The organism is Atlantibacter sp. RC6, assembly GCF_014193285.1.
In the GTDB taxonomy this organism is placed as follows: Bacteria; Pseudomonadota; Gammaproteobacteria; order Enterobacterales; family Enterobacteriaceae; genus Atlantibacter.
On the sequence record NZ_JACHZE010000002.1, the window covers coordinates 574,936 to 619,558 of the forward strand.

The 44,623-nt window shown below is 56.2% G+C and carries 38 protein-coding genes and 1 rRNA gene (1 of these 39 cut by a window edge); 10 read left to right on the top strand and 29 right to left on the bottom strand.

The features are described 5' to 3' along the window. A protein-coding gene (gene dnaB, locus FHW74_RS07800) for a replicative DNA helicase (RefSeq protein WP_161659040.1) crosses the window boundary here: on the bottom strand, window positions 1-450 show its beginning. The gene continues 957 nt to the left of window position 1, outside the view; 450 of the gene's 1,407 nt are visible here — the first part of the coding sequence; its start codon is at window positions 448-450; its stop codon lies beyond the left edge, outside the window. Between the two features lie 140 nt (window positions 451-590). Between dnaB and FHW74_RS07805 the strand changes: the two genes are divergently transcribed. Continuing rightward, complete coding sequence (locus FHW74_RS07805; protein WP_183169905.1) at window positions 591-1,574, top strand: quinone oxidoreductase; 984 nt, start codon at window positions 591-593, stop codon at window positions 1,572-1,574. A 177-nt stretch (window positions 1,575-1,751) separates the two neighbouring features. Here the strand turns inward: FHW74_RS07805 and pspG are convergent, their stop codons facing one another. The 3 genes from pspG to FHW74_RS07820 form a co-directional block, all read right to left on the bottom strand. Then, window positions 1,752-1,994, bottom strand: a complete 243-nt coding sequence (pspG, locus tag FHW74_RS07810) for an envelope stress response protein PspG (RefSeq protein WP_183169906.1) — start codon at window positions 1,992-1,994, stop codon at window positions 1,752-1,754. Window positions 1,995-2,131: 137 nt separating this feature from the next. Then, window positions 2,132-3,130, bottom strand: a complete 999-nt coding sequence (gene dusA / locus FHW74_RS07815; protein ID WP_183169907.1) for a tRNA dihydrouridine(20/20a) synthase DusA — start codon at window positions 3,128-3,130, stop codon at window positions 2,132-2,134. A gap of 92 nt (window positions 3,131-3,222) precedes the next feature. Further along, window positions 3,223-4,515 (bottom strand): conjugal transfer protein TraF, encoded by a 1,293-nt coding sequence (locus tag FHW74_RS07820; protein ID WP_183169908.1) that lies wholly within the window; start codon window positions 4,513-4,515, stop codon window positions 3,223-3,225. 283 nt (window positions 4,516-4,798) lie between these two features. Here FHW74_RS07820 and zur point away from each other — a divergent pair, with 283 nt between their 5' ends. Continuing rightward, complete coding sequence (zur, locus tag FHW74_RS07825; RefSeq protein ID WP_183169909.1) at window positions 4,799-5,314, top strand: zinc uptake transcriptional repressor Zur; 516 nt, start codon at window positions 4,799-4,801, stop codon at window positions 5,312-5,314. A gap of 71 nt (window positions 5,315-5,385) precedes the next feature. Here the strand turns inward: zur and FHW74_RS07830 are convergent, their stop codons facing one another. From FHW74_RS07830 to FHW74_RS07845, 4 genes are all read right to left on the bottom strand, one after another. Further along, entirely contained in the window at window positions 5,386-5,595 is a 210-nt protein-coding gene (locus FHW74_RS07830; RefSeq protein WP_002438376.1) for a CsbD family protein, read from the bottom strand. 223 nt (window positions 5,596-5,818) lie between these two features. Next, a complete protein-coding gene (gene dinF / locus FHW74_RS07835) occupies window positions 5,819-7,153 on the bottom strand; it encodes an MATE family efflux transporter DinF (protein WP_183169910.1) in 1,335 nt (444 codons plus the stop codon). An 86-nt stretch (window positions 7,154-7,239) separates the two neighbouring features. After that, window positions 7,240-7,848, bottom strand: coding sequence for a transcriptional repressor LexA (lexA, locus tag FHW74_RS07840; protein ID WP_002438378.1), 609 nt, complete (start codon window positions 7,846-7,848; stop codon window positions 7,240-7,242). Between the two features lie 108 nt (window positions 7,849-7,956). Further along, the gene (locus FHW74_RS07845) at window positions 7,957-8,325 is read right to left on the bottom strand and encodes a diacylglycerol kinase (RefSeq protein ID WP_183169911.1); all 369 of its coding nucleotides are present in this window, start codon (window positions 8,323-8,325) and stop codon (window positions 7,957-7,959) included. A gap of 132 nt (window positions 8,326-8,457) precedes the next feature. On the opposite strand from FHW74_RS07845, the gene plsB reads away from it, so the two are divergent. Continuing rightward, window positions 8,458-10,887 (top strand): glycerol-3-phosphate 1-O-acyltransferase PlsB, encoded by a 2,430-nt coding sequence (plsB, locus tag FHW74_RS07850; protein WP_183169912.1) that lies wholly within the window; start codon window positions 8,458-8,460, stop codon window positions 10,885-10,887. 33 nt (window positions 10,888-10,920) lie between these two features. On the opposite strand, the gene ubiA is transcribed toward plsB, so the two are convergent. The 5 genes from ubiA to malK form a co-directional block, all read right to left on the bottom strand. Then, window positions 10,921-11,793: a 4-hydroxybenzoate octaprenyltransferase gene (gene ubiA / locus FHW74_RS07855; RefSeq protein WP_183169913.1), complete on the bottom strand. Its 873-nt coding sequence runs from the start codon at window positions 11,791-11,793 to the stop codon at window positions 10,921-10,923. Then, window positions 11,793-12,302, bottom strand: coding sequence for a chorismate lyase (gene ubiC, locus FHW74_RS07860; protein WP_183169914.1), 510 nt, complete (start codon window positions 12,300-12,302; stop codon window positions 11,793-11,795). Before ubiC ends, ubiA begins: the two co-directional genes overlap by 1 nt. Before the next feature lie 176 nt (window positions 12,303-12,478). Beyond that, on the bottom strand, window positions 12,479-13,450 hold the full coding sequence (gene malM, locus FHW74_RS07865; protein WP_183169915.1) for a maltose operon protein MalM: 972 nt from the start codon (window positions 13,448-13,450) through the stop codon (window positions 12,479-12,481). Window positions 13,451-13,568: 118 nt separating this feature from the next. Continuing rightward, window positions 13,569-14,882, bottom strand: coding sequence for a maltoporin (locus FHW74_RS07870; protein WP_183169916.1), 1,314 nt, complete (start codon window positions 14,880-14,882; stop codon window positions 13,569-13,571). A 71-nt stretch (window positions 14,883-14,953) separates the two neighbouring features. Next, window positions 14,954-16,063 (bottom strand): maltose/maltodextrin ABC transporter ATP-binding protein MalK, encoded by a 1,110-nt coding sequence (gene malK / locus FHW74_RS07875; protein ID WP_183169917.1) that lies wholly within the window; start codon window positions 16,061-16,063, stop codon window positions 14,954-14,956. A 369-nt stretch (window positions 16,064-16,432) separates the two neighbouring features. Here malK and malE point away from each other — a divergent pair, with 369 nt between their 5' ends. The 3 genes from malE (at window position 16,433) to malG (ending at window position 20,141) form a co-directional block, all read left to right on the top strand. Continuing rightward, window positions 16,433-17,623, top strand: coding sequence for a maltose/maltodextrin ABC transporter substrate-binding protein MalE (malE, locus tag FHW74_RS07880; RefSeq protein ID WP_183169918.1), 1,191 nt, complete (start codon window positions 16,433-16,435; stop codon window positions 17,621-17,623). A gap of 71 nt (window positions 17,624-17,694) precedes the next feature. Further along, the gene (gene malF / locus FHW74_RS07885; protein ID WP_183169919.1) at window positions 17,695-19,239 is read left to right on the top strand and encodes a maltose ABC transporter permease MalF; all 1,545 of its coding nucleotides are present in this window, start codon (window positions 17,695-17,697) and stop codon (window positions 19,237-19,239) included. Window positions 19,240-19,250: 11 nt separating this feature from the next. Then, window positions 19,251-20,141, top strand: a complete 891-nt coding sequence (gene malG / locus FHW74_RS07890; protein ID WP_183169920.1) for a maltose ABC transporter permease MalG — start codon at window positions 19,251-19,253, stop codon at window positions 20,139-20,141. 94 nt (window positions 20,142-20,235) lie between these two features. Here malG and psiE read toward each other — a convergent pair whose 3' ends face one another. From psiE to pgi, 6 genes are all read right to left on the bottom strand, one after another. Next, window positions 20,236-20,655, bottom strand: coding sequence for a phosphate-starvation-inducible protein PsiE (gene psiE / locus FHW74_RS07895; protein ID WP_183169921.1), 420 nt, complete (start codon window positions 20,653-20,655; stop codon window positions 20,236-20,238). A gap of 133 nt (window positions 20,656-20,788) precedes the next feature. Then, the gene (locus FHW74_RS07900; protein ID WP_183169961.1) at window positions 20,789-22,885 is read right to left on the bottom strand and encodes a YjbH domain-containing protein; all 2,097 of its coding nucleotides are present in this window, start codon (window positions 22,883-22,885) and stop codon (window positions 20,789-20,791) included. After that, window positions 22,885-23,622: a capsule biosynthesis GfcC family protein gene (locus FHW74_RS07905; protein ID WP_183169922.1), complete on the bottom strand. Its 738-nt coding sequence runs from the start codon at window positions 23,620-23,622 to the stop codon at window positions 22,885-22,887. Before FHW74_RS07905 ends, FHW74_RS07900 begins: the two co-directional genes overlap by 1 nt. After that, entirely contained in the window at window positions 23,619-24,257 is a 639-nt protein-coding gene (locus FHW74_RS07910) for a YjbF family lipoprotein (RefSeq protein ID WP_183169923.1), read from the bottom strand. Before FHW74_RS07910 ends, FHW74_RS07905 begins: the two co-directional genes overlap by 4 nt. A 61-nt stretch (window positions 24,258-24,318) precedes the next feature. Beyond that, window positions 24,319-24,564: an exopolysaccharide production protein YjbE gene (yjbE, locus tag FHW74_RS07915; RefSeq protein WP_183169924.1), complete on the bottom strand. Its 246-nt coding sequence runs from the start codon at window positions 24,562-24,564 to the stop codon at window positions 24,319-24,321. 362 nt (window positions 24,565-24,926) lie between these two features. Continuing rightward, complete coding sequence (gene pgi, locus FHW74_RS07920) at window positions 24,927-26,576, bottom strand: glucose-6-phosphate isomerase (RefSeq protein ID WP_183169925.1); 1,650 nt, start codon at window positions 26,574-26,576, stop codon at window positions 24,927-24,929. A gap of 336 nt (window positions 26,577-26,912) precedes the next feature. Between pgi and lysC the strand changes: the two genes are divergently transcribed. The 3 genes from lysC (at window position 26,913) to FHW74_RS07935 (ending at window position 29,789) form a co-directional block, all read left to right on the top strand. Then, on the top strand, window positions 26,913-28,274 hold the full coding sequence (gene lysC, locus FHW74_RS07925) for a lysine-sensitive aspartokinase 3 (protein ID WP_183169926.1): 1,362 nt from the start codon (window positions 26,913-26,915) through the stop codon (window positions 28,272-28,274). Window positions 28,275-28,463: 189 nt separating this feature from the next. After that, window positions 28,464-29,411: a ketopantoate/pantoate/pantothenate transporter PanS gene (gene panS, locus FHW74_RS07930; protein ID WP_125294773.1), complete on the top strand. Its 948-nt coding sequence runs from the start codon at window positions 28,464-28,466 to the stop codon at window positions 29,409-29,411. A 105-nt stretch (window positions 29,412-29,516) separates the two neighbouring features. Beyond that, entirely contained in the window at window positions 29,517-29,789 is a 273-nt protein-coding gene (locus FHW74_RS07935) for a DUF3811 domain-containing protein (RefSeq protein WP_183169927.1), read from the top strand. Here the strand turns inward: FHW74_RS07935 and rluF are convergent, their stop codons facing one another. The 5 genes from rluF to metH all read right to left on the bottom strand — a co-directional run bounded on the left by rluF (window position 29,790) and on the right by metH (window position 37,275). Next, window positions 29,790-30,665 (bottom strand): 23S rRNA pseudouridine(2604) synthase RluF, encoded by an 876-nt coding sequence (rluF, locus tag FHW74_RS07940; protein ID WP_183169928.1) that lies wholly within the window; start codon window positions 30,663-30,665, stop codon window positions 29,790-29,792. It lies immediately after the preceding gene. 98 nt (window positions 30,666-30,763) lie between these two features. Further along, complete coding sequence (locus FHW74_RS07945) at window positions 30,764-31,081, bottom strand: CcdB family protein (protein WP_183169929.1); 318 nt, start codon at window positions 31,079-31,081, stop codon at window positions 30,764-30,766. Then, a complete protein-coding gene (locus FHW74_RS07950) occupies window positions 31,081-31,374 on the bottom strand; it encodes a type II toxin-antitoxin system CcdA family antitoxin (protein ID WP_183169930.1) in 294 nt (97 codons plus the stop codon). Before FHW74_RS07950 ends, FHW74_RS07945 begins: the two co-directional genes overlap by 1 nt. A 152-nt stretch (window positions 31,375-31,526) precedes the next feature. After that, a complete protein-coding gene (locus tag FHW74_RS07955; RefSeq protein WP_183169931.1) occupies window positions 31,527-33,155 on the bottom strand; it encodes a Na/Pi cotransporter family protein in 1,629 nt (542 codons plus the stop codon). Window positions 33,156-33,591: 436 nt separating this feature from the next. Then, window positions 33,592-37,275, bottom strand: coding sequence for a methionine synthase (gene metH, locus FHW74_RS07960; RefSeq protein ID WP_183169932.1), 3,684 nt, complete (start codon window positions 37,273-37,275; stop codon window positions 33,592-33,594). Window positions 37,276-37,517: 242 nt separating this feature from the next. Between metH and iclR the strand changes: the two genes are divergently transcribed. Then, window positions 37,518-38,354: a glyoxylate bypass operon transcriptional repressor IclR gene (gene iclR, locus FHW74_RS07965; protein WP_183169933.1), complete on the top strand. Its 837-nt coding sequence runs from the start codon at window positions 37,518-37,520 to the stop codon at window positions 38,352-38,354. Window positions 38,355-38,373: 19 nt separating this feature from the next. On the opposite strand, the gene aceK is transcribed toward iclR, so the two are convergent. The 5 genes from aceK to rrf form a co-directional block, all read right to left on the bottom strand. After that, entirely contained in the window at window positions 38,374-40,125 is a 1,752-nt protein-coding gene (gene aceK, locus FHW74_RS07970; protein WP_183169934.1) for a bifunctional isocitrate dehydrogenase kinase/phosphatase, read from the bottom strand. A gap of 55 nt (window positions 40,126-40,180) precedes the next feature. After that, entirely contained in the window at window positions 40,181-41,503 is a 1,323-nt protein-coding gene (gene aceA, locus FHW74_RS07975) for an isocitrate lyase (protein ID WP_183169935.1), read from the bottom strand. Between the two features lie 24 nt (window positions 41,504-41,527). Beyond that, window positions 41,528-43,126 (bottom strand): malate synthase A, encoded by a 1,599-nt coding sequence (aceB, locus tag FHW74_RS07980; protein WP_183169936.1) that lies wholly within the window; start codon window positions 43,124-43,126, stop codon window positions 41,528-41,530. 249 nt (window positions 43,127-43,375) lie between these two features. After that, on the bottom strand, window positions 43,376-44,305 hold the full coding sequence (metA, locus tag FHW74_RS07985) for a homoserine O-succinyltransferase (protein ID WP_183169937.1): 930 nt from the start codon (window positions 44,303-44,305) through the stop codon (window positions 43,376-43,378). A gap of 229 nt (window positions 44,306-44,534) precedes the next feature. Continuing rightward, window positions 44,535-44,623 (bottom strand): 5S ribosomal RNA (rrf, locus tag FHW74_RS07990); the annotation flags it as partial.

Consider the following 44,623-nt stretch of genomic DNA (forward strand, 5'->3'; position numbering starts at 1 on the left):
GCTGCGCCCTTGCGGATCAAAACCGGCATCGGCGATTTCATTGGCCACCGAAATCATGTCGCGCACCACCGCGCGTTCGCGCACGATGTCGGCATAAGCGCTGATATTCGCGGCGCTGGGCGTGTTTTTTGACAGCTCTGCCAGGTAGGCGAAACCGCCGACGCTATCAAGCTGCCCCTGTTGCTCTAACGATTCGGACAGCGTGATCAGGTCGATGGGTTTGCCCATCTCCTGCAAACGGTGCATTTCGGTAAAGATATGGCGGTGCGGGCGGGTATAGAAATCCTCCGCCACGACGCGTTCGGCCACGTCATCCCAACGTTCGTTATCCAGCATTAAACCACCCAACACCGACTGTTCCGCTTCAATCGAATGCGGGGGGATTTTCAACCCGGCGACTTGCGGATCGCGAGGTTCAGTAGGTTTGTTGAAGGGTTTATTTCCTGCCATAGTGAATGGAGTTACCGAGTTAGATTAGGGGGACGGGCATTATATACCCTGGGGAAATAAGATGCATCGCGCACAAAGCCCGCGATGCCGCATGATCCCATGGGATGTCTGCGCCCAAACGATATGACAGCGGAGGATACATGGCAATACGCATTGAGTTTCAAAAGCATGGCGGCCCCGACGTGCTCAAAGCGGTTGAGTTCACCCCTGGCGACCCGGCGGAAAATGAAGTCCAGGTCGAGAATAAAGCCATCGGCATTAACTATATCGATACCTATATCCGCAGCGGGTTGTATCCGCCGCCAGCCTTGCCCAGCGGGCTGGGAACCGAAGCCGCTGGCGTAGTGAGCAAAGTTGGCAAAGGCGTCACCCATATCAAAGCGGGGGATCGGGTGGTGTATGCCCAGTCATCCCTTGGGGCCTACAGCGACGTGCACAACGTGCCGGCAGATAAAGTCGCCCTGCTGCCTGACGCCATCTCTTATGAGCAGGCCGCCGCATCGTTCCTGAAAGGGCTGACGGTGTTCTATCTGCTGCGCAAAACCTATGAGATCAAACCCGACGAGCCGTTCCTGTTCCACGCGGCGGCGGGCGGCGTAGGGTTGATTGCCTGCCAGTGGGCCAAAGCGCTGGGTTCAAAAATGATCGGCACCGTCGGTTCCGCGCAAAAAGCGGAACGCGCAAAACAGGCGGGGGCCTGGCAGATCATTAACTACAAAGAAGAGAATATTGTCGAACGGGTGCGCGAAATCACCGGCGGGAAAAAAGTGCGGGTGGTTTACGACTCGGTGGGCAAAGAGACCTGGGAAGCGTCGCTGGATTGCTTACAGCGCCGCGGTCTGATGGTCAGCTTCGGCAACGCCTCGGGGCCGGTCACCGGCGTCAATCTCGGCATTCTCAACCAGAAGGGGTCGCTGTTTGTCACCCGCCCTTCGCTGAACGGCTACGTCACCAACCGCGCTGAACTGGAAGAAGCCAGCAACGAGCTGTTCTCGCTGATCGCCAGCGGGGTGATTAAAGTGGATGTCGCGCCGGAACAGCGCTTTGCGTTAAAAGATGCGCAGAAAGCCCATGAGACGCTGGAAAGCCGGGCAACCCAGGGTTCCAGTTTATTGATCCCTTAAAAAGAATTAGGGCTTCCCGCAGGAAGCCCTTTCTTTTTATAGTTCGCGCCGTATGTAGGGTACAGCTGCGATGAATTCGTTAACCCATGCATACTGACAGATTAACCCGTCAATTCCTACGCAGCACCCCGAATAAATCCTTACAGGATCATCAGGTTGTGACCCATGCCGCAAACCTTAGTAACGCCAACGGTTGTTGCGCTGATAAAGCGGAAGCTTCGGCTGTTTTATCGTCCGTACCACCCATACAATGGCGACCGCCAGTAATAACCAGGGTAACACTTTAAACATGATGGCGAATAAGCCACCAACAAACATTAATGCCGTCGCCACTGCCAGCGCCGCCAGGATACCGAACAGCGACACGCCGGTCACCAGCAGCATCACAAAAAACCCTAACACGAACAGAATTTCCAGCATGGCTTTCTCTCCCAATAAAATGCGTTCCTGTGAGAGCTATTACAAGAAACATGCCAGAATTAACTCATTGATTATAAAAAGCTACGCCCCGTCACGATGGACGAGGCGTAGCGAATTTGACGATTTTTTAGCGAAACTTACTGCGGATTAGCGACTTTCTGCAACGCGCGTTCCAGTACTTCGATATCCGCCCCGGCCTTATGGGCGTTTTCGCTTAAATAGCGTCGCCACTGGCGCGCGCCGGGTACGCCCTGGAACAGCCCAAGCATATGACGGGTGATATGGCCCAGATACGCGCCCTGGCTCAGTTCACGTTCAATATAAGGATACATGGCTCGCACCACCGCAACCGGATCGGCTAATGCGCTATCCACGCCAAAAATTTCTTTATCTACCGCCGCCAGCATCCCCGGATTTTGATATGCCTCGCGCCCAACCATAACGCCATCCATATGCGCCAGATGCGCTTTCGCCTGCTCAAGCGAGGTGATACCACCGTTGATCGACATCGTTAAATGCGGGAAATCACGCTTCAATTGATACACACGCGGATAATCGAGCGGCGGGATTTCGCGGTTTTCCTTCGGGCTCAGGCCCGAGAGCCAGGCTTTACGGGCATGGATGATAAACATCTCGCACTCGCCCTTGCCCGATACGGTGTTGATAAAATCACACAGGAATTGGTAGCTGTCCTGGTCGTCTATGCCAATGCGGGTTTTTACGGTGACGGGAATAGACACCACATCGCGCATCGCCTTGATACAGTCCGCCACGAGTTGCGCATTGCCCATCAGGCACGCGCCGAACATGCCGTTCTGTACGCGGTCAGACGGGCAACCGACGTTAAGGTTGATCTCATCGTAGCCACGCGCTTCAGCCAGTTTCGCGCACTGCGCAAGGGCCGCCGGGTCGCTACCACCGAGCTGCAGCGCCACCGGATGCTCTTCCTCGCTAAATGCCAGATAGTCGCCTTTGCCGTGGATAATCGCCCCGGTGGTCACCATTTCGGTATACAGCAGGGTATGGCGCGACAGCAGGCGTAAGAAATAACGGCAGTGCCTGTCGGTCCAGTCGAGCATCGGCGCGATGGAAAAGCGGTGAGCGGCAAAAGCGGTAGCTTGAGATTCTGGCAGCATAATCAAACGATGGCGTATCAGGTTAAAAAAGGGGCGACACTATACCACACTCTGTGAAAAGGGGCGGAACGTCGCCACTCCGCCCTGTAATGTTAGAATGTCACCTTGAGCTGCGCCCCTGCCCCCCAGGTCTCTTTCTCGCCGACCATGCCGGTTAAATCGATATGCACCCGATTAAGCGGCGCGAAGCCCAGACCGGCGGTAAACACGTCATTATCATTGCCTTTCATATCCGCACGATAACCGGCGCGCACCGCCAGCCAGGGGAGCGGACGCACTTCCGCGCCTACCCCGGCGTACTGGCTGTTTTCTTCGCTTTTGAATCCTTTGGTTTCAGTGAGATCGCCGTCAGCAGTCAGCGTCAGCATATCGCGTTGCCAGGCGACACCCGCTGTGACCAGCGGGGTAATTTCATAAGTATCCCGAAAGCCGTTAACCTCTTTGGTGTCGATATCCCGTGATACCAGATTCTGGCCGCTCAGGGCGACGGTCCAGTGTTCACTCAAGTCTGCGGCGATACCCGCGTCTACGTTAAACCCTGTGTCGTCGTTGCGATAGCGGCTGCTGTTCCAGTCGCTGCTCTCATAGCGGTAAATGGGCACGCTGTAGTTATACAGCCAGGTTTTTTGCAATTTCGGCGTTACGCCGAACGAAACCGGCACGCCGCCTAAATCGAATTGTTTAGCAAACGCGACACCGTAGTCAGAGACAATCGCCAGCCGACCAAAACCAGTGGAATGCAGGTTATCGGTGATCTCATCGGTGCCGTTAAGAATAGCGTCTGTGGCCACCAGGCCCGCGGTGAGCCTACTGTTTTGAATCCCACGCAAATAGGTGATGTCGTTCGGATCGATCCATGAGCTCACCCGCGCATGGGCATAGGCTTTTGCCATAAAAGCCACTGATAAAACATCGTTTGGTATGCTAACCGCCACCCCGGCCCCGGCGCGTGCGGTCGCGATTTTGCCGTCGAGTGACTCGAGTTGATCGGCCAGTTCTCCGGCCGCATTTTGAAATTGTTGTACCGATTCGTTGATATTCAGTAAATCTTCCGGACCAAAATCATTGATCACATCTTCGTAATAATTAATGCGGTCGCTGATGTCATCGATCTGATCCTGAAGATTGTCTTTGTCACTGATTTGCGCGCCTACCGCTGGAAAAATCACGGTAATGTCATCATCGGGTTTAGCTTTTGCCAGTAACGCCGGGTTAATCAACACGCCACTGCCATAATGCGCAGAGGCGACGCCGGTTCCTCCCATTGCGTCGCCGCGCGCTTCCGTCCAGGTATTGGCCGCACTGGCCTGATTCGCCACCAGCAGCGAAACCGCTGCCGTCACCATCGATAGTTTTATTTTTTTCACAGTAGTCCGTCTCGTCATAGTTTGCATTACAGGCGCTGTGTCCTACACAGCGGAGAACGATTGCTGCGGATATCCCTATGAGAAACGGGCCTCATGGCCCATCAATGGCGGCGCTGCCTTCAGGCGGCTCATGTTAATTATTTGTTAGACTTACTATTTATAGATGAGGTTTTTTTAATGCGACACAGCCGAACGGGTGAACGTGTAAAAAAACACGCTTGAAGATCAATTCTGAGCGCTGTCGGCGTTTTGGGCGGATCGTGATAAAATACCCGTTTTACGTGACCCCATGAGGAAGCTGATGGATACGACGACGTCCCAACACATGCTCGCTCTGGCAGAAGATCTCTGCCAGCAACGGAATGTACGCCTGACTCCGCAGCGCCTTGAAGTGTTGCGTTTAATGACGTTACAGAAAGGTGCGATCAGCGCATACGATCTGCTGGATTTGCTGCGTGAATCCGAACCGCAGGCCAAACCGCCCACGGTATATCGGGCACTGGATTTCCTGCTGGAGCAAGGGTTTGTCCATAAGGTTGAATCCACCAACAGTTATGTGCTGTGCCATTTGTTCGATCAGCCGACGCATACTTCAGCGATGTTTATTTGCGATCGCTGCGGGGTGGTGAAAGAGCAGAGCGCACAAGGCGTAGAAACGATTATGGATGCGCTAGCCGCGGATATGGGGTTTACGCTGCGACATAATGTGATTGAGGCGCACGGATTGTGCTCAAGCTGTAAGGAAGTGGAAGCGTGCCGTCATCCGGAACATTGCGGTCACGATCATTCTGTTCAGGTTAAAAAGCGCGGGAAATGAAACGGTAAAGGGTACATCCTTGTACCTGGGCAGGGTAGCCATGAGGGTGACTGACCTGAGAAACGTCAGGATTACCAGCGGTAATCGTTACGGGTTTCCCAGTCTTTCACTTCGTTCTCTGCCTGATCTTTCTCGTATCCATAGCGTTCCTGGATTTTCCCTACGAGCTGATCGCGTTTACCTTCAATAACGGTCATATCGTCGTCAGTGAGTTTACCCCACTGCTCTTTCATTTTACCTTTGAACTGCTTCCAGTTACCGCCGACTTCGTCTTTATTCATGATGTAGTCCTCATCGTTCGGTTATAAACGCTAAATGTTTATCGTCCATGTCTAACAGTTATTATCTGCTGGACGTGATAATAAGTTTAGTCGACCGTTCCGACTCGTTTGTTATATTCAGAATGTTTAACCAACCGATAGAGGAAAACACGCCTGGTTTTGTTATAAATATTTTATATATCAGGGCGATAAAGATTAAGTAAATCAGGGCCAGTAGATGTAACTAACCATGACCCGGCTCGTTGAACCAACTATTACGCTGCCAGTGACGCCGCCAGATAAGCCACAGCGACAGGCCGCGTAGCGCCAGAAATACCGCAACCGCCAGCCACAGCCCGTGATTACCCAACCAGGGTAAAGCGATTAACGTTACGCCAAAACCCAGCGCCGCAACGGCCATGCTGTTGCGCATCTCTGCGCCACGGGTGGCGCCGATAAACATACCGTCCAACAGGTAGCACCATACGCCGACCAGCGGCAGCACCACCTGCCAGGCCAGATAGCGATCCGCCTGCTGTTGCAAAACCGGCAGCGAAGTGAGCAGCGCCACGATGTGCTCGCCCCACAGCGCATAAATCGCGGCAAACATCAGCGCCACCAGGCCCGCCTGGCGGCAGGCGGCATGCCAGACCCTGATAAGCTGATTGCTGTTGCCTGCGCCGTAGGCCTGCCCGGAATGGGCTTCTACCGCATAAGCAAAACCATCCAGAGCATAGGCCGTAAAGGTCAGTAGCGTCATCAATACGGCATTCACCGCCACGATATCGCTGCCCATCCGCGCCCCGAGAATCGTGACGCTGGCGAAGCAGATTTGCAGCAGCAGCGAGCGCAGCATGATGTCGCGATTTAAAGCCAGTAAACGCCAGATATCGCCGCGCCAGGCGCAGAGCAACATCATCGGGTCAATACCACGCAGTTTCATCACATGCCAGACCATCATCAGCCCGACAAAGAACGTGATGTATTCCGCCACCAGGGTGGCCAACGCCGCGCCCTGCACGTTCATCTCCAGCCCCACCACCAGCCACAAATCGAGCGCGATATTCAGCACATTGCCGACGATTAGCAGGATCACCGGAGCTCGCGCATACTGCACGCCCAACAGCCAGCCTAACAGCACCAGATTTGCCAGCGTCGCTGGCGCGCTTAGCCAGCGGATTTCAAGAAAACGCCGCGCCTGATGCAGTACCTCTTCGCTACCGCCCACAATATGCAGCGCCAGATCGATAAGCGGAGCGCGCAGTAGCATAATTGCAGCCCCCGCCAGCAACGCCAGCAGCAGCGGCTGCACCAGTGCGCGCGCCATCGCCTGTGGATTTTTTGCGCCAAATGCCTGGGCAGTTAACCCGGTGGTGCTCATGCGTAAAAACAGCAGCAACATAAACAGGAAACTGGTCGCGGTTGCGCCAATGGCGACACCGGCTAAATACACGGGGCTGTCGAGATGGCCGATAACGGCAGTATCTACCAGGCCAAGTAGCGGCACGGTGATATTGGAGAAGATCATTGGTAGCGCCAGGCGCCACAATGCTTTATCAGCAGACGTGAAAAATGGCATGACGCAATCCGTAGCGGTAACGCATATCTGTAAAAAGCAAAAAGCCGTAACGCGGTGCGCTACGGCTTCAAATCACGCAACAGGACTTACAGCCACTCGCCGTTGCGGATGACGCCTACGGCAAGGCCTTCGATAGAGAAAGCCTGTTCGCGCAGGTCAACAACGATCGGGGAGAATTCGCTGTTTTCCGGCAGTAACTGCACCGTGTTGCCCTGTTTATTCAGGCGCTTAACGGTGACTTCGTCGTCAATGCGCGCGACCACCACCTGGCCGTTGCGCACATCCTGGGTTTTATGTACCGCGAGTAAATCGCCGTCCATTATGCCGATATCCTTCATCGACATACCGCTAACGCGCAGCAGGAAATCCGCGCTGGGCTTAAACAGACCCGGGTCGACCTGATAATGCCCTTCGATGTGCTGCTGAGCCAGCAGCGGCTCGCCTGCAGCGACGCGCCCTACCAGCGGCAATCCTTCCTCTTCGTCCACCAGCAGACGCAAACCGCGCGACGCGCCAGAGACGATTTCAATCACCCCTTTACGCGCCAGGGCTTTTAAGTGTTCTTCTGCGGCGTTAGGAGAACGAAAGCCCAGACGCTGTGCAATCTCCGCACGAGTGGGAGGCATGCCGGTTTGGCTGATGTGATCGCGAATAAGATCAAACACCTCTTGCTGTCTGGCCGTTAAACTTTTCATTCCGCCCCCTGGGTGCATATACAGTAATGCTGTGAGTATATACAGCTAACGGCGATTTTGAAACCACAAAATGAGCAAATATCTGCATGTTAGCGGCATCTGGAAGAGTTATCGCAAATTTGACCAGAGCAATGTGCCCCAGGTCATCAGCGCCAGTAAAATAGCGAACAGTACCGCCGCCGAGCCCATGTCTTTGGCGCGCCCGGAAAGCTCGTGAAACTCCGGGCCAATGCGATCGACCACCGATTCGATGGCGCTATTGAGGATCTCGACAATCATCACCAGGATAACGGAGCCGATCAGCAGCACTCGGGTAATGGGATCAACATCCAGCCAGCAGGCGATGGCGATGGCGGCAATCGCCGCGACGCCTTCCTGACGAAACGCCGCTTCGTTCTTCCAGGCGGCGCGAATGCCTTTCCAGGAGTAGCCTGCTGCTTTAATTATTCGTATCAACCCGGTGGTGTTATTCGCCATGAAAAGAAACCTTTTTAAAAAATGCGCATCAATAGCATTGAGCAACGAAACGTAAGCACCACAGATATTCCCGGTAGTTTCTGATATTCTTGCGGTGCATTTGCATTATTAACCAGAGGCTTTACATCGTTTATGTCCGGCTGGCCACGAATTTACTACAAATTACTTAATTTACCATTACGCGTACTGGTAAAAAGCAAATCTATTCCGGCGGATCCGTGCGCCGAACTGGGGCTCGATACCTCGCGCCCCATCATGTACGTTCTTCCGTACAACTCGAAGGCGGACTTGCTGACGCTGCGTCAACAGTGTCTGGCGCATGATTTGCCCGACCCGCTGGAGCCGATTGAAATCGACGGTACGCTGTTGCCGCGCCATGTGTTTATTCACGGCGGGCCGCGGGTATTCACCTATTACACCCCGAAAGAAGAGTCGATAAAGCTGTTCCACGACTATCTCGATCTGCATCGCAGCAATCCGCTGCTTGATGTCCAGATGGTGCCGGTATCGGTGATGTTCGGGCGCGCGCCGGGCCGCGAAAAAGGCGAAGTGAACCCGCCGCTGCGTATGCTCAACGGCGTGCAGAAATTTTTTGCCGTTTCCTGGTTAGGGCGCGACAGTTTTGTGCGCTTTTCGCCGTCGGTGTCGCTGCGCCGTATGGCGGATGAGCACGGTACCGATAAAACCATCGCCCAAAAGCTGGCGCGGGTGGCGCGGATGCACTTCGCCCGCCAGCGTCTGGCTGCCGTAGGGCCGCGTTTGCCAGCGCGTCAGGATCTGTTTAATAAGCTGCTGGCCTCCAAAGCCATCGCCCGCGCGGTGGAAGATGAAGCGCGCAGCAAAAAAATCTCCCATGAGAAGGCCCAGCAGAACGCTGTGGCGTTGATGGAAGAGATTGCGGCGAACTTCTCCTACGAAACGATTCGTCTGATGGATCGCATTCTGGGCTTTACCTGGAACCGACTCTATCAGGGCATTAACGTACACAACGCCGAGCGGGTACGCCAACTGGCGCATGACGGCCACGAACTGGTGTACGTCCCCTGCCACCGCAGCCATATGGACTATATGCTGCTGTCCTACGTGCTGTATCACCAGGGGCTGGTGCCGCCGCATATCGCTGCGGGCATTAACCTGAACTTCTGGCCGGCAGGCCCGATGTTCCGCCGTCTTGGCGCGTTTTTTATTCGCCGCACATTTAAGGGCAACAAGCTCTACTCCACGGTGTTCCGCGAGTATCTGGGCGAACTGTTCAGCCGTGGCTACTCGGTGGAGTATTTTGTCGAAGGGGGCCGTTCCCGTACTGGCCGCCTGCTGGATCCGAAAACCGGCACCCTGTCGATGACCATCCAGGCCATGCTGCGCGGCGGTACGCGCCCGATTACGCTGATCCCGATTTACATCGGCTATGAGCACGTAATGGAAGTGGGCACGTACGCTAAAGAACTGCGCGGCGCAACCAAAGAGAAAGAGAACTTCGCGAAAATGGTCAGCGGGCTGAGCAAGCTGCGCAATCTGGGCCAGGGCTACGTGAACTTCGGCGAGCCGATGCCGCTGACCACGTACCTGAACCAGCATGTGCCGGAGTGGCGCGAATCTATCGATCCGATCGAAGCGATCCGCCCGGCCTGGCTCACGCCGACGGTGAACGCCATCGCCGCCGACCTGATGGTGCGCATTAACAACGCGGGCGCGGCAAACGCCATGAACCTGTGCTGTACCGCGCTGCTGGCGTCGCGTCAGCGTTCGCTTACCCGCGAACAGTTGACCGAACAGCTGGGTTGCTACCTGAGCCTGCTGCGCAACGTGCCCTACTCACCGGATGCGACCACGCCTGCCCAGTCCGCTAACGAGCTGATTGAGCACGCGCTGCAAATGAATAAGTTCGAAGTCGAGAAAGACACTATCGGCGACATCATTATCCTGCCGCGTGAGCAAGCGGTATTGATGACCTACTACCGCAACAACATTCACCATATGCTGGTGCTACCGTCGCTGCTGGCGGCCATGATCGCCCAGCATCGTCACGTCACCCGTGAAGAGTTGCTGCGCCAGGTCGAGGTGTTGTATCCGATGCTCAAGGCGGAGCTGTTCCTGCGCTGGGAGAAAAGCGAACTCGGTGCCCTGATTGATGCGCTGGTCAATGAGCTGTTGCAGCAGCAGTTGATCGTAGAAAACGGCGATAAATTGCAGCTTAACCCGGCACGTTCACGCACGCTGCAATTGCTGGCGGCAGGGGTTCGCGAAACGCTGCAACGCTATGCCATCACCTTCTGGCTGCTGAGCGCCAATCCGTCCATTAACCGCGGTACGCTGGAGAAAGAGAGCCGCACCGTGGCGCAGCGTCTGTCGGTACTGCACGGGATTAACGCGCCGGAATTCTTCGACAAAGCGGTGTTCAGCACGCTGGTCTCCACCTTGCGTGATGAAGGCTTTATCAGCGATACCGGCGATGCCGAACCGGCCCGCACCATGAAGGTCTACGAACTTCTGGCGGATCTGATTACTTCGGATATCCGGTTGACCATCGAAAGCGCGGCGGCTCAGGCCAACGACGCGTAAAGACAAAACAGGCGGGAAATCCCGCCTGTTTTTTTAGAGATGTTGATAACTGAAAACCAGCCCGATAAACAACACTAAGCCAACGTAGTTGTTGTTCATAAACGCCTGGAAACAGGCCGCGCGCTCGCGATGGGCAATCAGCTTTTGTTGATAAGCAAACAGCCCGCCGGCAATCAGGATCGTCGTGTAAAAGACCGCCCCCAGCCCGTTCAGCCAGCCGACCAGCGCCATCAGGCCCATCACCACCACCTGCAAAATACCGATAATCAGCTTGTCGTGACGGCCAAACAAGATCGCCGTGGATTTAATGCCGATTTTCACATCGTCGTCGCGATCGACCATGGCGTACTGCGTATCGTAAGCCACAGCCCAGCAGATATTGGCGATAAACAGCAGCCAGCAGCTGAGCGGCACGCTTTCGCTCACGGCGGCAAACGCCATGGGGATCGACCAGCCGAACGCCGCGCCGAGCACCACCTGCGGCAGATGGGTATAGCGCTTCATAAACGGATAAACCCACGCCAGCGCCAGCGCCGCCACCGACAGCAAAATGGTCATGGTATTGAGGGTCAGCACCAGCAGGAACGACAGCAGCACCAGCCCGACAAACAAATTGCGCGCCTCTTTTTCCGTTACCGCGCCGCTCGGCAACGGACGGTTGGCAGTACGCTTCACATGACCGTCGAATTTGCGATCGGCATAATCATTCACCACGCAGCCTGCCGCGCGCATCAGCCATACGCCTGCGACAAACACCGCCAGGATCCACAGCGGCGGCAGACCGGGGGTGGCAACCCATAACGCCCACAGCGTCGGCCATAACAGCAACAGTGCGCCGATGGGTTTATCGGTACGCATCAGCCGGTGATAAGCCAGCAGCTTATTTTGCCTAAGGCTCCACTCCATTATCTTTCCTCCTGGTACAACGGCGACGCAGCCAGAAAAAGTTCAGTCAATAATAGCGGTTTACCGGATAACCGCAGGCGAGAACGGCGCCCCCATAAATTTTCGCTGCGCCCCACCTCAATATAGTCGCGCGTGAGCGTCGACTGGGTAAAAAGATAGCGGCCCAGCGGAGTTTCGCCCAGGTGCTGCAATGCCAGCTCCGGCCCGCACAGGGTTGATTCCGGCACCACGGTGCGGCCAATCAGCCAGGGTTCGCCATCGCCGCACAGCACAATTTCACGCAGCCAGTAGCGCGACTCCTGCGGCAGGCAGGCGCGTTCGTCATCAGGCAACTCCGGCCCGATAAAGCCTTCACAGATAATATCGACATGCACTTTACGGCAAAATTGCTCGAAACGTTTGGTCATCGAGTCTTCAAGCAGCAGCCAGTCGCGCAATTCGCTATCCAGCTCGGGAAGGGTGTCGAAAAAGGTCAGCGCACGCAGTGACGTGAGCGCAGGATGGGACATGTCTTGCTCTCCGGAACCAGGTCTTCCGGCATTGTAGCGCAGAAAGGCGCGAAGTTGGCGGAGGAAACGTCACCAATGACGATTTAGCGCAACAAATGCGCAACAAACGCGGCGGCAAATAAAAAAAGGTGCGCCGAAGCGCACCAACCTTACAAGCATCAACAGTGCGGGGCGGATCACCCCTTGCCTTTTACACTGCTGATAAACGTTGAACGGGCGGAGGTAGAACCCAGACGCTCGGCTTCATTCAGCAGTTTCAGGGCTTTGTCGATATCCCCGCTGTTAACGGCCTGCTTAATGGCCTGATTGAAATAGTTTTCCGTATCGTTTAATACCGGTTCGCTTTTCGCGGCAGGCGCGGGGGCCGCAGCGGCATGAGCCGTCGCAGGCGCAGCGACCGGCGCCGGGGCTGGCGCGGCATAGGCGGTTGCCGGTGCGGCGGTATTCCCTACGGTGACTGACGACTGTCCGGATGAACCAAACAGCGGGCCAACCAAAATACTGGATGCGGAGTTAGTACTTACTTTCAGTTTTACCGTCCCCTCCGTCGTATGGCGCGCCACCGGGTCCGGGATATCTGGCACCGCGTTGCCAACGCCTTTGGCATAGGCTTTGGCAGGGTTAATCATGGTAGTCGTCTGCTGCAAATCTTTCGGCGTGGTGAATACCAGCAAGTACAGTTTTTGCTGGCCCAGCGCAGGCGTCAATTTGATGGTGCCTTCCAGGCGGTCGGCGGCGATCACGCCAGGCTCCTGGTAGGCAAAATAAGTCGCCGGAAAATAGGCGGCGGGTGACAAATTCTGGTCCAGTACCAGTACGTTAGGCGCAAAGACGGATTTCTGCTGATCCGCCACGCTGGTCAGCGTAATCGTTAATTCGCCAATATTAGCGGGCACGCTGTAGGCGGCGACTTTGCCGGTAATACCGGGCGCGTTAAGGGTTTGCCCCGTCGTGGCAAGATCGGTGGTCTGAGTCTGGCCCTGGGCGACCGGCGTCCAGGCAAGCTGTTGCAGCGCGCCGGCAGGAATTGCCGGTGCGGCGGATGTATCCTGCGGCACCAGATTCACGTCGGCGAAGCTGGTTAAAGGTGCGCAGGCCAACAGCCCTGCACAGAGGCTGAGCGCGACAAGATTTTTTTTCATTTTCATTGTATTAACCTCTATTGGAATGACGAGGCGGTAGCCAGGCAATAGCGCGCCGCGCCAGGGACACTTCGCTTACGGGGTAGAGAGGGGCCGCAGCCCCCCTCGTCAGACTCACTACGTATTACCACCAGATTTCCATCTGGGCGCCAAAGGTCCACTCATCGTCATCACCACGGCTGAAGGTACGTGCCGAGGTATCCTGATATGCGTAACCCGGGGTATAACCTGTACCAGTGTTGTTATTAGCGAAACCGAAGGACTCATCCCACTTGGCATAGGTTGCGAATACGCGCAGCGCCGGACGGGACCAAATGCTGTCGCCTGCCTGCCACTGTTGCGCCAGGGTCACTTTGATCTGGTCGTTGGTGGAATCGGTGCGCTGGGACTTCACGTTGTCATAGCCCACTTCAAGCAGGGTGCTCATGATCGGCGTCCATTTGAACATCGGGCGCACGCCCACGGTCCACCAGCGGGTGCCGTTGTTGTTATCCAGATCGATATCCTGGTACATACCGACGTACATCATGTCCCAGCGGTCGCCCATAGAAATCGAGCCGTGATCGATAAAGCGCAGCAGGTGGCCGTCGTTGTTAAGCTGCGCACCCTGCGGAATGCCTTTACCGTTGGAGGTCATTGAGTCGGTCGCGTACTGTACAACGAACTTGTTGAAGCCAGTACCGATGGTCTGAACGTGTTCAGCGGTAAACATCCAGCCGTCTTTAGACGCGCCCGGTTGCAGATAGTAATCATCCGGCAGGTTGGTGTGGCCATAGTCCACGCCCAGCTCCAGGGTACCGCCTGGGTTGATTTCCATACCGGCTAAACGGATATCGAATACATCGTTCGGTACGATGTTGTCATAGGTACGATCGCCGGTAATCGGATCGCGGTCGGCGAAGGTTGAGGAACCGCCAGATTCAGAAGAGCGGGTACCGGCTAAAGAAAGCTTACCAAAGCCCAGGTCGATGTTTTCGATACCTGCGCCCGGACCAGAGATATCCCAGTAGTAGAAGTCGATCATGTGAACGTCATGACGCTGGTAGAAGCGTTTACCTGCCCACATGGTGGAACCTGGCAATGCGTCAATCAGGTTTTTACCCTGCACGTTGGCTTCACGGAAAGCCGGGCTGGTGGATTCCCAGTCGTTCTGCTGAGAAACGGAATACGCCACGTTGGTATCGAAGTAGAAGCTCTTATCACCCTCTTTCCATACTTCCTGACCCAGTTTGAGTTCCGCATAGGTTTCGCACTCGTTACCCAAACGGTATTTGCTCTGGGCGCCGGTAGCCTGGAAGCACTCTTGCGGACCGCCGCTGCCTGTCCAGCCGATACCGGAACGGGCGTAGCCTTTAAAATCAACGGCACCGGCCTGTGCAGACAGGATGCCTGCCATGACGGCGACCGCCAGTGGGACTTTGCGCAGAGTAATCATCATTCTATCTCCTGAGATCATTGCTTTTCTTTTTTAAACGACGCCTCATGGACATCGCGTTGTTTTTGGAATGCTTAAACGCCGGGCTCCTGGTGCAGACGACGACAGGCCGTACCATCCTCTCGGAACAAATGGCAACGCTCTGGCGGCAAGCCGATGGCGAATGTGGCACCCTCTTCTACCAACACCACGTCAGTCTGGCGGTAAACCAGGTTCTGACGAATGGCCGGAATTTGAATATGAATTTGCGTTTCGTGGCCGAGCTGTTCGACCACCTGGACTTCGCCTTCCAGGGTGACGTCGGCGATTTCGCTGGGCAGTAAATGTTCCGGGCGAATGCCCAGCGACATATTGGTTCCCACCTGTACGCCCGCGCTGTCTACCGGCAGCCAGATTTGCTGGCGGTTCGGCAGTTCCACCTGCACCTGGTCAATGGCGGTGGCGGTGACTTTCACCGGTAAGAAATTCATCTTCGGCGAGCCGATAAACCCGGCCACGAAGCGGTCAGCCGGGTAGTGATACAGCTCGAGCGGTTTACCTACCTGGGCGACGCGCCCGGCGTCCAGCACCACGATTTTGTCGGCAAGCGTCATGGCCTCAACCTGGTCGTGGGTAACGTAAATCATGGTGCGCTTCAGGCGCTTATGCAGACGGGAGATTTCGATGCGCATTTGCACGCGCAGCGCGGCATCCAGGTTGGAGAGCGGTTCATCCAGCAGAAACACGCGCGGCTCTGCCACAAGTGTTCGGCCAATCGCCACGCGCTGACGCTGCCCGCCGGACAACGCTTTCGGACGGCGATCCAGCAGATGCGCCAATTGCAGCGTTTCGGCGACCTGATTCACCCGCTGCTGGATAACCTCTTTCTTCGCGCCGGCCAGCTTCAGGCCGAAAGACATGTTCTCAGCCACCGACAGGTGCGGATAAAGCGCATAAGACTGAAACACCATGCCCACGCCGCGTTCGGCGGGCGGCACATCGTTAACGCGTTTATCGCCAATCAATAAATCACCGCTGGTCACTGTTTCCAGCCCGGCAATCATTCGCAGCAATGTCGATTTACCGCAGCCCGAGGGTCCGACGAACACCACAAACTCACCTTCAGTGATATCAAGGTTGATATCCTTTGAGACCACTACGTCGCCCCAGGCTTTCGTTACATTACGCAGCTGAACGCTTGCCATCCCCTTCTCCCTCAACAACTTGTCGCAATACCGCAAAACATCTTTATTGACCGACTATCCGTCATTAGTGGTGTTGGTAAATCCTCCACCCCTACGCTTTTTAATGGGGGAGGAGACGGGAGGATGAGAGAAGCCGGTCTGCCACCGCAGGCGCGGCCCGCCTGGGAAAATCGTGATCGCGGCTTCAAAAAAGCGGGGTTTTTTGTGTGCGCCAGCCCACATAACCCGCGCTTATGCAATGCAGATCACACAAGTGAGCCCTGGGGCGTAGCGTAAAGGAGGATGAGAAGCGCTTGTCAGATGCGCAGACTAGCTAGCGTTAAGCCACTACGTGTATCCACGTGCACATCACCAAAAAGGATGGGACATATGAAACTCAACACTGGCGCACGCATCCTCGCGTTGTCTGCTCTGACAACGATGATGTTCTCCGCCTCTGCTCTCGCCAAGATAGAAGAAGGCAAACTGGTAATCTGGATCAACGGTGATAAAGGCTATAACGGCCTTGCCGAAGTGGGTAAGAAATTCGAGAAAGACACCGGCATTAAAGTGACCGTTGAACATCCGGATAAGCTGGAAGAGAAATATCCGCAGGTTGCGGCCACCGGTGACGGCCCGGACATCATTTTCTGGGCGCATGACCGTTTCGGCGGTTACGCGCAGTCTGGCTTACTGGCTGAAATCACGCCGGACAAAGCCTTCCAGGACAAACTGGTGCCTTTCGCCTGGGACGCGGTGCGTTACGACGGCAAGCTGATTGCTTATCCGGTCGCAGTGGAATCTCTGTCGCTTATCTACAACAAAGATTTAGTCCCTAACCCGCCGAAAACCTGGGAAGAGATCCCGGCGCTGGATAAAGAACTCAAGGCCAAAGGTAAGAGTGCCCTGATGTTCAACCTGCAAGAACCGTACTTCACCTGGCCGCTGATCGCGGCAGACGGCGGGTACGCGTTTAAATTCGCCAACGGCAAATACGATGTGAAAGATGTCGGCGTGGACAGCGCAGGCGCGAAAGCGGGCCTGACCTTCCTGGTCGATATGATCAAAAACAAACACATGAATGCCGATACCGATTACTCCATCGCAGAAGCCGCCTTTAACAAAGGCGAAACCGCCATGACCATCAACGGTCCGTGGGCGTGGACCAACATTGATAAGAGCAAAGTCAACTACGGCGTCGCACAGCTGCCGACCTTCAAAGGCAAGCCATCGAAACCGTTCGTTGGGGTGCTGAGCGCGGGTATCAACGCCGCCAGCCCGAACAAAGAGCTGGCGAAAGAGTTCCTGGAAAACTACCTGCTGACCGACGAAGGTCTGGCAGAAGTGAACAAGGATAAACCGCTGGGCGCCGTAGCGCTGAAATCTTACCAGGAACAGCTGGCGAAGGATCCGCGCATCGCCGCCACCATGGCGAACGCCGAGAAAGGCGAAATCATGCCGAACATCCCGCAGATGTCCGCCTTCTGGTATGCCGTTCGCACTGCCGTAATCAACGCCGTGAGCGGTCGTCAGACCGTGGACGAAGCGATGAAAGACGCGCAGGGCCGTATCACCAAGTAATAAGCAGTCGCGGGCAGCGTCAGGCTGCCCGCGTTGATTTGCCGCTCTAACACGTTGTGAAAGGAAACCCCATGGAAGTAGTTAAAAAGAGCCCCTGGTGGCAAAGCGACAAGCTGAAGTGGTCAGCCGTCGCCCTGCTCGGCCTGCTGGTGGGTTATCTTGTGGTATTGATGTATGCCCAGGGGGAATATCTGTTCGCCATCGTGACGCTGATCTTAAGCTCCGTTGGCCTGTACATCTTCGCTAACCGCCGCGCTTACGCATGGCGCTACGTCTACCCTGGCCTCGCCGGAATGGGGTTGTTCGTTCTGTTCCCGCTGATCTGCACCATCGCCATCGCGTTTACTAACTACAGCAGCACCAACCAGCTGACCTTCGAACGCGCGCAGCAGGTGCTGATGGACCGCCAGTATCAGGCGGGGAAAACGTTCAACTTCGGCCTCTACCCGGATAACGAAAAATGGCGGCTCGCGCTCACCGATGGCGAAAGCGGCAAAAACTACGTCTCCGACGCCTTTACCTTTGGCGGCGAGCAAACCCTGAAGCTGAAGGAAGCCGACGCGCTGCCGACTGGCGAACGCGCCACGCTGCGTATCATTACGCAGAATCGCCAGGCGCTGACGCAGATCACCGCCGAACTGCCGGATGAAAGCCAACTGGTGATGAGTTCATTACGCCAGTTCTCCGGCACGCGCCCGCTGTATACGCTGGCGAAAGACGGCAAGCTGACCAACAACCAGAGCGGCGCGGTCTATGCGCCTAATCCCGATGTCGGTTTCTATCAGGCGGTGAACGCTGATGGCAGTTGGGGCAGCGAAAAACTCAGCCCGGGCTACACGGTGACCACCGGCTGGAAAAACTTTATGCGCGTCTTTACCGACGAAGGCATCCAGAAGCCGTTCTTCGCCATCTTCGTCTGGACGGTGGTGTTCTCGGTGCTGACCGTGGTGCTGACCGTGGCGGTCGGCATGGTGTTGGCCTGCGTGGTGCAGTGGGAAGCATTAAAGGGCAAGGCGATTTATCGGTTGCTGCTGATCCTACCGTATGCGGTGCCGTCGTTTATCTCGATTCTGATTTTCAAAGGGTTGTTTAACCAGAGCTTTGGTGAAATCAACATGATGTTAAGCGCGGTGTTCGGCATCCGCCCCGCGTGGTTTACCGACCCCACCACCGCCCGCGCCATGATTATTATCGTCAATACCTGGCTGGGTTACCCGTACATGATGATCCTGTGCATGGGGCTGCTGAAGGCGATCCCGGACGATCTCTACGAAGCCTCGGCGATGGACGGCGCAGGCCCGTTCCAGAACTTCTTTAAAATCACGTTCCCGCTGCTGATCAAACCGCTCACGCCGCTGATGATTGCCAGCTTCGCGTTCAACTTTAACAACTTCGTGCTGATCCTGCTGTTGACCAACGGCGGACCGGACCGTCTCGGCACCACTACCCCGGCAGGCTATACCGACTTGCTGGTGAGCTATACCTACCGCATCGCCTTTGAAGGCGGCGGCGGTCAGGATTTCGGCCTCGCCGCCGCTATCGCCACGCTGATCTTCCTGCTGGTGGGCGCGCTCGCGATTGTTAACCTCAAAGCCACGCGCATCAAGTTTGATTAAGGAGACGACACATGGCTATGGTGCAACCGAAATCTCAAAAGCTGCGTTTGTTTATCACGCACTTGTTACTGTTGATATTTATCGCCGCGATTATGTTCCCGCTGTTAATGGTGGTGGCGATCTCGCTGCGCTCGGGCAACTTCGCCACCGGCAGCCTGATCCCGGAGCAAATCTCCTGGGAGCACTGGAAGCTGGCGCTGGGCTTTAACGTGGTTCACGCCAACGGCAGCGTCACCCCGCCGCCGTTCCCGGTGCTGCTGTGGCTGTGGAACTCGGTGAAAATCGCCGGCATTACCGCGGTTGGTATCGTGGCGCTTTCCACAACTTGCGCCTACGCTTTTGCCCGTATGCGTTTTCCCGGCAAGGCTACCCTGCTGAAAGGCATGCTGATTTTCCAGATGTTCCCGGCGGTGCTGTCGCTGGTGGCGCTGTATGCGTTGTTCGATCGCCTCGGGCAGTACATTCCGTTTATCGGTCTGAACACCCACGGCGGGGTGATCTTCGCCTACCTCGGCGGGATTGCGCTGCACGTCTGGACCATTAAAGGTTATTTCGAAACCATCGATGGCTCACTGGAAGAAGCCGCCGCGCTGGATGGCGCAACGCCGTGGCAGGCGTTCCGCTTAGTGCTGTTGCCGCTGTCGGTACCGATTCTGGCGGTGGTGTTTATTCTGTCGTTTATCGCCGCCATTACTGAAGTACCGGTCGCGTCGTTGCTGTTGCGTGATGTCAACAGCTACACCCTGGCCGTGGGCATGCAGCAATACCTCAACCCGCAAAACTACCTGTGGGGCGACTTTGCTGCGGCTGCGGTACTTTCCGCCATCCCGATCACCCTGGTGTTCCTGCTGGCCCAGCGCTGGCTGGTCAGCGGGCTGACGGCGGGAGGCGTGAAAGGCTAAGTTTCATCGTTATATGCCACTGTTATATCCTCATTATTGCCGTTGTGATTTTCCTTATCTGTGACTCCCTTCGGCGGCCTTCGGGCCGCCATTTTTATTCACGCTTCAGCCGTTTCGAATTGCACAGCCACAGCGTGATCACCAAAAGCAGGATCGCCCCGGAATAGATCAGCACGTCCATTGGCGATTTATGATCGACAATGATCAACCGCACAATCGCCGTGATGCCGATGTAAATGAAATAGCGCAGCGGGAAGTGGTAGCCGGACTGGAAGTACTTGACGATCAGGGCGATGAATTCGAAATAGAGGAAATAAACCACCAGCCCTTCCACCAGCTCATATTTGCTGGCCTGAATGGGTGAGAAGAGCACATCAGCCAGATGCAGGGTTTCTTTGCCGAGAAAGATAACCAGGATCAGGCCAAGGCTGAGCAAGCCAAGGTTCAGCACCGTTTGCAGGATGGAAGAGACCCATTCCCCGCGCGCACGTGACGAAGCGGATAGCGTGGACATAACAGCGTCCTCATCTCAGGAGTGAGGAATCGTTATACGTCAGAAATGTGATCCAGATCTAGTTTTATTTGCTTATGTTTTGACCAACACTCAGCGCGCCTGCATATGAAAGCCGGGCGCGCTGCGCCTGGGATCAGCGGAAGTTAACGCTGCGATCGCTGGTCATGCTGTAGAGATCAAACTTGCGTCCCAGCATCTGCCCGCCGTCGCGGGTGAGCGGCGTCCAGCCGATGGCCGCGCGGCTGCGGGTCGGGCCCGACGAGAACAGATCAAGTGGAACGGAGACGTACACCCCTTTCGTGAAATCCCCTTCCCCGTATTCATCCGGCGATACGTTGGTAAGGGTCGCGTAGCCGCCCACCACCACGCCGCTGTCGAAGCGTTTGGAGACTTCCAGCGTGCCGCCCTTATCCCCGGCCAGATACTGCCCGACACTGGCTTTGATCAGCACATCCTGGGCAAACGGCGGCGTCCAGTACGCCGAAAGGTGCCCGGTTTTTACGCTGTAATCGGTGAATTTCATCATGTCCTGCGCACTGCGCCAGTCACGCTGTTTCACATAGTTGGCATCCAGGCCAAAGGCCCAGTTGCTGTCTACCGGGCGATACAGCACTTCCGCCCCCGCGCCGCCGTACATGGTTTCCAGATAGCCGCCGTAAACCTGGCCGTAAAAACCGTTGCCGAAATACTGGAAGTAGTTGGCTTGCAGGTTATTTACATAGACATCGTTTTCTACGTAATCACGCACGTGGGTGCGTACCCGTGGCAGCGAGGAATCCTGCGGCGGATTGGTGTAGTTGAATTTGTCGTAGTTATTGGCGATGTTGGCGAACAGGCTACCGGTGGTCAGCAGATGGTCGGTGACCCACCAGTCGGCGGTCCCCATCACGCCCACCTGGTACATATAAAAACTTTCCGGCCCGCCGATGGACTGATTCAACACCGGGTCGAGATGGAAGCTGAAGCGCGACGGCTCGATATACCAGCCCTGCTCCGGGTTCTCCAGGGTGACCGGTTCGATGCGTTTCTGCGCCAGCGCGGTTTCCTGGCCTAAAGGCTCGCCTTCCAGATGGCGCTTCAGGCTGGCGACGTCGGTTTCGGTGGTGACTTGCGGCATTTTGGCGCGCGTCTCGGTGACGCGGATGGTGCGGATGCCTTCAGGCAGATCGTTCATGATAATTCGGTTAGCGCGCTCAATCCCTTCCCGGGAGTCGCGGTATTTTACCTGCTCGCCGGTGACGTACAGCGTGTCGCCCTGGGTCTGGAGTTGCGGATCGTTCAGCCCGGCGTTGTATTTCAGCAGCGTCAGCTGGTTAGCCGCCACGCTGTGCTGGATAATCGCTTCCTGCGGCTCCGGCTGGTATTCCGGGCGGCGGTTATCGTTATAGCGCGGACGCAGGTCGTTGAAATTGGTGCGCAGAGTCACGCCGAACATAAAGGTGTTGCCGCGCTCATAGCTCAGGTTAACGTCGGCCCAATCGGTGGCACGATAAATAGCGCCGACGTTAAACTTGCTTTTCTGCTCAATCTTCCCGGCAAAATCCTGGGTGTAGTTGTTGCCTTCATACTCCAGCTTCAGGCGCAGCGGTTGCCACGGCGTCTGGTATTCCACCCCGCCGAACAGCGACGCCGGGCCGCGGAACATCTGGCCCGCATCCACAGAGCCGGCTTTGTTATAGCTGTTATCGCGCGCGCAATATTTGTCGCTGTACGAACAGAACGGGTTTTTGACGTTGCCGCTGGTGCCCAGGTAGCCCCAGCCTAATCCCAGCGAGAAATCGAACGGCCCCCATGCTTTATTCGCCACGATGTATTCGGCATCGAACAGCCCGGTGCCGCCGATATCCCGCGCGCCGACGGCAACCTGCGGCATCCAGTAGCTCTCTTCCCAAAGCCGCAGTTTGAGGTCGAAGGCTTTATCTTTGTAAGTTTGATCGCCAGAAAACGCCTCGACGCTGCTGTAGCGCCGGGTGCGCGCATCGGTATAGCGCAGTGTGGTTTCCAGCCACGGGAACAGTTGCACCGAGGCGGAGTAATAGCGGTATTGATCGTTATCGCGGTAATTGAGGCTCAGTTCGCCTTCGCGCGCCATCCGCGCCGTGGGCGTTTGCATCAGGCCCACGCCGCCGAAATCCGATTGCGACGGGCCAACCGGCGCAGGCAAGGTTTCCGCATGGCACGCCGACGCCACGGCCAGCGCCACGAGGCTATACAGGTAGCGTTTTTTTATCATTGCGGTATCCGATGCGTCAGGGAATGGACAAGTTGCGCGTTAAGGTCGTCATAAGCGGAGGAAAACAGCCGTTCTGAAAACCCAACCAGGATGGCGCTGCCCGGCATGGGCTCAACGTGGCGTTTGTTCCAGTACGCCACCGGCGCTTTTTGCACCCGACCATCCGGATAAATAACCCAGGCGTAACTGCGCTCCGCCCCGCTAAGTAACGCGGTTTCGTCGAGATATTCCGCCACGCTTTTACCCGGCGTAAACGGCCTGTTCCCCGCGCCGCTCACCAGGCCGTACAGCGTTACATGGTCAGGCATCTTCCCGGCCCACAGGGTGTAATCGCCGGCCAGTGGTTTATTGGCGGCGGTGCTGACCCTCAGCACATCAGGATCGAGATCGACAAACTGACGGTCTGTGACCTTAAGCGCCGCCATTTGCTGTTGAAGCTGGCGAATGGCGGCGGCGTCCTCACCTGACTCCTGCGCGGCGAGAGCGGCCAGCCGGGTGAGCAACTGCTGGTGGCGCGCCTGTTCATCGCGGGTTTTCCCCGTGACGCCAATCACGGCCCCTGGCCACCAACTGTGCGCCAGCGCGGGTTGAGTCACCACATCGGATAAGCGTTGGGCATCCTGAATATTCAGCGTTTCGTTGCTGTCGGTACGATGTACCGTTACCGTGCCCGCGGCGTGGAGGGTCTGGCTTAACAGACTCAGCATCAGGACGGTGAAAGGAAGCATTCTCATGATTTCGCCGCCTTGATAAGTTGCGTGGTGACCGGGTAATAATCGGCCCCGAGCGTCTGTTCAGAGCGGCGGATTTGCCCGTCGCTGTCGATCCAGTAGCGGTTGGTCCAGCTTGCACGATCGGTGGTTACCGTTTCTTCCAGTACCCGAACGGCGGTGATGTCGCCGCCGGTTTTCAGGCTGTCGCTGCCCTGCCAGTGAAACTGCGAGCGGGCAGTGGCGTAACGCACCTGCTGATGCTCGGTCCAGCCCATCACCCGCGTCCAGCCTGCGCCATCGCGGATCTGCCCCGGCGCTTTCAGCGGATCGGCGTCCAGATTGCCCACCTGGAGCAGGTTATCGCCCAGGCCGGTGGTTTTAATCAGCCGCCCGTGTTGAGTAATTAATACCGCCTGGTCCTGCGTCACCCATTTCTGCTGCCCGTCTTCCGAGAAGGCGAGCACCACAAACAGCTGCGGGCCATGGTTGAGCGTCATGTACTGGCTGGCATAAGGCATATTATGGATTTCGTCGTCAGTCAGATTGACGCCATCCCGCCCCGTCACATTGTTCCAGAGCGACTTACCCATACCGGTGAGATTGGCTGAGCAGGCCTGCAACAGCAGGCTCACTGTAATGATCGCGATTCGCTTCACGCGCTTCCCCAGGGTCAAAATAACCACACCGCAGTGTGGTTATGGTTAAACACCCGTTACATTACTGGGTGGTACTGGTTGTAGTGGTTGTGGTGGTTCCGGTGTTTGAACCGTCGCCTCCGCCCGTTGCGGCAAGCGCCACACCGACTACCGAACCAACCGTACTGGCGCTGGTCGCAGTAGAAGAGCCTGCTGAGACCGATGTCGCGGCGCTACCCGCCGCTTCACCCACTTCCACCGGAGCGGCGAAAGCAGACGATGCGGCAAGCAGAGACACGGCAAATACGCCATAGGTTATTTTTTTCATATCGGGTTCCTTTCATTGAATGAATGGAGATTTGCCTGAACAACCAGGCGTGACCGAGTATACCTAACCTGTTACAGGGAATTGGCGCGAGGGGGAAATAACCGGACGGCTTTCGGATAATTAAACGCGGTGGGAATTTTACGCAATCAGATAATATTTATATCTATATAAATCAACATATTAAAACATAATCATTAAAATAATGCCTCCGGTAATTCCTAAAATAAGCCGACGAAAGGTGTCTGCTATAAATTAATTTCAGATAAACCTCACGTGGCGATTTTTAAATACTCCCCGGACAACGGGATTAATCTGATAAAAAAATGCCGGCGTTATGCCGGCATTATTAACAGGACGGGTAATTAACCACGCCAGGATTTATAACGGTTAATTAAGCCGTTGGTAGAGCTATCGTGGCTGCTAATTTCGCCGTTATCGTTCAGCTCCGGCAGAATACGGTTCGCCAGTTGTTTACCCAATTCCACACCCCACTGATCGAAGGTGAAGATATTCAGGATTGCGCCCTGGGTGAAAATTTTGTGCTCATACAGCGCAATCAGCGCGCCCAGGCTGAACGGCGTGATTTCACGCAGCAGGATGGAGTTGGTCGGGCGGTTGCCTTCGAACACTTTGAACGGCACCACGTGATCGAGGGTTTTCGGATCTTTCCCCTGATCGGCAAACTCCTGCTCAACCACATCGCGGGATTTACCGAACGCCAGCGCTTCGGTCTGAGCGAAGAAGTTGGAAAGCAGTTTCGGATGGTGATCGGACAGCGGGTTGTGGGTGATCGCCGGGGCGATAAAGTCGCACGGCACCAGCTTGGTGCCCTGGTGGATCAGCTGATAGAACGCGTGCTGGCCGTTGGTGCCCGGCTCGCCCCAGATGATAGGGCCGGTCTGGTAATCCACCGCATTGCCGTTACGGTCAACGAATTTACCGTTGGATTCCATGTTGCCCTGCTGGAAGTAAGCCGCAAAACGGTGCATGTACTGGTCGTAGGGCAGGATCGCTTCGGTTTCCGCGCCAAAGAAGTTGTTGTACCAGATGCCGATCAGCGCCAGCAGAACCGGCAGGTTTTTGTCCAGTTCGGTGGTGGAGAAGTGCTGGTCCATGGCGTGCGCGCCGGACAGCAGTTCAACGAAGTTGTCATAACCCACTGACAGGATGATCGACAGGCCAATCGCCGACCACAGGGAGTAACGGCCACCGACCCAGTCCCAGAACTCAAACATGTTGGCGGTATCAATACCGAACTCGCCAACCGCTTTGCCGTTGGTGGACAGCGCCGCGAAGTGCTTCGCCACGTGTTTTTCATCGCCCGCCGCTTTCAGGAACCAGTCACGCGCGCTGTGGGCGTTAGTCATGGTTTCCTGGGTAGTGAAGGTTTTGGACGCGACCAGGAACAGCGTGGTTTCCGGGTTCACTTTCTTCAGCACTTCGGCGATATGCGTGCCGTCAACGTTGGAAACGAAATGCATATTGAGATGGTTTTTGTACGGACGCAGCGCTTCGGTCACCATAAACGGACCGAGGTCAGAGCCGCCGATACCGATGTTGACCACGTCGGTAATCGCTTTACCGGTATAACCTTTCCAGTTACCAGAGATAATCGCTTCCGAGAAGGATTTCATCTTCTCCAGCACCGCGTTCACTTCCGGCATAACGTCTTTGCCGTCCACCAGAATCGGCGTATTGCTGCGGTTGCGCAGCGCCACATGCAGCACCGCACGGTCTTCGGTACGGTTGATTTTCTCGCCGGAGAACATCGACTTAATCGCGCCCTGCAAGTCGGTCTCTTTCGCCAGCGCTAACAGTTTATCCAGCGTCTCCTGGGTGATGCGGTTTTTGGAGTAATCCACCAGCATCTGATCGTTGAAGGTCGCGGAAAACTTAGCGAAACGGTCAGCATCGTCGGCGAACAGCGACGCGATGGTGACATCTTTCATTTCAGCGTAATGGTTTTGTAGTGCCTGCCAGGCAGAGGTCTGCGTTGGATTGATGTTTTTCATAGCAATACTCATGTGGATTTGAAAAATGTGACTGCCGTCGATTGTAGCGCTACTCCAGGCAATTGCGATGACTTTTATGGCCTGCCCGTATTACTCGACGGCTACGCCGCCGTCAGATTGTTGAATTGAGCGTCCCGGCAAAGTATAGCGGTTATAAGTTATTTTCCTGGACCCTCCCGGAACATGAAAAATCCCCATAATCCCAGCGTTGACAAGGGCCCGGTGGAAACTTTATTTATAAAAGCGAACGTTAAAAAATCATTACTTAGCATTCCCAAAGCAAACGACCCAACGCAACTACAACGTGAAAGGCGAAGGGAATCACACGAGGTAGTTATGTCATATTCAGCTTCATCGATGGTCGTCGCAAAATTCGGCGGCACCAGCGTCGCCAGCTTCGACGCCATGAACCGCAGCGCCGATGTGGTGCTTTCCGATCCCAACGTGCGCCTGGTGGTGCTTTCCGCCTCTGCGGGCGTGACCAATCTGCTGGTTGCGCTGGCCGAAGGCCTGGAAGCCACTGAACGCTTCGTGAAGTTGGATGCTATCCGCAAAATTCAGCACGACATTTTAGGCCACCTGGCGAATCCGCAGGTGATCCGCGAAGAGATCGACCGCCTGCTGGAAAATATCACCACCCTGGCGGAAGCCGCCTCGCTGGCGACCTCCAATGCCCTGACCGACGAACTGGTCAGCCACGGCGAACTGATGTCCACCCTGCTGTTTGTGGAGATCCTGCGCGAGCGCGGCGTGGTGGCCCAGTGGTTTGACGTGCGTAAAGTGATGCGCACCAGCGACCGCTTTGGCCGCGCCGAGCCGGACGTGAGCGCCCTTGCCGAGCTGAGCACCCTGCAACTGGCTCCGCGTCTGGCGGAAGGGCTGGTCATTACCCAGGGCTTTATCGGCAGTGAATCCAAAGGCCGCACCACCACCCTGGGCCGTGGCGGCAGCGACTATACCGCCGCGCTGCTGGGCGAAGCGTTAAAAGCCAGCCGCGTGGATATCTGGACCGATGTGCCTGGCATCTACACTACCGATCCGCGCGTGGTGCCCGCCGCGAAACGCATCGATGAAATCGCTTTTGAAGAAGCCGCTGAAATGGCGACGTTTGGCGCGAAAGTGCTGCATCCGGCGACCCTACTGCCTGCGGTGCGCAGCGATATTCCGGTGTTTGTCGGCTCCAGCAAAGATCCGCAAGCGGGCGGTACCCTGGTGTGCAATCAAACGGATAATCCGCCGCTGTTCCGTGCGCTGGCGCTGCGCCGCAAACAAACCCTGCTGACGCTGCACAGCCTGAACATGCTGCACTCACGCGGCTTCCTGGCTGAGGTGTTCAGCATCCTGGCGCGCCATAATATCTCGGTGGATTTGATTACCACGTCTGAAGTGAGCGTGGCGCTGACGCTGGATACGACGGGCTCTACCTCCACCGGCGATACCCTGCTGACTCAGGCGCTGTTGACCGAACTCTCTTCTCTGTGCCGCGTGGAAGTCGAGCAGGACCTGGCGCTGGTGGCGCTGATCGGCAACAACCTGTCGAAAGCCTGTGGCGTGGGTAAAGAGGTGTTCGGCGTGCTGGAGCCGTTTAACATCCGCATGATTTGCTATGGCGCATCCAGCTATAACCTGTGCTTCCTGGTGCCGGGCAGCGACGCGGAACAAGTCGTCCAGAAACTGCATCACAATTTATTCGAGTGATTCGGCGTTTCCCTTCTGGGGCGTTACGGCCTCAGAAGGGGTAGATGACCATAATTCAATTGAATAAAACCTCCCCACACGATACACAATACTTATGGCTCTCGTTCGGGCCTTTTCCCCGACAGCGATAACGCACCGCCGCGATCACAGCGGCAGGGGAACACACCAACACACTTAAAGGAAAACAACATGCTGGCATTACTGACGCGGCTGTTCCCGCTGTGGGCGCTGCTGCTTTCGGTTATCGCGTATTACACGCCCTCCACCTTCACGCCGATTGGTCCCTGGGTCGCTACTCTGCTGATGCTGATTATGTTTGGCATGGGCGTGCATCTGAAACTCGACGATTTTAAACGGGTGCTATCGCGCCCTGCGCCGGTGGCCGCCGGGATTTTCCTGCACTATCTGGTGATGCCGCTCGCGGCGTGGCTGCTGGCAATGTTGTTCAAAATGCCGCCCGATCTTTCCGCCGGGATGGTGCTGGTGGGCAGCGTGGCCAGCGGCACTGCGTCAAACGTGATGATTTATCTGGCGAAAGGCGATGTGGCGCTGTCCGTCACCATTTCTTCCGTTTCTACGCTGGTGGGCGTGGTCGCTACGCCGCTGCTGACCCGCCTGTATGTGGATGCGCATATTCAGGTCGACGTCATGGGGATGCTGCTAAGCATTCTGCAGATTGTGGTGATCCCGATTGGCCTGGGTCTGATTGTCCATCATCTGTTCCCCCGGCTGGTGAAAGCCGTGGAGCCTTACCTGCCTGCGTTTTCGATGGTGTGTATTCTGGCGATTATCAGCGCCGTGGTGGCAGGTTCCGCCGCGCATATCGCCTCGGTCGGCCTGGTGGTGATAGTGGCGGTGATCCTGCATAACACCATCGGTTTGCTGGGTGGCTACTGGGGCGGACGCCTGTTTGGTTTCGACGAATCCACCTGCCGCACCCTGGCGATTGAAGTCGGGATGCAGAACTCCGGCCTCGCCGCCGCGCTGGGGAAAATCTATTTTTCCCCGCTCGCAGCGCTGCCGGGCGCGCTGTTTTCGGTATGGCACAACCTGTCGGGCTCGCTGCTGGCGGGTTACTGGTCAGGCAAACCGGTTGACGGCACGCCCGCTAAGCGCCTGAAAAAGCGCAAAGCCTGAACAATTCAGCCCGCTCGCCGGGCTGTTTTTTTATCGGCTCGCGGATTGTGGCAAACGCCTGGGGGCAGTAGTCTACAGAGAGACTCCCGGATCGAGAGGTTTACCATGGCAACACCCCGACTGACCCAAAAAGAGATGACCGAAAGCGAGCAGCGCGAACTGAAAACCCTGCTCGACCGCGCCAGAATCGCCCACGGCAGACCGCTGACCAATTCAGAAACCAACCACGTCAAAAAAGAGTACATCGACAAGCTGATGGCCGAACGTGAAAAAGCAGCCAAACAGGCGCGAGCCATTAAGAAAAAGCAGGCGCTAAAACCCGATACCATCAGCACCTTTTCCTGGAGCGCCAACACCCCTACCCGCGGCAAACGCTAACTAGCGGCCCTTCTTCTTACGGCCCGGCTGCGTAAAGCGCTTACGCTGCCCAAGCTCTGCCGGGGTTTTCGCGCCGCTCTTATTGGCGGGTTTCGCCGCCAGGCTTTTGGCAGGGGCGGCTTTCGGTTTTGCTTTCTTCGCCGGTTTGGCTTCCGAGGAGGAGTTCTCAATCAGCTTAAACAGCTCGATTAACTCGTCGTCGGTTAAATCGCGCCACTCTCCCGGCGGCAACCCTTTCAGGCTGACGTTCATGATGCGCACACGCTCAAGTTTTGTGACTTCAAAACCAAAGTGCTCGCACATGCGGCGGATCTGGCGGTTGAGCCCCTGAATCAGGGTGATGCGAAACACAAACGGCGCTTCGCGCTTCACTTTGCATTTTTTGGTTACCGTGCCCAGCATCGGCACACCCGCGCCCATACCGCGAATAAACTCGTCGGTGACCGGTTTATTCACCGTCACCAGATACTCTTTTTCGTGATCGTTTCCGGCGCGCAGGATTTTATTCACCAGGTCGCCGTGGTTAGTCAGGAAGATCAGCCCCTGGGAGTCTTTATCCAGCCGGCCAATCGGGAAGATGCGGGTGCTGTGGTTAACGAAATCAACGATGTTGTCTTTCTCGCCGTCCTCGGTGGTGCTCACCACGCCGACGGGTTTGTTGAGCGCGATAAACACCAGATCTTCTTCATTGCGCGGCTCAATCAACTGCCCATTCACTTTTACCACGTCTCCGGCAACAACCTGATCGCCAATCCCGGCGCGCTTACCGTTGATAAAAACGTTTCCCTGTTCGATATAGCGATCGGCTTCGCGACGCGAGCAGATACCGCTCTCGCTGATGTATTTATTAAGACGGGTTGATGAATTTGGCAGCATGGTTCCTCCGAAAAAAACGGACTATACCTTACCTGACGTCAGTTTCGTACAGCGAGAATCACATCTCAGGCTTGATGGACGTGGCCGATAAAGTGGGTTTAATAGCCGTTCAGCAAAAATTCAACGGCATCACGTAACACAGAGCGGTAATGGCTAAGATCGGCAACCGCGTCACCCACCTCTTTTGCCGGAAGCCCAGCCATCATATGCGTCATGGCAATATATTGCTGACCCGCAATCGAGACTACCGGGCATATCTTCGCTGGTGGAGACGAGGCATTGAGCCGGGCGAGTTCAATAACGGGAATGACCAGCACATGCTTCAGAACGTTCGCCACGGGATGCTGCATGGCAATCAAAAAAGGATAAACCTCCTGCCCTGCGCCCCGGTTTTGATACGCGACGTATTGATCCATCAGAACGTCCTTTGAAAATCACTGAACGAACCGTTGTCGTCCACCATCTGGTTGAGCGCGTCGATAGATTGCTGGTTCTCTTGCAGCCACGTGCGGCGTTGGTTTTCGCGAAACTTCTCAAGCAACGCCTCCGTCAGCAAGGCGGAAAGATTGATGTTTTGCTTCCTGGCTTCGTCAAGCAGATCTGGCGCTAAAGAAACATTTACCGATTTTTTTGTGGCCGCTGAAGCGCGCATGATAACCCCCATTGGAATGCGCATGAAGTGCCTCAGTGTATGAGAATAACCGATCATTTTCTAGCCTCTGCGTTGCGATGTTTCGCCAGACGGTAACGCGCTCAGGCTGGCTTTTCATCCACGAAATGTAAAAGTTTCGCGCGGCTTTCCAGCGTATTTAAGCAACAACCCCGCCTGACGCGGGGTTGTTGAATCTGTCTCGCAAAACGCTATTCATCGCGTTCGTCATCATCATCCGGCTGTTCCAGCACGCTGTAAGCCACCGAACAAAACAGCGAGTTCAGACGTTTCATATCGCCCAGCAGACCGAGATGCAACGAGCTGGTTTCGATGCTTTGCACGTTTTGTTGATGCAGCCGATTAACGTGCGCATGGGCGTAACGGCGGTTCATGATCCGGAAGCGGTGCTTGTTGCGCCGCAGGCGACGGGCGCTGGCCACATCGGCAGAGAAAAACACCGACAGCGCCAGCTTCAGGTTGCTGGTCAGTTGCCCCAGCAGGTTATCCAGTTCTTCCAGCCCGGCAGGGGAAAACGCGCGCCGCGCCGCCAGGGATTTATCCGCCACTTCGCTGCCCATACGCTCGAGGATTTCAGCAGCTTGCTGAAGGTTAAGCGACATTTCGATGATTTCCGCCCAGCGCTTCGACTCCTCTTCGGCCAGATCCTCTTTCGGCATTTGCGCCAGGTAGAGTTTGATGGCGATATGCAGGACTTCCACGTCGTCCGCCAGCTTACGCAGCTCTTTCTCCTGACGCGGCTCGCCGTGCATCACTTTGCTCCACAGTTCGAGCATCTGCTCCAGGGCATCCCCCATGCGCAGGGTTTCACGCGCGGCATTCGCCAGGCCCAGCGCGGGGGTATCCAGCGCGGTGCGGTCGAGATGTTTCGGCTTCAGGCGCATATCCAGTTCCGGCGCGTCGGCGATCACCCGCCGGCAGAAGCGCGCCATCGGCCCGGTAAAAGGCACCATCACGATGCAGCGGATCAGGTTGTAGAAGACGTGGAAATAGATCACCAGCTCCGAATCAGGCAGCGGCAGTTTTTGCATCACGTCCGCCAGCACATGGACAAAAGGCAACACCAGCAAACTGCCCACCAGCTTAAACAGCAGGCTTCCCAGCGCCACGCGGCGGGCGTTAGGGGTCGCGGTACCGTTGTTGAGCATCGCCAGAATGCCGGAACCGAGGTTCGCGCCAATCACCAGGCACAACGCCACGTCGAAGGAGATCACGCCGGTGGCGGCGAAGGTGGCGGTAAGCAGGACCGCTGCAAGGCTGGAGTAACTGATCACCGCGAACATCGCGCCAATCAACGCATCCAGCAAAATATCGCCGGTCAGCGACGCGAAGATGACTTTCACGCCGGACGCCTCGGTAATCGGCGTCATGGCCTGGACGATCAGTTCCAGCGCCAGCAAAATCAAGCCAAGCCCGATGGATACCCGCCCCAGTTGCCCGACGCGGCTCTGTTTGCGGCTTAAGAAGAACACCACCCCGAGAAAGATCAGCAGCGGCGAAACCCATGACAGGTCGAAGGTCAGGATACGCGCCATCAAGGCGGTCCCCACATCGGCTCCCAGCACAATCACCAGCGCAGGGGCCAGCGCCACCAGGTCCTGGGCAACGAACGACGTCACCAGCATGGTGGTGGCATTACTGCTTTGAACCAGCGCGGTGACGCCAATGCCCGCGCAGAAGGCGAGCGGTTTTTTCTCGACACTCCGGCTGAGTACGCTACGAAGCCGCGCACCGTACACGCGCATTACGCCGGTGCGCACGATATGCGTGCCCCACACCAGCAGCGCCACTGCCGAAAGCAGGTGCAAAAGTGTTAACACAGTTTCTCCTTCTCGTTATGGTTCCCTGGGGCCAACCCGTTTGCCTGCCGTACTGCCTGCGAATGGGCATCACAAAAGGGCTAACCCCTGTCTCAGTATAAGGGGATTACTGTAAGAAAGAGACAAGGCGCCGTGATGGCGCCCTGTATGTTGTAAATAAAAATGACATTTTGATGACAGCGACAGCTTTTACTTCCAACCAGCGGAGTGACTGACCGTCGGCGGCGCAGCCAGTTTGAACACGGACAGCGCGCAGTGACAGGAGCGTACACGCAGTACGTGACTGTCACGAGCACTGCCCAGGTTCAAAATGGCAAGTAAGCCAGGTCAGTCGGCGCAGCCAGATTGTGCGCGGACAGCGCGCAGTGACAGAGCGTACACGCAGTACGTGACTGTCACGAGCACTGCCCAGGTTCAAAATGGCAAGTAAGCCAGGTCAGTCGGCGTCGTAGCCAAGGTTCGGCGCCAACCACCGCTCCACTTCGCTCACGCTCATCCCCTTACGCCGCGCGTAGTCCTCAATCTGATCCTTTTGCAGTTGCGCTACCGCGAAGTACTTACTGTCGGGATGGCTAAAGTACCAGCCGGAGACCGACGCCCCCGGCCACATGGCAAAGGATTCGGTGAGTTTCATGCCGATGCGGGTTTCCACATCCAGCAACTGCCAGATGGTGGCCTTCTCGGTATGCTCCGGGCAGGCCGGATAACCCGGCGCAGGGCGGATGCCCTGGTAGTTTTCACGGATCAGCTCCTCGTTGCTGAGGTTCTCATTGGCGGCGTAACCCCAGTAGACCTTACGTACCCGCTCATGCAGATACTCGGCGAACGCTTCAGCCAGACGGTCGGCCACCGCTTTGACCATGATCTTATTGTAATCATCGTGCTGCGCTTCATACGCTTCGGCGAGGGCGTCCTCTTCCAGCCCGCCGGTTACCGCAAACGCGCCCAGATAATCCGCTTTGCCGCTCAGTTTCGGCGCAACGAAATCCGCCAGGCAGTAGTTAGCAAAACCGACTTTTTCGGTTTGCTGGCGCAGATGACGGCTGACCGCCAGCACGTGAGTGCGGGTTTCATCACGGTAGACTTCAATGTCGTCGCCCACGCGGTTGGCCGGGAACAGCCCCACCACGCCACGCGGATTCAGCGATTTGTCGGCGCTGAGCTGGTCGAGCATATCATTGGCGTCTTTGAACAGGCGCTTCGCCTCTTCGCCAACGATTTCATCTTCCATAATGCGCGGATATTTACCAGCCAGCGACCAGGTCATAAAGAACGGCGTCCAGTCGATATAGTTACGCAGGGTTTCGATGCTGGCCGTCACCTCCTGCACGCCCAGCCGGTGGGCCACCGGCGGCGTGTAGCTTTCCCAGTCGAATGCCAGATCGTTTTCACGCGCGGCCTGCAACGTGACCGGCGGGGTGCGTGGTTTTTTACGGCCATGCTGAACACGCACGGTGTCGTACTCTTTACGCGTGCGCGCCACAAAATCGTCACGCAGCGTATCAGACAGCAGCGACGATACCACGCCCACGGTACGCGAGGCGTTCTGTACGTAAACCGTCGGGCCGCTGTAGTTCTGTTCAATTTTCACCGCGGTATGCGCTTTGGAGGTGGTCGCGCCGCCGATCAGCAACGGCAGCGTAAAGCCCTGGCGCTCCATCTCTTTGGCAACGTTGACCATCTCATCCAGCGACGGGGTGATCAGCCCGGAAAGCCCGATGATATCGGCATTCACTTCGCGCGCGGTTTTGAGGATTTTATCGGTCGGCACCATCACGCCAAGGTCGATGATTTCGTAGTTATTACACTGCAACACCACACCGACGATGTTTTTACCGATGTCGTGAACGTCGCCTTTCACCGTCGCCAGCACGATTTTGCCGTTGCTTTTGCCCTGCTCTTTACTGGCGTTGATAAAGGGTTCGAGATAGGCCACTGCCTGCTTCATCACGCGCGCGGATTTCACCACCTGCGGCAGGAACATTTTCCCTTCGCCAAACAGATCGCCCACCACGTTCATGCCCGCCATCAGCGGCCCTTCGATGACTTCAATCGGGCGCGCCGCCTGCTGGCGCGCCTGTTCGGTATCGTCTTCGATAAATTCGGTGATACCTTTCACCAGCGAGTACTCGAGACGCTTCGCCACGTCCCAACTGCGCCACTCGGCCTGCTGGGCGTTTGCGGCATCGTCACCTTTACTGCCACGGTATTTTTCCGCCAGCTCCAGTAAACGCTCGGTGCCGTCTTCGCGACGGTTAAGGATCACGTCTTCCACCGCATCACGCAGTTCTGCGGGCAGATCGTCATAAATCGCCAGTTGCCCGGCGTTGACGATGCCCATGTCCATACCGTTGCGAATGGCGTAGTAAAGGAACACGGCGTGAATGGCTTCACGCACCGGGTCGTTGCCGCGGAACGAGAACGACACGTTGGATACACCGCCGGAGATCATGGCATGCGGCAGTTCGCGCTTGATGTCTTCACACGCGCCGATAAAGTCCTGGGCGTAGTTGTTGTGCTCTTCAATCCCCGTCGCCACGGCGAAGATATTGGGGTCGAAAATAATGTCTTCCGGCGGGAAGCCGACTTCTTCAGTAAGAATTTTGTAGGCCCGGCGGCAGATCTCGATTTTGCGCTCACGGGTATCGGCCTGGCCGACTTCGTCAAACGCCATCACCACCATGGCCGCGCCGTAGCGGCGCACCAGCTTCGCGTGATGGATAAAGGTGTCAACGCCCTCTTTCATGGAGATCGAGTTCACGATGCCTTTACCCTGAATGCACTGTAAGCCTTTCTCAATCACGTCCCATTTCGAGGAGTCGATCATGATCGGCACGCGGGCGATATCCGGCTCACCGGCAATCAGGTTCAGGAAACGCACCATCGCCGCTTCGGCGTCGAGCATCCCTTCATCCATATTAATGTCGATGATTTGCGCGCCGTTCTCCACCTGCTGTAACGCCACTTCCAGCGCTTCGCTGTATTTTTCTTCTTTAATCAGGCGCTTGAATTTGGCGGAGCCGGTAACGTTAGTGCGCTCGCCCACGTTGACGAACAGGCTGTCCGCGCCGATGTTGAGCGGCTCAAGACCGGAAAGACGGCAGGCCACCGGGATCGTCGGCAGTTTACGCGGCGCAACGCCTTCCACGGCTTTGCTCATGGCGGCAATGTGCGCAGGCGTGGTGCCACAGCAGCCGCCGACGATGTTTAAGAAGCCCGCCTGCGCCCACTCGCCGATTTGCGCCGCCATCACGTCGGCATCTAAATCGTATTCGCCGAAGGCGTTTGGCAGACCGGCGTTGGGGTGCGCGGTGACATAGCATTCGGCCACACGCGACAGTTCCGCCACGTACTGGCGCAGCTCGTCCGGACCCAGCGCGCAGTTCAGGCCGAACGACAGCGCATCGGCATGGCGCAGGGAGTTATAGAACGCTTCGGTAGTTTGCCCGGACAGAGTACGGCCCGACGCATCGGTAATGGTGCCCGAAATCATGATTGGCAAATCAACGCCCAGCGCTTCAAACTCGCTTTTCACCGCGAAAATCGCGGCTTTGGCGTTAAGAGTGTCGAACACGGTTTCAATCAGGATCAGATCCGCGCCGCCTTCCACCAGCGCGCGGGTCGACTCGCGATAGGCGTCCACCAGTTGGTTAAAGCTGACGTTACGATACGCCGGATCGTTAACGTCCGGAGAAATCGACGCGGTGCGGTTAGTCGGGCCGAGCACCCCGGCGACATAGCGCGGTTTTTCCGGCGTGCGCGCGGTCCACTCATCGGCACAGGCGCGCGCCAGCTTTGCGGCCTCGTAATTAATCTCCGCCGACAGCGATTCCATGTGGTAATCAGCCATGGCGATGGTGGTGGCGTTGAAGGTGTTGGTTTCAACAATGTCTGCGCCCGCTTCGAAATAGGCGTAGTGGATCGCAGCGATGGTTTCCGGTTTCGTGAGGACCAGCAGGTCGTTGTTGCCTTTTAAATCAGACGGCCAGTCGGCGAAACGCGCGCCGCGATAGTCCGCTTCCTCCAGACGGTAGCTCTGGATCATGGTCCCCATACCGCCGTCCAGCACCAGAATACGTTCATTCAACTGCTGTAGCAGTTTTTCTCTATTGTTAGTCACTCTTACTCCCGGATCGTTATTCAGCCCTGTCAGGCCATGCGCTCATACTGGCACACTCGGCCCGAGGCGAAAAGTCACAGGATGGCAACATGAGAGATGTTCATTCATAAAACGCGCCAACTGTGCTGATTTCCTGAAAATTAGTGCTTTTGAGGGGAACTCATCCGATCAGTTTTTCCAGGGTTGCATTATACTCAAATAAAACGAAAACTATTTCCACGATACAGAAAAAGGAGACACCCATGGTTGCCGCCGTTCCCGTTAAACGTGGAAAAAAACCTCGCGCCGCCGCTGCGGCTCCTGCGCCCCAGGCTACCGGCCAGGTACAATCGCTGACGCGTGGGCTGAAGCTCCTTGAATGGATTGCCGAATCGCACGGCAGCGTGGCGCTAACGGAGCTCGCTCAACAGGCCGGGCTGCCCAATTCCACCACCCACCGCCTGCTGACGACCATGCAGCAGCTTGGCTTTGTCCGCCAGGTGGGGGATTTAGGTCACTGGTCGATTGGCGCGCATGCCTTTATCGTCGGCAGCAGCTTCCTGCAAAGCCGCAATTTGCTGGCGATTGTGCACCCGATGCTGCGCAAACTGATGGAAGCTTCTGGTGAGACCGTCAACCTGGCCGTACTGGACCAGAGCGATCATCAGGCGATTATTATCGACCAGGTTCAGTGTACTCAGTTGATGCGTATGTCCGCCCCTATCGGCGGCAAACTGCCGATGCACGCTTCCGGCGCAGGCAAAGCCTTTCTGGCGCAGCTCCCTGAAGATGATGTTACTGCGCTACTGCACCGCAAAGGGCTGCATGCCTATACCCACGCCACGCTGGTTTCCCCGGCCCATCTGAAAGACGATTTGGCGCAAACCCGCAAACGCGGTTACTCGTTCGACGACGAAGAACATGCGCTGGGCTTACGCTGCGTGGCGTCATGCATTTACGACGAGCACCACCAGCCTTTTGCGGCGATTTCTATCTCCGGCCCGATTTCCCGTATTACCGATGACCGGGTAACCGAGCTGGGCGCGATGGCCATCAAAGCGGCGAAAGACGTGACGCTGGCTTACGGCGGCGTGCGTTAAAAACGATACCGCCTCCTGTTCAGGAGGCGGCAATATCGGCTGACTGGCGCGCATAGCGCTGGCAAAAGCGCTGTCGCCGTCGATAGGCATACACATCTTCCACGTGACCGTGACGAATACGCTCCTGTAACGCACGCCAGTACTCCGCCTGGAACAGCTCGGCATGCATCTCCTCAAATAGCGGTTTGATGCGCGGATCGGCGCACAACCAGTGGCGGAACTCTTCCGGGAACACATCTCCCGGCGCGACGCTGTACCACGGCTCCGACGCCATTTCATCTTCCGGGTAGCGCGGCGGCGGAATATCGCGGAAATTCACCTCGGTCATGTAGCAAATTTCATCGTAATCATAAAACACCACCCGGCCATGACGGGTAACGCCGAAGTTTTTAAACAGCATATCGCCGGGGAAAATATTGGCGGCAGCCAGCTGGCGGATGGCGTTACCGTACTCTTCGATGGCGTCGCGTAGCTGTTGGCCCTGCGCCTGTTCCAGCCAGATATTCAGCGGCACCATCCGCCGTTCGATATACAGGTGGCGAATGGCGATCTTATCGCCCAGGTCAGTGATTTTCTGCGGCGCTTCCTGCAACAGCAGCGTCATCAGCGCCGGATCGATCTGGCGTTTTTCCAGCACGAAATTTTCGAACTCCTGGGTATCCGCCATGCGCCCGACGCGGTCGTGCTCCTTCACCAACTGGTAACAGGCGCGCACGTGGGCTTCGTCCATCTCTTTCTGCGGGGCGAATTTATCTTTAATAACCTTGAACACCCGGTCGAAGCCAGGCAGCGTGAACACCAGCATCACCATGCCGCGAATGCCCGGCGCTTCGATAAACTGCTCGTTGCTCTGGGCAAGGTAGTTCAGGTATTCACGGTAGCTTTCGGTTTTGCCATGTTTCTGGCAGCCAATCGCCATATACAGTTCGGCGGTGGTTTTGCCAGGTAAGATCTCGCGCAGCCACTCCACCAGCGCAGCGGGCAGCGGCGCGTACACCATAAAGTAGGAGCGCGCGAAGCCGAACACGATGCTGGCTTCCGCCGAGCGGGTTAAGCAGGTATCGATAAACAACTCGCCTTCATTGCTGCGGTGGATCGGTAACAGAAACGGCAGCGTACCGGACGGCAGCACCAGTTTTGCCACCAGCCAGGCCGCTTTGTTACGGTAAAACAGTTCGTTAGCGACCTGTAAATGCACTTTATCCAGCATCTCCTCGCCCAGCGTTTCGGTGAGGTGATTGATGATGTAACCCACGTCGCGGTCCAGATCCTGCCAGGGCAGACGCAGCGGCAAATCTTTTAATAACCGGGTGAGCAGCGCGGGCCAGCCCTGTTTCGGGTAAAAGTCTTTCGCCAGCGGACGGGGGATGGTGCGAAACCGGCGTTCCGGCTGGGAGCTGAAAATAAACAGCCGTTCCGGCGTCAGAGACTGATGATCGAACAGCCGACAGTAAACGGAGTTAAAGAAGCTTTCGGCAATCTCGAAACGGGGGTAGTCAGGCAACAGCTCGGTATAGTGCTTTTTGACCTGCAATAAAAAGTCGGCGTCGGTGCTTTTGCCATTGGTGATGCAGCGCAGCTGCTCAACCACCAGGCCGACGTGATGGTCGTACAGATGGATACGCTTTTTCATGGCCTGCTGCACAGCTTGCCAGTCTGCCTGCTCGAAACGCTGCTGCGCCCCGGAGGTCACTTCCAGAAAACGGCCATACTGCGCGTCAAACCCTTGCAGGATGGTTTGCGCGATCAACAGTTCCAGCCCACGCGGCATAGCACTCTCCATCAGGTGGATGCCCTCTCCCGTTGGGAAGAGGGCGTCGGGCTTATCAGAATTGCGACTCTTCCGTCGAACCGGTCAGGGCCGTGACCGATGAAGTCCCGCCCTGGATGATGGTAGTGACTTTATCGAAGTAGCCAGTGCCCACTTCCTGCTGATGAGAAACGAAGGTGTACCCTTCTTTCGCGGCGGCGAATTCCGGTTCCTGCACGCGTTCCACGTAATGCTTCATGCCCTCGCCCTGCGCATAGGCGTGCGCCAGGTTGAACATGTTGAACCACATGCTGTGGATGCCCGCCAGCGTAATGAACTGGTACTTGTAGCCCATATCCGACAGTTCCTGCTGGAAGGTCGCGATGGTGTTGTCATCGAGGTTTTTCTTCCAGTTAAATGACGGCGAACAGTTGTAGGCCAGCAGCTTGCCGGGGAATTTGGCATGGATAGCCTCGGCAAAGCGGCGCGCCTGGTCCAGGTCCGGCTTCGAGGTTTCGCACCACACCAGATCGGCATACGGCGCGTAGGCCAGCCCACGGCTAATGGCCTGCTCAATGCCCGCATGAGTGCGGAAGAAGCCTTCCGAGGTGCGCTCACCGGAGATAAATTCGCGGTCGTATTCGTCGCAGTCGGAGGTGATCAGGTCTGCGGCATCGGCGTCGGTGCGGGCGATCAGCAGCGTCGGTACGCCCATCACGTCGGCAGCCAGGCGCGCGGCAACCAGCTTCTGGATAGCTTCCTGAGTCGGCACCAGCACTTTACCGCCCATGTGTCCGCACTTCTTCACCGAGGCCAGTTGATCTTCGAAGTGAACAGCCGCTGCACCGGCTTCAATCATCGATTTCATCAGTTCAAAGGCGTTCAGCACGCCGCCAAATCCGGCTTCGGCATCCGCCACGATCGGCAGGAAGTAGTCAACATAGCGCGCATCGCCTGGCTCAATATTAGAGGCCCACTGGATCTGATCCGCGCGACGGAAGGTGTTGTTGATCCGCTCGACCACCGCCGGGACCGAGTTGGCCGGATACAGCGATTGATCCGGGTACATGCTGGAGGCCAGGTTAGCATCTGCGGCCACCTGCCAACCGGAAAGGTAAATCGCCTCGATGCCCGCCTTCGCCTGCTGTAACGCCTGGCCGCCGGTCAGCGCGCCGAGGCTGTTCACGTAGCCCTTTTTCGCTTCGCCATGCAGCAAACGCCACATTTTAGCGGCACCCAGCTGCGCCAGGGTGCATTCCGGGTTAACCGAACCGCGCAGTTTCACCACCTCTTCCGCGCTGTACGGGCGCGTGATCCCTTCCCAACGCGCCTGTTTCCACTCTTGTTCTAATTGTTCAATTTGTTGGGTACGAGTTGTAGTCATGTGCAGATGCTCCATAGGGTAGTTGTTATTAAGGGTTAATTACGCCAGTAAGCGGTAGCCCGGCAGGGTCAGGAAGTCGACCAGCTCGTCGGAGGTGGTGATTTGCTCCATCAGGCGCGCCGCGTCGTCAAAACGCCCCTGGCTGAAGCGGTGCTCGCCGAGCTCTTCCTGGATCACCTGCATCTCTTCGGCCAGCATCTGGCGGAACAGCGCTTTGGTGACGGGTTTGCCGTTGCTGAGCGTTTTCTGGTGGTGGATCCATTGCCAGATAGAGGTACGGGAAATTTCGGCTGTGGCGGCGTCTTCCATCAGGCCGTAAATAGGTACGCAGCCGTTACCGGAAATCCAGGCTTCGATGTACTGCACCGCGACGCGAATATTGGCGCGCATCCCCTCTTCGGTGCGCTCGCCGGGGCAAGGCTCCAGCAGATCAGCGGCGGTAATCGGGGCGTCGTTTTCACGGGTGACGTCGAGCTGGTTTTTACGGCTACCGAGCGCGTTGTTGAACACGTCCATAACGGTATCGCCGAGGCCCGGATGGGCAATCCAGGTGCCATCGTGGCCGTTAGTGGCTTCCAGCTCTTTATCAGCTTTAACTTTATTCAACACCCAATTGTTGCGCTCCGCGTCTTTGCTGGGAATAAACGCCGCCATGCCGCCCATGGCGAAAGCGCCGCGACGATGGCAGGTGCGGATCAACAGGCGCGAGTAGGCGTTGAGGAACGGTTTTTCCATCGTTACGCTCTGGCGATCGGGTAAAACACGGTCGGGGTGATTTTTTAACGTTTTGATATAACTAAAGATGTAATCCCAGCGGCCACAGTTTAGCCCAACGATATGGTCACGCAGGGCGTGGAGGATTTCATCCATCTGGAACACCGCTGGCAGGGTTTCGATCAGCAGGGTGGCTTTGATGGTGCCGCGCGGCAGTTCAAAACGGTCTTCCGCAAAGCTAAATACTTCGCTCCACCAGGCGGCTTCTTGCCATGACTGGGTTTTCGGCAGGTAGAAGTAAGGGCCGCTGCCTTTCGCCAGCAGGGCATCCACGTTGTGGAAGAAGTAGAGCGCAAAGTCAAACAGGCTACCGGGGATGGCTTCGCCACGCCAGGTTACATGTTTTTCAGGGAGATGCAGGCCGCGAACACGACAAATCAGCACGGCGGGATCGGGCTTCAGCTGGTAGATTTTACCGGCTTCGTTAGTCCAGGAGATGGTGCCGCGAATGGCATCGCGCAGGTTGATTTGCCCGTCGATGACTTTGCTCCAGCTCGGCGCCAGCGAGTCTTCGAAATCCGCCATGAATACTTTGACGTTGGCGTTGAGGGCATTGATCACCATCTTACGCTCGACCGGCCCGGTGATCTCAACGCGACGATCCTGTAAATCTTCAGGAATTCCACGGATCGTCCAGTCCGCATTTCGAATGGAAGCCGTTTCCGAAATGAAATCTGGCAACTTCCCGTTGTCAATTTCTGACTGGACCTTTACGCGCTCTGCCAGCAGTTGGTTGCGTTTGGCGGTAAAGCGGCTTACCAGTTCAGAAAGAAACTCCACCGCCTCCGGCGTTAAAATTTCCCGCTCTTGCTCGCCAAAAGGCTGCCCGAAGGTCAGATCGGTCGTCGTTGCCTGTTGTGTCATGCTCTTGATCCTCAATGTTGATCCAGTCCAGAAACTGCGCATTGCGAACGCGATCCCCCGTAGGTATTTTTCGTTCAGCACAATTAAGACTACTCAAACATTTTCCAAAATCAAAAACAATTTCCATTTTCAAAATAAAAATCAATTAAACCTATGTTTTTTAAATGAAAAAAGTTAAGTCATACAAAGAATCGATTTTCAGAAACAAAAAAGGCACCCGAAGGTGCCTGAGATAAGGTGCTGAAACGCTTAATCGAGCGTGGGATTCATATGGCGAAGATCGTATGGCGTGATCTGGTAAACGTAATAGTTGAGCCAGTTGGTGAACAGCAAATTGCCGTGGCTACGCCAGGTCGCGCGCGGTTTGTTTTGCGGATCGTTACCCGGGAAATAGTTATAGGGCACCTCAGGCGTTAGCCCGGCATCCACGTCCCGAAAGTATTCGCCTGCCAGGGTGTTGGCATCATATTCAGGGTGGCCGGTGACAAACGCGATGCGCTTATCTTTGCTGGCGAACAGATAGGCATCACCACCTTCCGTTTCCGCCAGGATCTCTAAATCGGTGTAGTCGCGAATCAACGCTGCCGGGAAATCAGCGTAGCGAGAGTGCGGCGCAAGGAAAGTATCATCAAAACCTTTTGTGAGCAGCGCATGAGGTTGGGTGATGTAGTGCTCGTAGACGCCGGAAAGCTTTTCCTGACGCGTTTGCTTGGGAATGCCATACAGAATGTTCAACGCAGCCTGCACCGCCCAACAGACAAACAGCGTCGACGTGACGTGCTCTTTCGCCCATTCCAGCACCTGCTTGATCTGCGGCCAGTAGGCGACGTCATTAAATTCTACCAGGCCCAGCGGCGCACCCGTCACGATCAGGCCGTCAAAGTTCTCATGACAGATATCTTCGAAATTACAGTAGAAGTTATTCAGATGCTCCGCCGGGGTGTTGCGAGACTCGCGGGAATCGATGCGTAACAGCTGGATATCGAGCTGCAGCGGAGAGTTCGACAGCAGTCTTAAGAACTGATTTTCGGTCTCAATTTTCTTGGGCATTAAATTGAGAATCAGTACCTTAAGTGGACGAATCTCCTGAACACTGGCGCGCGACGTGGTCATCACAAAGACGTTCTCCGCGCGCAAAAAATTCACTGCCGGCAACTCATCAGGTACCCGAATTGGCATAACCTTATATCCTCACTGCATACGTTTAAACGTTTAGACATCCAGATGCCTGACAATAACCAGGATTAACCAAAATGTCGAGCTTGCATGTGAAAGGTGAAAAAGTTTCACGAACGGGAAAGCTTAGAACAAAAACGCAATTAGACGCGGCTGGGTCTGAGAGAAGTGAATGATGAGGCTGAAACGACAAAAGGCCCAGTCTTGTGACTGGACCTTTGTCTTGTTTGATGCCTGGCAGTTCCCTACTCTCGCATGGGGAGACCCCACACTACCATCGGCGCTACGGCGTTTCACTTCTGAGTTCGGCATGGGGTCAGG

Bases quoted from the DNA above. Each gene is read 5' to 3' on its own strand.
- FHW74_RS07805 (WP_183169905.1), top strand. From the start codon at position 591: ATGGCAATACGCATTGAGTTTCAAAAGCATGGCGGCCCCGACGTGCTC.
- pspG (WP_183169906.1), bottom strand. From the start codon at position 1,994: ATGCTGGAAATTCTGTTCGTGTTAGGGTTTTTTGTGATGCTGCTGGTG.
- dusA (WP_183169907.1), bottom strand. From the start codon at position 3,130: ATGCTGCCAGAATCTCAAGCTACCGCTTTTGCCGCTCACCGCTTTTCC.
- FHW74_RS07820 (WP_183169908.1), bottom strand. From the start codon at position 4,515: ATGACGAGACGGACTACTGTGAAAAAAATAAAACTATCGATGGTGACG.
- zur (WP_183169909.1), top strand. From the start codon at position 4,799: ATGGATACGACGACGTCCCAACACATGCTCGCTCTGGCAGAAGATCTC.
- FHW74_RS07830 (WP_002438376.1), bottom strand. From the start codon at position 5,595: ATGAATAAAGACGAAGTCGGCGGTAACTGGAAGCAGTTCAAAGGTAAA.
- dinF (WP_183169910.1), bottom strand. From the start codon at position 7,153: ATGCCATTTTTCACGTCTGCTGATAAAGCATTGTGGCGCCTGGCGCTA.
- lexA (WP_002438378.1), bottom strand. From the start codon at position 7,848: ATGAAAAGTTTAACGGCCAGACAGCAAGAGGTGTTTGATCTTATTCGC.
- FHW74_RS07845 (WP_183169911.1), bottom strand. From the start codon at position 8,325: ATGGCGAATAACACCACCGGGTTGATACGAATAATTAAAGCAGCAGGC.
- plsB (WP_183169912.1), top strand. From the start codon at position 8,458: ATGTCCGGCTGGCCACGAATTTACTACAAATTACTTAATTTACCATTA.
- ubiA (WP_183169913.1), bottom strand. From the start codon at position 11,793: ATGGAGTGGAGCCTTAGGCAAAATAAGCTGCTGGCTTATCACCGGCTG.
- ubiC (WP_183169914.1), bottom strand. From the start codon at position 12,302: ATGTCCCATCCTGCGCTCACGTCACTGCGTGCGCTGACCTTTTTCGAC.
- malM (WP_183169915.1), bottom strand. From the start codon at position 13,450: ATGAAAATGAAAAAAAATCTTGTCGCGCTCAGCCTCTGTGCAGGGCTG.
- FHW74_RS07870 (WP_183169916.1), bottom strand. From the start codon at position 14,882: ATGATGATTACTCTGCGCAAAGTCCCACTGGCGGTCGCCGTCATGGCA.
- malK (WP_183169917.1), bottom strand. From the start codon at position 16,063: ATGGCAAGCGTTCAGCTGCGTAATGTAACGAAAGCCTGGGGCGACGTA.
- malE (WP_183169918.1), top strand. From the start codon at position 16,433: ATGAAACTCAACACTGGCGCACGCATCCTCGCGTTGTCTGCTCTGACA.
- malF (WP_183169919.1), top strand. From the start codon at position 17,695: ATGGAAGTAGTTAAAAAGAGCCCCTGGTGGCAAAGCGACAAGCTGAAG.
- malG (WP_183169920.1), top strand. From the start codon at position 19,251: ATGGCTATGGTGCAACCGAAATCTCAAAAGCTGCGTTTGTTTATCACG.
- psiE (WP_183169921.1), bottom strand. From the start codon at position 20,655: ATGTCCACGCTATCCGCTTCGTCACGTGCGCGCGGGGAATGGGTCTCT.
- FHW74_RS07905 (WP_183169922.1), bottom strand. From the start codon at position 23,622: ATGAGAATGCTTCCTTTCACCGTCCTGATGCTGAGTCTGTTAAGCCAG.
- yjbE (WP_183169924.1), bottom strand. From the start codon at position 24,564: ATGAAAAAAATAACCTATGGCGTATTTGCCGTGTCTCTGCTTGCCGCA.
- pgi (WP_183169925.1), bottom strand. From the start codon at position 26,576: ATGAAAAACATCAATCCAACGCAGACCTCTGCCTGGCAGGCACTACAA.
- lysC (WP_183169926.1), top strand. From the start codon at position 26,913: ATGTCATATTCAGCTTCATCGATGGTCGTCGCAAAATTCGGCGGCACC.
- panS (WP_125294773.1), top strand. From the start codon at position 28,464: ATGCTGGCATTACTGACGCGGCTGTTCCCGCTGTGGGCGCTGCTGCTT.
- FHW74_RS07935 (WP_183169927.1), top strand. From the start codon at position 29,517: ATGGCAACACCCCGACTGACCCAAAAAGAGATGACCGAAAGCGAGCAG.
- rluF (WP_183169928.1), bottom strand. From the start codon at position 30,665: ATGCTGCCAAATTCATCAACCCGTCTTAATAAATACATCAGCGAGAGC.
- FHW74_RS07945 (WP_183169929.1), bottom strand. From the start codon at position 31,081: ATGGATCAATACGTCGCGTATCAAAACCGGGGCGCAGGGCAGGAGGTT.
- FHW74_RS07950 (WP_183169930.1), bottom strand. From the start codon at position 31,374: ATGATCGGTTATTCTCATACACTGAGGCACTTCATGCGCATTCCAATG.
- iclR (WP_183169933.1), top strand. From the start codon at position 37,518: ATGGTTGCCGCCGTTCCCGTTAAACGTGGAAAAAAACCTCGCGCCGCC.
- aceK (WP_183169934.1), bottom strand. From the start codon at position 40,125: ATGCCGCGTGGGCTGGAACTGTTGATCGCGCAAACCATCCTGCAAGGG.
- aceA (WP_183169935.1), bottom strand. From the start codon at position 41,503: ATGGAGCATCTGCACATGACTACAACTCGTACCCAACAAATTGAACAA.
- aceB (WP_183169936.1), bottom strand. From the start codon at position 43,126: ATGACACAACAGGCAACGACGACCGATCTGACCTTCGGGCAGCCTTTT.
- metA (WP_183169937.1), bottom strand. From the start codon at position 44,305: ATGCCAATTCGGGTACCTGATGAGTTGCCGGCAGTGAATTTTTTGCGC.